Origin of the sequence: Ruminococcus intestinalis (assembly GCF_014288065.1) — a bacterium.
Taxonomy (GTDB): Bacteria; Bacillota; Clostridia; order Oscillospirales; family Acutalibacteraceae; genus Ruminococcoides; species Ruminococcoides intestinale_A.
The window spans coordinates 346,029-403,699 of record NZ_JACOPS010000002.1 but is presented as its reverse complement, the minus strand read 5'-3'; the positions used below and the strand labels follow the sequence as shown (position 1 = coordinate 403,699).

Below are 57,671 nucleotides of genomic sequence, written 5' to 3'. Positions count from 1 at the left end.
CCGATAAATTTGTAGTTAATTTTATGAAACCAAGTTGGAGATTTCCTGTGTATTGGACAGAAGAATGGGATATTAAACATACATGGCACAGAGATGGCAGTTATTTGGCTAATTATTTTGAAAGTAACAGAGTTGCGTATCTGCGGTGCGATGCTAACGGAATTAGATTTGAAAAGTATTTTTAGACAAAACCACCGCTGATTGTTATGTCAGGGGTGGTAAGGTACCATTTGATAATCAATGGAAAAACAGAGGAGGAGAAAGATGAGTGTACAATCATATCCGTGGACAGTAAGAATATATAAAGGAGAGGGAAGATTTTTAATTGTTGAAGAAGTTGAACATAGGGCTGGTTATAATACATATTCTGATAAAATAACAATAGTTAGTGAAGCAGAAGATAACCTTGTAGCTAAGTTAGGAAATGAAGCTCTTTTAGGGTTAAAATCTATTGGGGACAGTCCGTTGTATATAGGAAAACCAAATGATTTTTGGAAAAATGGTTCTAAGTATAAGGGATATATAACTTTTTGGAAACATAATAACCTCGCAAGTGTTAGGTTGTATCAAAACCAAAGTTACGAAGTTTATTCATCTGAGAAATGCAGAGAAAAGAAGGGCGGATATAATGGCTGCATAAAGTCAATAAACTTGTCTGCCAATGCTACGGCGGAAGAAATAGGAAATGCAATAATTGATGTATTCAAAGCCGCCGAAGAATATTACGAGCGAAATCCTATGGAATATTAATTAAAAAGAAATATAGATATGGATAAAAATAAAATTACAAAACTTAATTTTTAGGTGAATTACAATGAAAATAAAAAAATCTAAAACAAAATTAATCGTATTATCTGTTTGTTCTGTTTTGGCAATTATAGGATTTTTATCATATCGTGTTGAGCTTTATCACAGAACAAATGATCCTAATAAGGAAAGAATATTTGAAATAGAGGATTATTCTCATGACAGGAAATTAACACCGTACGGTACCGAAAAAGATCTTCAATATAATTCTGAATCGATTAGGGCATTTATAATACAAAATTGTCCCGATAATGAGGAGAAAACCAAAGCATTAATTTATGAATTTTTAAATACATATAATTACAAAAATGAAATGGAAAACTGCGGTACGGATAAAATTTATATAGATTTTATGAAACCGAGTTGGAGATTTCCTGTGTATTGGACAGAAAAATGGGATATGAAACATACATGGCACAGAGATGGCAGTTATTTGGCTAATTATTATAACAGCAACAGAGTTGCATGGGTTGAATGTGATGTAAACGGTATTTTGGGAGAAAATTATTATTTTGACAAAACCCCCTCTGATTATTATGTCAGGGGTGGTAAATACCGATAATAGTCGCTACATTGCTAATCGTTCTAATTGTACGGTACAATGGGTATTGGAAGATAATGTTTGGCGAGTTTCCAGTTATGACGAGCGTTCGTGATTCAGAAAAGCAGAGATTAAAAATTTTTCTTGCTTTAGGCTTGAACGAAAAAATATAAGAATGAGGGAGAATAATATGAACAGTAAATTGAAAAAATGCTTACCTTTTATAATTGTGGTTGCACTCGAATTAATATCGCTGATTTTTTATAATGAGGAACATAGCTTTTTGCAGATGAAGTGCATAGGAATACTTGCTATGGGAGGATTCAAATTTGCAATACCAATGCTAATATTTAATGCGGCTTTTGTGTTTGTGTATCTGCTGGCATATAATTATGTGGTGATATTGGTTACCGATACACAATTTATGGCGAAAAAGGTGTTTAAAAATATCGGTATTTTGTTTGCCGTAAGAACAGGTTTTGATATTTTATATTATTTGCTTAACGCATCAGTGACAAATTTAAGTGAAACCTACATTGATTTTTCGTATTTAATAAATTCATCGTTTGCGGTTGTTATGTTTGTGGTAATACTAAAAAATTGTGCAAACATATCATTAAAGGAGATTAAAACCAATGTCAAGGCGAGAAAAAGTGCAATATTTTTTGCTGTAATATTTCTGATTACAAATATTATCTTCTTTGTGTATTCTATTATTATGATAGGCCTTGCTTTGAAGAATTATGAAATTTTTGATAATATGATGTCAGAAAATATATTTATGTATAATTTTATATCTTATTCGTTCTATGTTATCAGTGCGGTTTCATTGACATTACTCGGTGTTTTGTTTATTAACTTTGTAAAAAAAGTTAGTAATAAAGAAAATGTAAACGCTATGGTTTAGCTTGGGATAATTAAAATTCAGGTCACTTTTTTGTGATTTGCGTGTTAAAAAGAGAATAATTAAGTAATACTCCGCCACTTTACAACGATGGCGGAGTATCTTTGTTGAACGGCTTAAAAAATATTTTTCTTTATTCTGTCAAGTGCGCCTTTTTCTATTCTGCTGACTTGTGCCTGCGAAATGCCTATTTCGCTTGCAACCTCCATTTGAGTTTTGCCTCGGAAAAACCGCATTGTCAATATTCTTTTTTCACGGTCGGAAAGGTTTGCAATTGCTTCTTTTACCGCAATTTCTTCAAGCCAGGTTGTGTCGTCGTTTTTGTCACCAATTTGGTCCATAACATAAATGGTGTCATTGCCGTCCGAAAAAACAGGCTCGTACAATGAAACGGGTTCAATTATTGCCTCGAGCGCAAGCACAACATCGTGTTTTGGCACTCCCATTATTTTGGCGATTTCTTCAACTGTCGGCTCTCGGTTTTCTTTATTAGTGAGCTGTTCTTTGATTTGCATAGCCTTATAGGCGGTGTCACGCATTGAGCGTGATACTCTGATAGCGTTATTATCTCGCAGGTATCTTCGTACCTCGCCGATAATCATAGGTACTCCGTAGGTGCTGAAACGCACATCGAGTGACGGGTCAAAATTATCTATCGCCTTGATAAGTCCGATTACACCGACTTGAAATAAATCATCGGGATTTTCACCACGGTTTGTAAAGCGCTGAATTACCGAAAGTACAAGGCGCAGGTTGCCGTTTATCATTGCGTCTCTTGCTTTTTTACGCTCTTGTTCACTGCCGTTCTTTATTGTGTTGAGCAGTGCTTTCTTTTCTTTTTCACTTAGGACTTTAAGCTTAGATGTGTTTACTCCGCAAATTTCAACTTTACCATACTGCAAAAAATTACCCCCAAGCAATTTCTTACAATAAGTATTGCCATAATAGGGGAGATTAATACAGTTATAATAAAAAAGGTTGTGCGGTGCGGTTTATAAATTATGGTTTAGTGCACAGTTTAGCCAAGCAATTATAAAAGTTTGGTCGACCTTTTCAAAGGTCGTGGGTGTGGGCAAAGTCCACAAATACTTTCCGTTTATGCAAGCTAACGATAGCCGAACAGCTCGCTGTTTGGCGGCTTGAACACAACGTCGAATGCCTTTAAATGCGAAAGCAAAAAGAAAAGACATTCACCATATAATGAAAAAAGTTAATGATTTCTTTTATAAAAGGCTATCGCCTGTTTTAACAAACTTAGTTTCAGCACGCAAACAGCGTGGCTGTTTGCGCCTGATAAATTGTTATATCGGAAGATTTTATGAGCGCTGCCCAAACCCGCAATTTTTGAAAAAATTGAGTAAACTTTTTTGTTTTTGGGAGGATAATTTAGCATTAGATAATTTTCAATGCCCGACCGACACTCCGCTAAACCATAATTTAACTCGTTTTAACTCAACGCAACAAAAAAGAGATACCCACGAAAGGTATCTCTTGATTTAATTATTTTGCGTAATTGACAGCTCGGCTCTCTCTTATGATATTAACCTTAATCTGTCCCGGATATTCAAGCTCTTCTTCAATCTTCTTGCAGATTTCTCTTGCAAGCGGAAGCATACGCTCGTCATTTATGACTTCGGGTTTAACCATAATACGAACCTCACGGCCTGCCTGAATAGCATATGAGCTTTCAACACCCTCAAATGAAGATGCAACTTCTTCAAGCTTTTCAAGACGCTTGATGTAGTTTTCTACATTTTCTCTTCTTGCACCCGGTCTTGCGGCAGAGAGTGCGTCGGCAGCCTGTACAAGACAAGCTACAACCGTCTTTGCCTCAACATCACCGTGGTGAGCCTGAATAGCGTGAATAACCGCATCGTGTTCTTTGTATTTTCTTGCCAAATCTACACCGATCTGAACATGAGTTCCTTCGACCTCGTGGTCAATTGACTTACCGATATCGTGTAAAAGACCCGCACGCTTTGCAATTGTCGGATCCATACCAAGCTCGCTTGCCATCATACCTGCAAGATATGAAACTTCAAGTGAATGATTAAGTACATTCTGACCGTAGCTGGTACGATAACGAAGTCTGCCGAGTAACCTGACAAGCTCCGGATGAATGTTGTGTACGCCTGCCTCAAGCACTGCTCTTTCGCCGTCGTGCTTGATTGTAGCGTCAACTTCTCGTCTTGCTTTTTCAATCATTTCTTCGATTCTTGCCGGATGAATTCTGCCGTCTGAAATAAGTTTTTCAAGAGCAATCCTTGCAACTTCTCTTCTTACAGGCTCAAAGCTTGAAAGAGTGATTGCTTCCGGTGTATCGTCAATGATAAGATCAACACCTGTGAGTGTTTCAATGGCTCTGATGTTTCTGCCCTCACGACCGATAATTCTGCCCTTCATTTCGTCATTCGGAAGAGGAACTACGGAAATTGTAGCCTCTGCAACCTGCTCTGCGGCAAGTCGCTGAATTGCAAGAGAAATAATGTTTCTTGCTTTTTCGTCCGCCTCATCCTTAAGCTGCTCCGTATATTCCATAATCTTAACGGATTTCTCATGAGCAAGCTCGTCCTCAAGCTGTGAAAGCAGGTAACTCTTTGCCTGCTCGGCTGTATAGCCGGAAATTTTCTCAAGCATTTCAAACTGACTTTTCTTGAGTGTTTCGATTTCCTCAAGCTTTGCATCAGCGTCTTTTAACTTACGAGAAAGCTTTTCGTCCTTAAGCTCCATGTTGTCAAGCTTTTTGTCGAGGGTTTCTTCCTTTTGCTGAATGCGTCTTTCCTGGCGTTGAACTTCTTTGCGGCGGTCGGCAATTTCTTTTTCGCTCTCGGTTCTGAAACGGTGAACCTCGTCCTTGCCTTCTAAAACAACCTCTTTCTTTTTGGCTTCGGCTGTTTTCATAGCTTCCGACACGATTTTTCTTGCCTCTTCTTCTGCACTTCCGATTTCCTTTTCGGCAACATTTTTACGATAGCTTATACCTGCAAAAATGCCTATGCCCGCACCGAGAAGCAACGCAACAATAATTAATATTATTGCTAATAACGACATTCTGACACCTCCTTGTTTGATTTTTAATTAGATAATAAGTTTAAGTTCAATCAAACAGCCTTGTCGGTGCCGTTAGTAAAGATATTCAATTTTCATTTTTATAAAAATAATTTAATTTTAATATTTTTTATATGCTGTGGTTTGCAACAAAGGTATATTATAACGATTAATAAGTTATAAAAACTAAATAAAAAATATCTATAAATAACGGCTCTGAACGAGTCTGATTAATAAAAAATAGGTAAATTTGCATTAATCCTATTTAACCGCACTAACGGTATTATAAGTATTTTATCCTAATTTAATAAAAATGTCAAGAATATTAATGGCAATTTTGCAAATAAATAATTAAAAAGTGAAACATTCACAGGACAATTTGACAATAGCGTTCGTCAAATTGCAGTAAAAGATGCAGAAATTTTGTAAAATTTTCGTTTTTATGTAAAATTCATAAGAAATTTGTTAAAATTTTATCAAACACTTGAATAACAGCAAAAAATGTAATATAATTAAACTACCTTATAAATTAGGAGGAATTTAAAATGTCAGTAAAAGTTGCAATTAACGGTTTCGGCCGTATCGGTCGTCTTGCATTCAGACAGATGTTTGGTGCAGAGGGCTATGAGGTAGTTGCTATCAACGACCTTACAAAACCATCAATGCTCGCAGATCTTCTCAAGTATGATACAGCACAGGGCGGTTACTGCGGTAAAATCGGTGAGAACCTTCACACAGTAGAGGCTGATGACGAGAACAACACAATCACAGTTGACGGCAAGACTCTTACAATCTATGCTAAGGCTAACGCTGCTGAACTCCCATGGGGCGAGATCGGCGTAGACGTAGTTCTTGAGTGCACAGGTTTCTACACATCAAAGGCAAAGAGCCAGGCTCACATTGATGCCGGCGCTAAGAAGGTTGTTATTTCTGCTCCTGCAGGCAACGATCTTAAGACAATCGTTTACAGCGTAAACGAGGGTACACTTACAGCTGATGATACAATCATTTCTGCTGCTTCATGTACAACAAACTGCCTCGCTCCTATGGCTAACACACTTAACAAGTATGCTGAGATCCAGAGCGGTATCATGTCAACAATCCACGCTTACACAGGTGATCAGATGATCCTCGACGGTCCTCACAGAAAGGGTGACCTCAGAAGAGCAAGAGCAGGTGCTGCTAACATCGTTCCTAACTCAACAGGCGCTGCTAAGGCTATCGGTCTTGTTATTCCTGAGCTCAACGGTAAGCTCATCGGTTCTGCACAGCGTGTTCCTGTTCCAACAGGTTCAACAACAATTCTTACAGCTGTTGTTAAGGGTAAGGATGTAACAGTTGAGGGCATTAACGCTGCTATGAAGGCTGCTGCTTCTGAGTCATTCGGTTACAACGAAGATCCAATCGTTTCTTCAGACGTAATCGGTATGAGATTCGGTTCACTCTTCGATGCTACACAGACAATGGTATCAAAGATTGCTGACGATCTTTATGAGGTACAGGTTGTTTCTTGGTATGACAACGAGAACTCATACACAAGCCAGATGGTTAGAACAATTAAGTACTTTGCTGAATTAGGCTAATCTTAACCTATAATTTATCAGGTATAAACTTTAAGCTGTCTCTTTTGAGGCAGCTTTTTGTTTTTATAAAAATTTTTCTGTTGATATTTACTTTTATACTTTTGTATGTTAAAATTTTAGTGTATAAAAATATTTGCAATGTTTTGCAAAGGAGAACGGAAATTATGAACTCTAAGTTAAAAAACAGTGATACTGATTTTCTTTTTAAAGCAATTCTTTCTCTTGAAAACGAAGAGGAGTGTTATCGCTTTTTTGAAGATTTATGCACAAGTCCTGAACTTAAGGCTATGTCACAAAGACTTGTTGTAGCAAAAATGCTTACAGAAAAAAAGGTTTATTCTGAAATTGTAAAAGAAACGGGTGCGTCAACCGCAACAATCAGTCGTGTAAAGCGTGCTCTTTTTGATAACGATACCTACGGTTACACACTTGTACTCGATAAAATCGCCAAAGAGGAAAACAAATGAGTTACAATATTTTTGCCGATTATTATGATGTATTAATGCAAAATGTCGGCTACAAAGAGCGAAGCGACTACATTTGTGAGCTTATGAAAAGGCATAATCACGAATTTGGCATTACACTTGACCTTGCCTGCGGTACGGGCAGTCTTACTACGGAGTTGGCACTTAAGGGCATAGATGTTTACGGAATTGACGCAAGTGCGGAAATGCTTAGCGAGGCAATGCAAAAGTCGAGCGAAAAAGGGCTTAATATTTTATATTTAAAGCAGAAAATGCAGAATCTTAACCTTTACGGCACTATAGATACCTGTATTTGTACGCTGGACAGCATAAATCACATTACAAAAGAAGAAGATGTGACAAAGACTTTTGAGCGTGTAGCTTTCTTTATGGATAAAGACGGTTTGTTTGTATTTGATGTCAATACCGTTTATAAACACGAACAGGTGCTTGCAAATAATACATTTGTATATGAAACCGATAAGGTATTTTGCGTGTGGCAGAATACTTTACGGGAAAACTGCGTGACGGATATTGACCTTGACTTTTTTGAAGAAGAAAACGGCATTTATTATAGAACAAGCGAGAGCTTTTCGGAGCGTGGATATTCAAGAGAAAAACTGACGGAAATGCTTGTAAATGCGGGTTTTGAACTTGAGGCTGTATATGGAGATATGAGTTTTGACGAACCGAAAGCCGACGAACAAAGGCTTGTTTTTGTGGCAAGAATGAAAAATCCAATCAATAAGGAATGTTAACGGGAGAATAATATGGATAAAATTATAAGATGTATAACATCGGACGGTGCAGTAATGGCATCGGCTATTGATGCGTCCGATATTGTTTTTAAGGCACAGAAAATTCACGGACTTTCAAGAAGCGCTACTGCGGCACTCGGCAGACTTTTGTGTGCGACTTCTATGATGGGCGCAATGCTCAAGCAGAAAGACGCATCAATTAACCTTAGAGTATCGGGTGACGGAGAACTCGGACCCGTAATAGCGGTTGCGGACAGTAAGGGTAATGTTCGTGGATATGTAGGAAACGCAAATTGCCCTACCGAATACTATAACAACGGCAAAATCAATGTTTCAAAAGCAGTAGGTAAAAACGGTGTGCTTAATGTAATGCGTGATTACGGTTCAGGCGACCCGTATATCGGTCAGGTTGAGCTTGTAAGCGGAGAGATTGCCGAGGATATTACCAATTATTTTGCAACAAGTGAGCAGATTCCCACAGTATGTGCGCTTGGCGTTCTTATTAATAAAGAGGACGGCGAAGTGATGCTCGCAGGCGGATTGCTTATTCAGCTTTTGCCGGGTGCTTTTGAAGATACAATTGAAAAACTTGAAAAGAATCTCGAAACTCTCGAGCCTGTTACAACTATGCTTGCAAAGGGAATGAGTATTCTTGATATATGCAAAACCGCTCTTGCAGGCTTTGAGGTAGAAGTGCTTGACGAGTACCCTGTAAAGTATGTTTGCACTTGTTCAAGAGAAAAACTCGAAAGACTTTTCTGTACAATGAGCGACGATGAAATTCGTGCAATGCCTGATGAAAACGGCAGAGTAGTGGCTAATTGTCATTTCTGTAACAAGAAGTATATCTTTAATAAAGAAGACCTTGAGAAGATTATTAAAGAGAAAAATTCCAAGGATAACACTTCCAAAGACAAAAAGTCAAAAGAGTAAATTGTCGTAAAATATCGTGTTGCTTTGCTTTTGTAAAGTTTTTTTGAAAAAATTCAAAAAAGTGTTGACATTTGAGCAGATATGGTGTATTATAATACCTGTCGCTAAGAGATACGACAAACGAAAGCGAAGCGACAAAGGCAATGGGAGCATAGCTCAGCTGGGAGAGCATCTGCCTTACAAGCAGAGGGTCATAGGTTCGAGTCCTATTGTTCCCACCATTTGGCCCGGTAGTTCAGTTGGTTAGAACGCTAGCCTGTCACGCTAGAGGTCGACGGTTCGAACCCGTTCCGGGTCGCCAAATTTTGCCTCTGTAGCTCAGTCGGTAGAGCAGGGGACTGAAAATCCCCGTGTCGATGGTTCGATTCCGTCCGGAGGCACCAAAAATGCGGATGTAGCTCATCTGGTAGAGCGCCACCTTGCCAAGGTGGAGGTAGCGGGTTCGAGCCCCGTCATCCGCTCCAATAAAAACACTTGTAAGTCAAGTGCTTTTTTATTCTCAACAAATTGATAATTTAATATGTATTTTTGAGTCTTTACAGACCGAAACAAAGGCAACAGTTACCAAATGGGAGCATAGCTCAGCTGGGAGAGCATCTGCCTTACAAGCAGAGGGTCATAGGTTCGAGTCCTATTGTTCCCACCACATTTGGCCCGGTAGTTCAGTTGGTTAGAACGCTAGCCTGTCACGCTAGAGGTCGACGGTTCGAACCCGTTCCGGGTCGCCAATTTTTTGCCTCTGTAGCTCAGTCGGTAGAGCAGGGGACTGAAAATCCCCGTGTCGATGGTTCGATTCCGTCCGGAGGCACCAAAAATGCGGATGTAGCTCATCTGGTAGAGCGCCACCTTGCCAAGGTGGAGGTAGCGGGTTCGAGCCCCGTCATCCGCTCCAAAAGAAAGCACTTGTCAGCAGACAGGTGCTTTTACTTTTTGAAAATTAAGTATGCAAAAAAGTAATGCTTACGCATTATGGGGTAAATAAAGGTTCTGTTCTGAATGTTGGCATAACAATAATAAATTATTGTTTAGCTGATTGCTTTATTAAGCAATTATAAAAGTTTGGTCGACCTTTTCAAAGGTCGTGGGTGTGGGCAAAGCCCACAAATACTTTCCTTTTATGCAATCTAACGATAGCCAAACAGCTTGCTGTTTGGCGGCTTGAACACAACGGCGTTAGCCTTTAAAAGTGCGATAGCAACAAGAAAGCCATTCGATATATAATGAAAAGTTAATCATTTCTTTTATAAAAGGCTGTCGCCGCATCCGAAACATATGCAACCTAAAATACCGCATAAGAGCATTATAATTGATTTTTTCTTTGTCATAGAATTACCTCTTTTCAACATATAGTTAGTCTAAACTAACTATATACATATATTACCACAATATAAAATATTTGCAAGTTATAGCAGATATTTATTTTGTGGTAACTGATTTTATATTTTTATTATCGGCGTTGTGAAGTCTGCTCCGCACTTTTTAGGCGGATTTACAGCTAGTGAAAAAACATCTGTTGCGAAAATTTCTGTTTTAAGTAATTTTTCTGTATTGCCTCCGAGTGACAAACCTTTTTTTACAGAGGTTATAACGGGGAGAGTACAGCTTTTCAGGATTTTTGCACCGTCATTTGTAAAGCCGAGCACTCTTGCATAGCACGGTTCTGTGTTTTGAATTTCTTTTGTTATATTCAAAAGTGCGCATATTAAAATTCTGCGTAGTCTTGCAAGTGTGTAACGCTTTGATTTTACGGCAAACAATATTTCATTAACAGAATTATATTCGTGCACTGCCGTGTAAATTCTGTTTTCAAGTCCTTCGGTTACATCGGGTAAATCGGCAAGCTGATGAACAGACATGGAGCGCAATTTATACAGCAAGGCGGTTTCCAAATTATCGGGCAGAGCAAGCTCTGTCGGTTCAAAAGGAGCAAACTCCGCAATATTTTTGCCTTGCTTTAATTGTTCTCTTATATATGATGCGGAGGCAAAACCGTTTTCAGTGTTTTCGCTGTCATGTTCAACTCCCTCACGACGGATTGGCAGTGGTGATATGTTGCTCGGCAATGCTTTAAGATATTCAACGGCAAGCACATTGTTTGGTGTGGCAAGGATTTTGGCTGTTTTATCGCCGTATATTGCACGCACGGCAGATTCAATTGCTTTCGGATAATACGAACCGTTTTGCATTTCCTTTGCCACAAGCGATTGTACGGCAGTATTTTTATGTGCGTCGGCTGTCTGTTTCAAAAGTTCAATATTACTGTTTTCACAACCGAATGCAAGATGCGTGAGTTGTGAGAAAGATGAGAGAATTTTAACTCCGCTTTTTGCAAATACTTCGGCATTTGATACGGCATAGGCGACAGGCAGTTCTATTACAAGGTCAGCGCCGCCGAGCAGGGCAGACTTTGCCCTTGTGAATTTGTCTGTAATTGCGATTTCGCCACGCTGTGTAAAGCTTGTGCTCATTACAACCACAACAGGCTCGTTTACAAGGCTTTTTGCCTTTTGTATTAAATATTTATGTCCGTTATGAAAAGGGTTAAATTCGCAAATTATGCCGATTGCCATAGCATTACCTCGAAAAAGCAAAAAATTATTGTCAGATATTAAAAAAATCACTTGAAAACTATTATAAAAAGTTTTATCATTATAATGTAACACTCACAGAGTGACTTTTAATTGTCCTCAGATATATTATATATCAAAAATCGCTTTAGGACAACTAATATAGTTGAAAGGATGAATAATAATGAAGGTTCTCGTTATTAACGCAGGCAGCTCATCACTTAAATATCAGCTTATTGATATGGACAGCGAAAAGGTACTTGCAAAAGGAAACTGTGAAAGAATCGGTCAGGAGGGTGCATTTATCGGTTTTAAAGCTCCTGACGGCACAAAAATTGAACGCAAAACAGAGATGGTTAATCATACACAGGCTTTTGAGGCTGTTAAGGACGCACTTCTTGATCCGCAGTATGGTGCAATCAAGGATTTGTCAGAGGTTAGCGCAATCGGTCACAGAGTAGTGCAGGGCGGCAGCTATTTTAATAAGTCGGTTCTCGTAACAGACGATGTTATCAAGAAGATTGAAGAGCTTGCTCCTCTTGCTCCTCTCCACAACCCCGCTCACATTCAGGGTATCAATGCTTGTACAAAGGTATTCGGCAAAGATGTTCCTCAGGTTGTAGTATTTGATACCGCTTTCCATCAGACAATGCCGGAAAAGGCTTATATGTTTGCTATTCCATATAAATACTATGAAAAGTACGGTATCCGCCGTTACGGCTTCCACGGTACTTCTCACCGTTATGTATCACAGAAAATGGCTGAACTTATGGGCAAGAATATTGAAGATACAAAAATCATTACTTGTCACATCGGCAACGGTTCATCAATCACAGCTATCAAGGGCGGCAAGGTAATTGATACATCAATGGGTCTTACTCCGCTCGGCGGCTTTATGATGGGTACTCGTTCAGGTTCTCTTGACCCATCCGTAATTACATTTATTGCAGAAAAAGAGAATGTTTCTGCAGAAGAAATGCTTAAGATTCTTAATAAGGAATCAGGTCTTTTGGGTGTATCGGGTGTATCTTCCGATGACCGTGATGTTTGCGCTGCAGAACAGCAGGGCAACCACAGAGCACACCTCGCACACGAGATGCTTTATTATCAGATTGCAAAGACAATCGGTTCTTACTATGTTGCACTCGGCGGTTGTGACGCTATTGTATTTACAGCCGGTATAGGCGAAAATCAGCCACAGCTCCGTGAAACCGTATGCGATTACATTTCTTGCCTTGGTGTAGAGATGGACAAGGAATTTAACAAGAAAGCAAAGTGCGGCGTTACAGGCACACTTTCAACTCCAAACTCAAAAATCAGAGTTGAGCTTATTGCTACTAACGAAGAACTTGTTATTGCAAGAGATACAAAGGAAATTGTAGAGGCTCTTTAATTAAAACTACATATAAAAATAAGGTGGCTGTTCGTAGCGGACAGCCACCTTTTGCGTTACACGGAATCATTATTAACTGCAGTATCGGAGTCGGTATCTCTGAATAAAAGTGAAATACACCAAATTGCGGCGAGCGCAACGAGAATGTAAACAATTCGGCTTATAATTCCTGTCTGACCGCCGCAAATCCAGGCGACAAGGTCAAACTGAAAAATACCTACACAGCCCCAGTTAAGTCCGCCTATAATTAAAAGCGTCAGGGCAATTTTATCAATCATAATAATCCTCCTTAATTATAATTGTAAAAATATTATTGACGCTTTTAAAATAAATATTCAGTTGTTTTTATGTTCTGATAATTTTGTTTTGTATAGCTTTATCAATATAAAATATAATTAGTGCGCTTGTAATAGTCATTAATATAAAAAGTATAAATGAAATCGGTTTAGATAATCCAAAATTATCAACTGAAGTTACACTATTTAAAAAAGCATAGTGAGTAATATATATTGGATATGACAATTTATCAAAAGTTATCCAAATATTTGATTTTGCAATTTTTATAAATATTGTAAATTTGTTAACCAAATAATTACAAATGAAATAAGTTGATACAGCTAATCCTAAATGAGTAGCGGAAACGATCAGTAAATAAAAATTATTAATAGAATTATCAAAACAATATTTGCCTACTAATCTGATGCCAATAGAAGCTAAAAATAAAAACAAGCCATAAATAATGAATATCGGCAGTGTATTTTTTACTTTGAATTTAGAAATATAATATCCTAAAAAATATGTAACAAAATATTCAAGTGAAATATATGGTATGTTAAAACACATCATTATTTTTGGAATAAACCAAGCAGCAACAAGTATCAGAATTATTACAGCTATATTGAGTTTATGCTTTTTTTCAATCTTTTTAACTAATATTGTCAGTAAATAGCAAATAAGAATAATTGTAACAAACCACAAATTTCCTAAAGGTTTAATTTCAGAAAATGGTATGAAAGGAGTTATAAAATTAATGCCTTGCAAGCAAAATAAATATTTTATTGCTTCCAAGCCATCAAATCCATTTATTTTAAAATACACTATGGAAACAGGAATAACAAACAAATAAAATGGAATTAACAGTTTTTTTACTCTTGTCAAAAACCATTTAGAAGGGCTATTGATTTCTTTATTTGCATAAAGAAATCCAGAAATGAATAAAAAAATATATACGCCATAATTAAAAAATTGTTCTAAAAAAGCTATATCAAGCCAACTTGCAATATGACAAAGTATTATAAATAGCATACCTAATACTCTTAGTATGGAAATGCAATAGTTTCTTCCTGTATTTTGATTTACACTCAAATTTTTACTCCTTTACATTAAAATTTTCAAACGAAAGTTAATCAGGAAAAATAATCGGGAACAATAACATAAAGATTAAAAACATAAATCCGAGGCCGATTACGGCAAGTCCGATAATACGGGTAATTTTCGTTGCTTTTTTCAGCTTGTACTTTGAAATCATATTTTCGGTGGGAAACGGAAGTAAAATAAGCATTATGCCGAGAATATCGCAGCTTGCGACCGTAATTATCATTCCCGCAGTTCGCAAAAACGCAAAAAGAAAAATTCCGATAGGAATACCGAAAAAGCAAATCATATTTATAATGCTGAACAATTTACCGTACTTTTCGGTAGTTTCGTAATATTTATTTGCATTGCCGTGACATTCTTCACTGCAATATTGTTCAAAATAGGATATTTCTTTTGCGCAATAATCACATTTTTTCAAGTTTTCAGAACCTTTCACTTATATTATAAACTATTCTAACACATTACACCGCTTTTTTCAATGATATTTAAGTGAATGGAATGGGAAAGATGTTTATAATGCCTAACAAATTTGTAAAGGTAATTAACATTATATTGTATTTATAAACAATATATGCTATGCTTTCTTTGAGGAGATGGTAGAATGTCTAATTTTTTTGTGGCTCTGTATGCGGTACTGCCTATGTTTATAATGCTTGCTATAGGTTTTACTGTGCGAAAAATGAAGGTGATTGAAGAGGCTCATTTGCCTGTGCTTAACAAAATCGTTTTTAATGTTTTCTTTCCGTTCTTGATGTTTAACAATATATATGCTTTTGATTTGTCGGCAGATTTTAATGCATCACTTCTTTTGTATGCGGTTGTTGCCGTAGCGGTTATTTACGGTTTGTCGGTTGGTTTTGCTTTAATTTTTGAAAAATCAAATAAAAGTCGTGGCGCGCTAATCCAGGCGATTTACAGGAGTAATTTTGTGCTTATGGGTTTGCCGATTGTAGGTAATATCTTTGGCAGCGGCAGACTTGGTATGACATCTATGCTTGTCACGGTTATTGTTCCGATGTATAATATTCTGGCTGTAATAACACTTGAAGTATTCAGGGGAGAGAGTATAAAAATTACAAAAATACTCAAAGGCATAGTTACAAATCCGCTGATTATCGGCTCGGTTGCAGGTATTTTGTTTGCGGTTTTCGGTATTAAATTACCTGAAATTGCAGAGAGCGTTATTTCTGATATGGCGTCGGCGGCAACACCGCTTGCGTTGATTGTGCTCGGAGCATCTTTTGAATTTGCAAGCATAAAAAGATACAAGAAAAACCTTATTGCGGTTATTTTTGCAAGACTTATTATTGTGCCTGCAATCAGTCTTTCCGTAGCTATTATGATTGGTTTCAGGGGAATTGATTTAGTTTCGCTTATCGGAATTTTTGCATCGCCCTGCGCTGTGTCTTCTTATACCATGGCAAGGCAAATGGACAGCGATTATGAATTATCGGCAGGTACCGTAGTTTTTACAACTATGCTTTCGTGTTTTACTTTATTCGGCTGGATTTATTTTTTAAAAGAGTTAAATTTCTTCTGATGTACAAATTGCACAAATATCGCATACAAAGCTTATACAACATATATAAATGGCTGATTTTGAATGAAATTAAAAAATATGCTTGATTTTGAAGTATTATGTGCTATAATAAAGCCATAAGATAAATTATAACAAATTTTCAATTATATGTTTTGAAAAAGTTTATAGTTATTTCTTTCTTTTAATTTTTGTGAGCATAGAAAAGAGCAAGACTTTGTCTTGCTTTTTTCTTTTTCTGTGTTTTTTGCACATATAATATTGTTGTATAATAGATTACATATTCAGAACAAAAAAATGACAATCGAATAAAATTTACTAAAATGATAAAAAGTATTGACAAAAATAATTAAATAGTATATATTTAAGATGTACTATTTAAATTAATACAATAAATCCAATGAGTGCAATTTATAAGATTGGAGGTAGAATAATGATTCAGATTGACTTGACATCAAGAGTACCGATTTATGAACAAATTTGTACCAATATAATTCGTCTTGCATCAGCGGGAGTATTGAAGCCGGGTGATAAATTGTTGCCTGTAAGAAGTCTTGCATCTGAGCTTGGCATTAACCCTAATACCGTAGCAAAAGCATATAAATTGCTTGAAAATGACGGGTATATTGTATCCAATGTCGGACGGGGAAGTTATGTATCCGATAAACTGACAAAGGATTGTGCCGAAAGAGCCATGGCGCTCGATGATTTTAAACAGAGCACAAAAATAGCAAATTTACTGAGCGTTGACAAGGCAGAGCTTAATAGAATTATTGAAAATATTTATAACGGAGGTGGCATTGATGATTGAAATTTGCGGACTTACCAAGAGGTTCGGCAAGGTTAATGCTGTAGATAATATGACCGTGAATATTCCAAACGGTGCGGTTGTAGGTCTTGTAGGCAGTAACGGTAGCGGTAAATCAACACTTTTGCGTATGCTTGCGGGAGTATATGCACCTGACGGAGGAACTGTAAAAGTTGACGGCATACAGCATTTTGATAATCCCGTAACTAAAGGGGAATGCTTTTTTATACCTGATTTCCCGTATTTTTACAATACAAGTACGGTAGAGAGTACGGCTTTTCTTTACAGACGACTTTATCCGAATTGGAGCGAACAGGAATATAACAGACTTTGTTCGATTTTCCCGATTAACATAAACGCACCTATTATTAATATGTCAAAGGGTATGCAAAGACAGGCGGCGCTTATTTTGGCGCTTTCAACCTGTCCGAAATATTTATTCCTTGACGAAATATTTGACGGTCTTGACCCTGTAGTAAGACATATGCTCAAAAGCCTGCTTGCCGAAAAGGTGGCAGACAATAAAACAACCGTTGTAATTGCCTCTCATAACTTGAGAGAGCTTGAAGATTTGTGCGACAGACTTTGCCTTATGCATAGGGGACATATGATGCTTGAGCGTGGTATTGACGATTTAAGGCACGGCTTGCGCAAGGTACAGGTGGCATTTACGGAGTTGCCGTATAAGCCGAATATATTTGAGGGTATTAATGCAATTAATATAACCCGCAACGGCAATATATTTAATCTTACAATAAAGGGAACGGAAGAGGAGTTTATGCCAAAGCTTAAGGCACTTAATCCTGCTTTTGTTTCTGCAATACCTCTTACTTTGGAGGAAATATTTATTAGTGAAATGGGGGCGGCAGGATATGACATCCACAGTATCCTTTAAAGATAAGCTCAAGCAGATTTTTTCGGTTATTCTATGGGATTTGAAAGGCTGTAAAGGCTCGTTGATGGTATATACGATTTTGGCGTCGGTATTTACTGTAATAATTTTTACACTTGTTTTTGTGCTTACGGCAGATCAAACCTCATTTTCGCCTTTGTTTTCAACTGAAAGTTCACCGAAAATATCTCTAAGCGAAAAAATGCAGGTTTTTCAGGTTATTTCATCTGGCATTATCGGTTTTCTTACACTTATTTTTGCTATTATTTATACTGTGCAGATATTCTCGTATATGCACAACAAGCGTAAAGTCGATTTTTACGGTTCGCTTCCTATAAGCAGAGCAAGACTTTTCCTCGCCAAGTACGGTGCAGCTTATTTGTTCTCTATCATTCCTATGCTTGTGTTTATGGGCATTATTGCTATTGCGTCTGTTTGTACGGGTACGCTTTTACTTCCGCAGGTAACAAATATGTATGTTAATTTTATTGTGGGTACTCTTGCCTGCATAAGCGCATACGGTTTTCTGTCTGCTTGCTGTGGTACTACATTTAATACTGTTATTATGTTTATTGCGGTTTGTGCCTGCTATCCGTTATCTATGGTTTTTGTAAGGGCTTATATCGACGCTTTCTTTACAGGCTCATACACGGGTAATTTTTCTGACAGTTTTATAACAAATGCACTCAATCCTATTTCTGCTTACTTTGGCAACAATCTTATTTATTGGATAATTTTCAGTGTAGTCTGCATTGCTTTGGGTACATTGCTGATTATGAAGAGAAGATCCGAAAGAGCGCAGACTTCATTTGCTTATTACATTCCTTGCCATATAATAAAAGTTATAGTTTCATTCCTTGCAGGTATGTTCCTCGGAACTATGTTCGGCGCTATAAATGTTTTTGGCAATGGCGTAGGCGGTTTTGTTTTTGGTTTTATTCTTGCAAGTGCGCCGACATTCCTTATCGTTCATATGATTTTCTACAAAGGCTTAAAGCAGATTGTAAGAACTATTCCGATTTATGCAGGTCTTGCTGTTGTGGTAATTGTCGGTGTGGTTCTTATTAATCTTGATGTGTTCGGCTACAATACTTATGTGCCTAAATCAGAAGATGTAAAGAGTGCGGGTTTGATTTGTTCAGAGTATAGCACTGTCGGCAAGAATATATCGAAATATTACACAAAGAGTGCGGGCGATTTTACAGACGAAGCTGACATTAAATCTATTATTAATGTTCACAATGAAATTCTCACCAAGAAAAAGACGAATACAACTTCTAAGGCTAAATTTTCAAGTGTGTGGGGCAGTATGCTTTACAATACCCTCAGAGAATATGCAAGCGACGAGATAATTACCGTTGCCTACAAGCTAAACAGCGGAAGAACCGTGACAAGATACTATTCTAAGAATCTGCTTGAAATGGCTGCGACATTTGATTATGAGCCGATTGATTATACCGATGATACATATGATGTTGATTACGGTTATAGTTCATCTGGATTTACACAAATTTACACTGCCGCCAAACCTGTGCTTTCATCAAAGCCGTATATTATGAAATACTCGGGTGTGGCAAATGCCGGTCTGAACGAAGATTTCCAAGTAAGCAGTGTGACTGTTCATGCTTTGACCAAAACATATTCCGAGGACAGTGTATATTCGTCGACCATAGAAAACTATGGCGAGTATTCATATGATGAAAAAGAAAAAGATCCAAAAGAAATTGCTGAAAAGAACAGTATTATGAATGATATAAACGCAGCATTTAAAAAAGACCTTGAGGCTGACACTGCTTATCTTAACGGTGTTTTGTATGATCCGTTTGCACTTCTTTACAATGATGATATTTTTTATGATTCTTCTAATGACGAGGATTCGGTTTACAGCTTTGATTCTCTTAAATATATCAGAGAAAAGTATTCTAAGGATTATGTCTGCAAAATTCAATTAACATATACTAATTATGATCCTGAAAAAGCTAAAAAATTTATTTTCGGTACTAACAGTACAGAAGAATATGAGTATTACTTTGTACCGAAGTCATATACAAATACCATTGAGGTACTCAAAAAGTACGGCTTACTTAAAGCTGACTATACACTTAATAAAAACTCTGAGTATTTTAATGTTCCTGAATATGGTGATTACGACACAGTATATGAAAGATAAATAAATTACAGAGCGATTGTGTTGTGCAGTCGCTCTGTTTTTCTTTGACAAAGGGAGAGTAATCCATTATTATATTAGTAGTAAAAATGTTAGGAGATGACAGCGGTGGAATTATACAAAGGCAGACCGCAGAATATTGAGGGAAGACTTGACAGGGAAGTCAGAGTATATGATTTGCTCGACAGCCTTGGCATAGAGTATCTGCGAACAGATCACGGCCATGCCGATACTATGGAGGCGTGCAATGAAATTGACAAGGTACTTGATGTACTTATTTGTAAAAATCTGTTTTTGTGCAACAGGCAGAAAACTAAATTTTATCTTTTAATGATGCCGGGGGACAAGCCTTTTAAAACAAAGGAACTTTCAAGTCAAATTAATTCGGCAAGACTTTCTTTTGCGTCTGCCGAGGCTATGGAAGAGTACCTTGATATTCTGCCGGGGTCTGTAAGCGTTATGGGACTTATGAACGACAAAGAAAACGCAGTCACTTTGCTTGTAGATGAAGATGTTTTAAAAGGTGAATATGTAGGATGTCACCCGTGCGTGAATACATCGAGCCTTAAAATAAAAACAACAGATGTTTTTGATAAGTTTTTAAAAGCAGTAGGGCATACGGCAACAGTTGTACATTTGACAGGTGAATAAACATAAGTATAAAAGACTTCTGCAAATGGAAGTCTTTTGATGTATATATGTAAAATTTTATTTACATTGCATTTGATATATGATATAATGCTGATAATAAACATTTATGGAGGTTTATCTATGCAATACAAAATTGAGGGAGGTTCACTTCCGATAGTGGAAGTATCTCTTGAAAACGGCGAAACTATTATTACACAGGGCGGCGGAATGGTATGGATGTCACCTAACCTTAATATGGAAACTTCAGGCGGCGGAGTAGGCAAGATGTTCGGCAAAATGATGTCGGGAGAGTCTATTATGCAGAACCGCTACACAGCTATGGGCGGTCCGGGTTTCATTACTCTTGCTTCATCTTTCCCGGGTTCAATCATTCCTTTTGAGATTCAGCCTAATATGCCTATAATCGTTCAGAAATCGGGTTTCCTTGCAAGTTCTGCGACTGTTGAACTCTCTGTACATTTTAATAAAAAAGCGGGTGCAGGCTTTTTTGGAGGCGAAGGATTCATACTTCAAAAGTTATCGGGTTACGGAACTGCTTTTGTTGAGATTGACGGCTACTGCAAGCAGTATAACCTTGCACCCGGTCAGCAGATTGTTGTTGATACAGGCAACCTTGCTGCAATGGATGCATCTTGTCAAATGGACATCCAGCGCATTAAGGGAGTTAAAAATGTACTCCTCGGCGGAGAGGGATTGTTTAATACAGTTATTACAGGACCGGGCAGAGTGTTCTTACAGTCACACCCGATTTCAACAGTAGCGGCAGCTATCCGTCCTTTTATTACAACAAACTAAGTTAATAGCTACATAATTTCTGGAGCTGTAAAAAACAACCCAGATAAAAAGCGACTGCATTCTAACCGAAAGGTAGGAATGCAGTCATTTTTGTGATATAATTTATTTGTAATGAAAAACCATATAAACAAGGTATATTATACACCGTATCAATTAAAATTACCACCTAAAATTGATAAAATAATAGAAATTTCTGATCCGGTATATACATTTAACGAGGTTTTTCGTCATATTGATCTAAATAACACCTTGACGAAACAAAGATAACTGCCAATGCAAATAAATACAGCCGGGTATGGAAGAAAAGCAGTATAAAGCACAGACCATAAGTATTTGATATTCTTCATATTTTTATACAATTTCAAGAATATAAGAAAAAAATCACCGAGACTCACTTTTTCGTGAATCTCGGCTTTTTTGATATGCTGTTTTTTACAGCTTTTTGTTTAAGACTTTTAACTTTTAGTAAATATCAAGATCACTTCTGCTTGAGGTTTGTATTCTGATATAGGTTGAATTTGCTTCAGTTAAAGAAGTTTTTGTTGTTATGGTTGAATATTGCAGCGGGGTAGGTATAGTAGAAGAATTATTTGTATTATTCAAAACTACTCCGCTTGAAATAGTGTACTCAACTCGTTTATCAGTATCCTTATCCCATACATTGCTTCCTACTGTTGTTACTGTATATTGAAGAATATATTTTTTTTCATCAGTATTAAGTTGTTTAAGGTCGAATTTAATTGATTTTACATTGTCAATACTGACTATTGGTGTAAGCTTATGTCCTGTAGGATCGCCCGATGAAGTATCAAACTTAGCAAGAATTAATCTGTATTTTGTATTTGGATCTGCATATAAAAAGTAATCACTTTTATTACCGATACCATTATCTACATCCATAAAACCACTTGGTCTTGCACTTTCGTCATATGTTTCGAGAGGAGGTTTTGAATCATATGATTGAACATAGTTTGAGGTATTACCGTAAATTGAAAGTTGTTTAGAAATCATATCGCTTGTGCGTTCGCAAAGGGAAAGATCCTGACCTCTTTTTGCAATATTGGCCATAGCAAATAATCCGCTTATGCTTACAGTAGAGGCAATAGAAAGAATGCATACAACAGCTATAAGTTCAATAAGCGTTGAACCGATTTTATTTTTTACGGAGCGCTTGGAGAGATGTTTTTTTAATTTATTCAATATTTTAATCATTTGCATCCTCCTTATTGAACATATTTGGATTTAGTGATAATACCGGTACATGAAGTTGTACCATTTGTACCGTAATCAATATAAACAGTGATTTTGTACGATACCATACTTATACCATCAGAATTAGTGTAAGAACCTTCTTTTTGAATTGTATAAGCAACTTCATTTTTGTTAAAATCTCTATGGTCGATATTTGCAGAAGTATATTGTTTTGCTGAAAAAGTATTGTCAAGAGATTTTACATCTGTATCAATATTGTTTTGAATATCGCTTGTAAAAGTATATGTTTGATTAGGTGGAGTTTCAAAAAGTTTATTAGCACCCTTTTGTTCATCAGTTAATGAATCCCAACCGTCATATGGATCATTTGATGGTGTTTTTTCAACATATGTCATAATTACATCGCAATACATTTGTGCTTTTGCAGAAGCTTTGTCCATAAGACTGTTTTTAGTAATGGACTGATTACTGATATTAAGACCAGTGGCAGTAGCCGAAACGGCTATTGCCATGATCATAATTGCACATACCAACTCGAGAAGAGAAAAGCCTTTTTTACTTTTTAAATATTTTTTAAATTTAAGGTTCTTCTTCTTCATTAGAAATACTTCCCTTCAAAGTCAACAGGATCCATTTTAGTTGTAACAGTTACCTTTTTATAAGCTTTAGTACCATCGCCTAATTTTTCTGCTTTGTAATATGGTTTTGAATCAGTCCAATTTTCCCAAAAAGCTTTGCTTAAAATATCAAAATCACTTGTAATACCCGGGAAGAAATAGTAACCCGGACTTAAAGTTATAGAATTAGCATTATCATCATTAAATTTGAGAGTAGTTTTACGAGTAATCTGAAGCATGGAACCGTCAATAGGATTACCGTCTACAACACATGTCGATTCATTATGTGCACTATAAGTATTAATTTTAAGTCCTTTTCCGTCTTTTCTTTCAAGTAAATCCGCTCCGATTGAAACAACATCTGCTTTTAAGGTTGCATTGTTTCCATATGTTACAATAGCATCTTTACCCGAAGAACCATTACCAAAATCACAGTAAATAGCTCTGCCCTTATATGTATCGTCTTTAAGTGTTCCGCCACATGTTGCTTTAAAATTTATAACTGAACTGCTTTGGTCGAGGTTACTGCTGTCTACTGAAGTATTAATAGCGTTATCTTCCACCCATTTAATACTCGATGAGTTAGAATCAACTCGTGAAGTAGAATGATCTTCAAAGTATTTTTTTGCATCATTTGAAAATAAGTTAAGTCCTGTCTCCGGAATATCTGTGTAATCATCGGCTTTTATGGTATATGATGTACCATCTGACATTTCTACAATAAAATCATTTACTACTTTAAGAGTAAACGAAGTTTCACCCCAATAAGGTTTTACACTAAATGATGCTGAACTGTTTATTTGTTTGATTATATTTGAACCTTCTGCTGTGAATTTTTGAGTATTACTGTCAGTAGCAAAATCGCTAGTAGGAAGAATAGTTTGATTGAAAGAATAAGGAAAGTATGGATTACCGTTGCTGTTCTTAATTTTATTGTTATAATAAACAGTTTCTTTTTCATCGGGACCAATTGATAATGTAATATTACTACTATGAATTGACATATCGATATTTCCATTAAATTCCATTGGTTTTATATTGTACCAAAGATAATTAAATTCTTTGCCTGAATACATATCATAATATCCACTAGCTGTTGGCATTTCGGATGGTGAACAATAAATGTAGTAGTCTTTCCATCCTTCAGTAAATTCTGTTCGAGGTGTATTGGAGTAGCTGTTTGAATTTGGATCTGTGTTGAAAGCTCCATTGTCATTCAAAATATAAACTCTTTCTTTGCCCTTTTCCCAGTTACCTTCGTAAGCTGAATGTATGTCCTTTAGTTTGCCGTTTGTATCAACCATAGAACTATACATATCAATACTGTTAACCCTTTTGTATTCTTCACTGTTTGTAGCAATTTTTACAGCACTTTTTTTGGTATTTTCTGAAAATAAATCAACGGCTGTATTGTTGTCACCTAAGTTAATATAATAATATCCTTTTTTATACTCTACTGTTTTAGTTATTTGCTTGCTATTATTATAAGTCATAAGCTTACAATCTTTAGTAAAGTATATTACAACACCTTTATCGGTATTATAAGAACTGCCGGAGTATTTAAGTGTAATGCCGGATTCGCCAGTGGCCGGACGACATACCATATTTCCGCCAATTACAAGATATTTACATTCTAAGGCTGTACCGTAAGCGTCTGAGTTTGTGTAAAAACTTATATCAACTGCTTCGGAATTATAGTCACTTTTTACTTTTGATCCGGTGTAATTGCCTAAAAAGTAAATGCCGTTATCATATGCTGTAAATTTAAGTCTACTATCACCGTTACTTGTACTTTTTACTGCTTTATCAAATACAAGAGGAAAGCAAGTTGTGAGTGGTGTACTGCCAGCTTCGTTTTTAGGAATATAAATTATTGATTTATTGTCATTGTCAGTATCATAGTCCTGTAAGGTACGAAATGTGGTATCTCCTTCGTTTAAAGTTTTTCTTACAGAACGAAGAAGTGAAAATGAAGTTTGATCACCAAGCATTAAAAATTTATTGCCGGTCGGTGAAGTAATTGTTTTTTGCTTCATAGTGAGATTAGCTGTTTCTTCTTTTTCAACTAAATTATATTTTACATCAAATTTGGTTGAAAGATCACCTGTATTTCCATCACCTGAATAGTCATATTTATTTTCTTTGCCAACGGCAGTCATAGTGTAACTACCGTCTGTATTTTTAGTAATTTTAATATAAGCATTACCTATTATAGTATAACTTGCATGAGATGGATTGTTAATCCATTTTAATGCAAGTTCAGAGCTGTTGAATTTTTCTACATGAACCTCCGGATCTCCTTCAATATAGTAAAAAACATAGTAAAGTGATCCTGAATCAGGTAATGAAAGTTTACCGTCGTTTAACAGTTCTTTTGCTATATCAAGTGCACTTTTTGCTGATACATATGCCTGACGGGAGTTCATTGTAGTACCGGTTTCTTTTTGCTGGAGCATTGCAATAGATAAGAAAGTAGTTGTCGATAAAAACAAAACTGCAGCCAAAGCTATTGCAAGAACCATGGAAATACCTTTTTTGCTGTTTATCCTTCTTTTCTTTGTATGAAGTTTCTTCATAAAGATCTCCTTTCATCTGCTATAAATTATCACTGTTAGGCTGTGATAACTGAATACATACCGAACATTGCCTGTACGATAGAAATTACAACGAAACCTACGATACCTGCGATAATGATTGTCATTGCAGGTGTCATTGCGTCTGTCATACGCTGTGTAGCGTCGGTTGCCTGTTCGTCGTACATATCTGCCATTTTGTTAAGGGAATCGCTGAGCATACCGCTTTCCTCACCGACTCTTATCATTGATACAAAGAGCGGATCGAAAGCTTTTGGATATCTTGAAAGGGAAATATTGATCGGTGTACCGATTCTTACATCTTCAATTACCTGGTTAAGACAGTCGGACATAAATTTGTTGCCTACTACATCTCTTGAAAGTTCAAGTGAATAAAGAATATTTACACCGGAAGAAGTAAGTGTTGCCATCATATTTGCAAATCTTGTAAGCTGGTTAAGTCTTAAAACTTCGCCGATAATCGGGATTTTAAGCTGGAATGTTGACCACCACATACAGAATGAATAGTTCTTTTTGTAAAGAATTCTGAGTGTAACTACAAGTGCAACGATAATAAGAACAACGAGCCAGCCGTAATGAAGAAGTACATCTGAAATACCCATTGTAATCTGCGTCATTATCGGAAGTTCGGAGTCAAAACTTTCAAACAATTCTTTAAATGACGGAAGTACAACTACACTCATTACTATGATAAGTCCGATTGTAAGAATGAGGAGGAAGATAGGGTAAATCATTGCACCCTTGATCTTACTTTTAAGAGTGATTTCCTTTTTGAGAAGACTAACGCACTTATCAAAAGCTTCATCAAGTCGACCGTTTGCCTCACCTGTTTGAATAATGTTTACATAAACAGTCGGAAAAGTTTTAAATGAGCTTAGCGACTGCGAAAGAGTAATACCGTTGTAGAGGTTTGCGGTTATTTCCTGTAAAATTCTCAACATATTCTTATCTTTTTCAGTGTCACACATTACGGCCATTGCAACCGAAAGCGAAATACCAGAACGAATCATCAATGCCATCTGGTGCATAAATGTAAGAAGTCGCTTGTTACTGATTTTTAATGTATGCACATCTTTTGAACCGCCAAGATCACGCTGCCAGATCGGAATATCTTCCTGCGAACCTTTTTTTACTTCATCAATGGAAATAGCGATAAGACCACGCTGTTCAAGCTTTCGCTTAACCTCTTCTTTGGTGTTTGCTGTCATACGGTTACGATATTTACGGTTTTTTTCGTTTACCGCTACATAAGAAAATTCCATTATTTTTACCTCCTGTTAAGATAAGCGTTTGTGCTGTTTTGCGGGAGATTAGAATACTGTGGCATTGGAGCTGTCAACTGCTGCGGTGTTTGCTGTGGTATTCCCGGTACGCCCGGCTGCGGAGAATTGTTGCCGCCTGTAAGTGCTGCGTTATCAGCCACATCGTAACTGTACTTGTCGGCAGTTTCTTTTGAAATAAGTCCTCTTTTGAGGAGGTTTTCGATACTTAACTTTCTTGTAATCATACCTGTCTGCTGGTTCAAAGAAATCATCTGTTCAATCTGCGGAATCTTATCTTCACGGATAAGGTTAGCGATAGCAGTATTAACAAACATAATTTCAAATGCGCCGATACGGCCCGGACGGTCTGATCTTGGAAGCAAACGCTGTGAAATTACTGCCTTAAGTGTGGTTGAAAGCTGGTTGAGTGCCTGTTTCTGCCTTTCAACAGGGAACATATCTATAAGACGGTCGATTGTTTTTGCGGCACTCTCTGTATGAAGTGTTGAAAAAACAAGGTGGCCTGTTTCTGCTGCACGAAGAGCGATTGACATTGACTCAAGGTCACGAATCTCACCCATGAGGATAATATCAGGGTCTTCACGAAGTGCCGATTTAAGTGCTGACGAGTAAGTTTCACTGTCTTGGCCGACTTCTCTCTGGTTAATAATACATTTTGCAGGGGAGTGCATATACTCAACAGGGTCTTCAATTGTGATAATGTGCAGTTCTTCTCGATGGTTAATTTCATTGATAAGAGCTGCAAGTGTTGTTGACTTACCGCTACCGGTAGGACCTGTTACAAGTACAAGACCTTCCTGCAGGTTAAGAATTTTTGCAATAGACTGCGGCAAATTTAAATCGCCGAGTTTTGGAGGATTCAATTTGATTACACGCATTACAAGCGTCGCACCGTGGCGCTGCTTGAATGCATTAACTCTGAATCGTGCGAGGTTTCCAAACTGATAAGCCGAGTCGATATCGCCTGTGTTGCAGAACTTAAGGTAATCGGCAGGCTCAAGAACCTCGTCAATATACTTCATAACTGTGTCCTCGTCAAGAATCTCTGTGCCTTTGTAGCTCATAATTTTACCGTTTTTACGGTAAGAAGGCAAGTTATTGCTTGCAAGGTGAATATCAGACGCACCGTTTTCAACGGCAAATCTGACCATCTCATCAAATTCCATAAAACTTACTCCTTAATCTTCCTGATAGATTTCTGATACAGTGTCAATGAATGTATCAAATGATATAATACCGTCATACAACAGCTTTTTAAGGTTATCACGAAGTGAAATCATACCCTCTTCTCTTGCTATTGTGTCAATTTCATCTGTGGTTTTACCGAGATGAATGGCATTTTTAATAGATCTTGAAACAGGCATAACCTCGTGAACGGCAATTCTTCCCTTATAACCTATGTTGTTACAAGCAGGGCACTGACCCGGTTTGTAAAGTGTGAGCTGTTTGGTGATAGGGAGTCCGAGAAGTCTAAGCTCGTCATCTGTTGCATCATATGCTTGCTTACACTCCGGGCAAAGTCTTCTTACAAGCTTTTGGGCAATAACGCCGAGCATAGAAGAAGATACCATATAAGGTTCAACACCCATATCAATAAGTCGGACAACCGAGCTGGCTGCGTTATATGTATGGATTGTTGAAAGTACAAGGTGACCTGTGATAGCGGCTCTTGCTGCGATATCTGCGGTTTCCTGGTCACGAATCTCACCGATCATAATAATATCAGGGTCCTGACGGAGGATAGAACGAAGAACGCTTGCAAATGTAAGTCCTGCTTTTTCATTAATATTAACCTGTGTAGCACCCGGCAAAACCATTTCGACAGGGTTTTCAACTGTTACAATGTTTTTGTCTTCGGTGTTAAGAGATGAAAGAGCAGCGTAAAGTGTGGTTGACTTACCTGAACCTGTTGCACCCGAAAGAAGAATGATACCACGGCTTGATGTCAAAAGCTGGTCGAATTTCTCAAGGTTTTCGGGGAGAAAACCGATGTTCTTTTTATCAAGCTTCATACCGAGTGCGGTTGTAATTCTGATTACGATTTTTTCGCCATAAACACAAGGAAGAGAAGATACACGCATATCAATTTTTTGATTATTGATATTATAGTGAATTCTACCGTCCTGCGGAATTCTTTTTTCCGCAATGTTCATACCGCTGATAAATTTAATACGGCTCGTTACAGAGGGAGCAAGCTCCTTGCTTGAGTCCATATATTTAATAAGTTTACCGTCAATACGGAAACGAATTACCAATTTCTTTTCCTGAGGCTCAAGGTGAATATCGGATACACGCTGTCTTACAGCCTCGGCTATCATATTGTTTACAAATTTAATGATAGGCTGATCTTCAACATCTTCCTGATCTTCGGTAGATACCGTGTCCTCGGATTTTTTCATCTGGCTCTGTACAAATTCCTGAGCCTCGTCTATTACCGCTTCTTTGTCTGACACACTGAAAATTTCGTCAAGTTTGATTTTAAGTTGTGTAGGAGTACATATAGCGGTTTTTATTTTTCTTTTTGTATAGTTGTTGAGAGTATAAATTGCTTTATAATCAAGCGGATTTGTCATGGCAATTAAGAGATAATTGCCTTCAATGGTAAGCGGCATAACGCCGAGGTCTTCCATCATCTGCTCCGGAATGAGCTGGGCTATATCGTCTGATATGTAGTAGGAAGTAAGGTCAACAAGCGGCAAATGCATTTTCTTTGCCATAAGGTCATAAATCTGCTCCTCTGTGACAACGCCTTCTTTTATCAACGCATGTTCAAGAGTAAGAGTATTGTCTTCCATATAAAGCATTTCAATACGCTTTAATGTTTTTAAACTTACTATACCGCTTTTAACGAGATCGTCACTCAAGTTAAAAACAGAGTTCTTCATATATGATCATCCTTTCACGGGAATTGACAAGATTAATAGCTAAGGCTGAAAAGACCGAAGTAAAGGTCTAAACCGTAGTTAATTACATTGACTAAGAACAAACTGCAAAGTGAACCGATGCAGAGAAATGGGCCAAAGGGGAAATAGCTTGAAACTTCGTTTTTTGAAAATATTTTTTTGATAAGCAAAAATATTATATAAAGGAAAGCTATAAATACGGCGATTAAAAGTCCTGAAAATACCATAGGAAAACCAAGGCAAGCACCAAGTGCAAGCATAAGTTTTACATCGCCGAAGCCCATTCCGTTCTTTTTGAGAATTACAATAGAAAATAAATTTATAAGCATAAGCGAACCGCCGCCGCATACAGCACCAAGCGGAATACTCCACCATTCTTTAATAAAGATTTGCTGCGTGAAAAGGTCGGTTATTGCAAGCGCAACACAAAGCACTGCAAGTGCAATTGTGAATTGGTCGGGAATAATTGTATATTTAAAGTCACTCATAGCTATGAGGAGCATTGTAATCGAAATTAATAAAAAGAAAATCGTGTAATAAGAATAGCCGAAAAACGCAAAGATGCCTAAGTTAAATATAGCAAACAAAGCGGAAGTGTAAATTCCGCTTTGTTTGAAAATATACCTTGTGCCAAAAAGACTTTCGTCCGGCTCTTCATCATAGTCGCACAGCCATTTTGCAGGCACGACATTCATAAGCCTGTATGCGAGCATACAGAGTACAACTGACAGCATTAAAATTACTGCGAGAGTTATATAGGTTGAAATTTGTGAAAAGTCGATTGGAAGTAAATTAGCCATAGTAAAGTCCTTATAATTATGTAGTTGGTTCTGTTGAATCGGTAGAATCTGTATTATTTACAGCTTGCTTTGTTGTGTCAAAGTAGTAAAGTGTTACATTAAATGAAGTAGCATATTCTTTGCTGTCTTCAATTTCTGACATTGAAAGCGAATCAATAAAGTAGCAGCCTTTTGATTCCTGCTCAAGATAATGGATAAGCTGTAAAGTTTTATCCTTTGTGCCGTTATAGCTGAATGTAAGGTTTGTGTAGTAAAGCGGAATGCCGCCCATAGATGTTCTGCCCTGTGCGTCCTGCACGCCTTCACCACGGGTAAGTGATGACATATCAATACCGAGGTCGGCAAAAATATCCTGCAAATCCTTAACGGATGACTTTGCGTCAATATAGAGGTTTTGCTGATTTTCATCATACTGCTTTTTCATTTCGCCAATTTTGGTTTCGACACTTGTCTGATTTGCAAGTACATCGTCGCAGTCGGCGATGTTTGCTGTGATAGCAGCATGGTCATCATTATACTTAGAAAGGTTAGTGAATGTCGGCATTACAAGTGCAAGCAAAATAATTACAAATACTATGAGAAGTGCAACAAACACAATAATCGGTACCGGTATTTTAGTCTTTTTCATTTTTGTTTCCTCCCTTAGTTTTCGCTGTTGTTTTCAGTATCACTTGCAGTTTTACTTGATTGTGACTGAGTTATGTCTGTTGTAAGCTGAGCTGTAAGACTGTACTGACTGGTTTCTGTATTTGTAGAAACCGAGAAGTTTTCGCTCATAGAGAAGAAACCGTTGTCTTTAATGTTGTTCTGTAAATCAATAAAGGTAGGGAAGTCTTTAATAAGTCCGTTTACCGGAATGCTGTAGGTTTCGTTGCCGTCGTTTGCGTGAGTTATACTGTAGTTTGTAAAAGTATCCATTTTATCTACAACCTGGTCATCAAGCTCATTAATTACATCTTCACAATAAAGCTGTGTTCTCGGTAAAAGCTCGGCATCCTGTGTCTGATTTGCCAAAGACTGGGTAATGTCATCTCTTTGTTGAATAAGAGTTTTTGCATAGTCGTACTTTGTATCGTTATAAATCATATTATCTACAACGCTTCTGCCAAAATAGAAACCAAAGAAAGCAAGTCCCGCAACACAGAGTAGGCCAAGACCGACACAGCCTGCTTTTGCAGCTTTTGCACTGTCATCAAGTGTTTTAGCCTGTTGAGCCTTTAGTCCGTAAATAAGGTTGTTCTCAAATACTGTACCGCAGTTCATAAGTTCGTTCATAAGGAAGTATGAACCGTTTTTGTAGAAGTCATCTCTTGCCTTAAGCGACGGTTCCGGAATTACCGAGCCTGTATTGAATGTATCAGATACAAGCATAACCTCGCCTGCAAGTCCAAAACCTACAAAATAGTTGCGGATGTGAGGAATGTAAGCCAAGAAGTCACTTAAGAACAACTGGTCAATGCTGATGTTGAGCGACATTGTAACAAGGCGAACATTGCGGACGATATCATCTATAAGGTTTTCTGCAATATCGTCAATCTTTCTTTTTGAAGACGCATTTCTGCATTCATTTTTAAATCCGTATCCGGCGGTACGCAGGTAATCAATAGCGGCAGCCGTGCTCAAATCTCTGTCTTCTTCAATTACCTGTAAAATTTCATCTACAGGGGATGTAAATTCGTGACAGTAGAGAGGCACACCGTTTTTGGCGATAAAAACTCTGACTGCCGAATAGTCCATACTGATGAGAGCTACGGTTTTGTTAAAGCTGTAGATTGTCTTTTGAGCAGCATAAATCATTGCCGTCTCTGACGGGATAATCTTGATAAGATTCAGAGAGAAAGACTTAAATCCTGCAACAAGGTCATCCGCAAGTGCTTTCGGCATTGCAAAAGCCTTAGATGTGATTTCTTCGCTGACTTCTTTTGTTTTGTATGCGGAGTAATCTTTGTAGATTACCGAGAAGTCGGAAACCGCCTCGCCGACAAAATCTCTGATTCTGTCAATTGCAAGTCCCTCAATGATTTTTTTGGCACCTCTGATATGCTGATACTCCTGACAGGTAAGGTCGTAGCTTTCTACCATAAGAATAACATCACGAACCTCACTGTGGTTCATTGTGCTTAGTCCGTCTTTTACAAGGCGGGCGAGCAAAGCAGGGTCTTCCCATACGGAGCTTTTGTCTTTTAATACAGCCTTGTCAACAGGAATAATAAGAGGGGAGGAGAAAGAGTAGGCTTTCTTTTCGTTAGGGTCAGCCTGTTTTTTACTGTTACCTTTATTTGCAGTGCCGTTAGCAGCTGCCTCGCCTACAGTTTCGCAGGCTGTTATGCAAAGGTATCTTTTGGCAATCTGCACCAGTACATAATTCATATTTAATACACCACCTGAAAATTTATGCTTGTTTAAGCTTATCAAAACCGTTAAAAAATTTTAAACCGATTTGATTATAAAATTACTTTAAAGAATAAATTAAAATAATTTTATAATCAAACAGGGTGAATCAGGGCATATCCCCTAAAAGTTATTAACAATACACAAAAATTGAGTTTAATACACCGAAAAACCTATATACATTTCAAAAGGCTCGCACTCGGCGAGCCTTTTGCTTGTATGTTGTCGGTCATCAGCAAAACCGAGATATTACAATGTATTAAAATTAGTCACCAGCCTGCTGTGTTACTTTTAAGTTCTTAAGGTCAGTTGTAACAACCGAAATTTTACCATCTTGAGCTGTTGTAGTAAGTGCGATAACAGAGTGACTGCTGATATCGTTAGAGTCTTTACCGATTGTTGACTTTTTATCAGCTGCAGCAAAATAAACTTTCTCATCAGTAGCATCGTATACGCAGTTGTAATCAGTACCATCAATTGTGTACTTCTGAGCAGCAGCAGAAGTAATCTTCTTAGCCCCAAGTACATCAGCAACAGTAAGGTCATTCTTAGAAGCCTTATGACCGTTAGTTGAATTTACGAAGATTGAATCATCGCCGGCAGCTGTAGCAGCCTTAGCTTCTTTGATAGCTGTTTCAATTGTCTGAGCGTTTGACTGAGCTGAGCTGATCTGTGATGACTTGATTGTTGATGCTACTACAGGAATAGCGATAGCTGCGAGTACTGCAAGGATTGCAATAACTACTACGAGTTCTACGAGTGTAAAACCCTTTTTGCTGTTCTTCTTAACTTCTTCGATTTTTGCAGTTTTTACTGCCTGAATTTCGTTCATTGTTTTTACCTCTCTTTTTAATAATAATTTGTGAGCCGTTTTGTGGAAACTGCAACGACGGTTGCTGATATGATTTTGCGTTACCGTTCCCTTTAAACAAGTTTATTATATAACATTTTTGCAAGTCTTGCAATATATTTTTACCAAAAAAAGTTAAAAAACGCATTTTTATAACATTGCACAAACTTTACTGCGTTAAATTGTTAAATGTGCCGTTAATTTTTTCTGTTTGAAAGATTTAGAGTTGTAATATTTCCATCTATTGCACACCCCTTTGTTTGGTCGTAAAGAGCAATAGCCTCATCGGGTAATTTTGTACCGTCAATGGTTGTGTCGTTTGCATCAAATTTGCTGTCATTATTTGAATCGGCTGCAAAATACACCTTGCTTTTACAGATAACAGGATAATACGGTGTGCCAAAAAGATGTTCGGGCTTAATAATCCGCTCAAGTTTATTAGCGGCTACAACTTCGGAAATTTGTATAGTATTTGTGCTTGCATGGATATATATTGTGTTATCTGCACCTGCAACAGCCGCATCGGCCTCTTTAAAGGCATATTCTATGGTGTTTGCGTTGGTTTTTGCCCTGCTTACTATAGATGACTTAGTAGTAGATGCAACTATTGGTATAGCTATAGCTGCGAGAATAGCTATTATGGCAATTACCACTACAAGTTCTACCAATGTAAAGCCTTTTTTGCTTTTGATTTTTTTTGCAGGAACTAACGATTTAAATCGCACGCTTATGCGTGAATTTGGTGTTCTTTTTTCTTTCATTTTTTCTCCCTCATTCAAAATATAATATTTTGCAAAATATTATTACAGCAAATATTGTACACCGAAAGTAAAAATAATGCAAGTGCATTTTTATAGTTTTTATGCCGTTTTTTTTATTAATTTGTTGAAAATTATAATGCCTTTGATTTGTTAAAAAAAGGTACCGATTGTAAAACTTTTTTAATAATTTTGTTGATATATTGCTTAAAAGACAGTTTAATTTAATTATATATTAAACACGGATTTTCGTAAAAATTCTCTATACTATTTATATAGGGATTTTTTTAACGGTTAAATAACGGTTAAATTTTCGTTTTATCATTTACAAAACCGAACATATGTGGTATGATGTTAAATGTTAAATTGTGTATTTTTATCGGAGGATTTTACTATGGACGCTTATAAAAAGGAATTTATTGAATTTATGGTTGATTGCCAGGTGCTTAAATTTGGCGATTTCGTAACAAAAAGCGGCAGAAAGACACCTTTCTTTGTAAACACAGGCTTTTACAGAACAGGCGCACAGCTTAGAAAGCTCGGCGGCTACTATGCAGAGGCTATCAAAGAGAAATTCGGTCTTGATTTTGATGTTCTCTTCGGACCTGCATACAAGGGTATTCCGCTTTCTGTTGCCGCTGCTATTGCTATCAGCGAAAAGTACGATACAGATATTCGCTACTGCTCAAACCGTAAAGAGGTTAAGGACCACGGAGATAAGGGTATTTTACTCGGCAGTCCTATAAATGACGGAGACAAGGTAGTTATTATCGAAGATGTTACTACAGCCGGTACTTCTATCGAGGAAACTCTCCCGATTATCAAGGCGCAGGGCAATGTTGACCCTATCGGTCTTGTGGTTTCTGTTGACAGAATGGAAAGAGGCAAGGGTACAAAGAGTGCTCTCTCTGAAATCGAGGAGAAATACGGCTTAAAGACTACTGCAATCGTTACCATGGCAGAGGTTGTTGAGCACCTTTACAATAAGGAATACAAGGGCAAGGTTATTATTGACGACAAGCTCAAGGCTGCAATTGACGCATACTATGAGCAGTACGGTGTAAAAGAATAATTACTTAACAGAAATTTAATCGGAGGTGAATGGCGTGGCAAATGAGCATACAGGACACCGTGACCGTGTTCGCAAAAAGTTTCTTGAAAACGGATTTGACGGCTTTGAGCCGCACGAGGTGCTTGAAATGTGCCTTTTCTATGCCATTCCCCGAAAAGATACAAATGCGCTTGCACACCGTTTGCTCGACAGGTATTTAACCGTTGCGGGTGTGTGCGACGCACCTGTTGACGAGCTTATGCGTGAATTTTCACTTTCGCAGTCTTGTGCGGTTTTTCTGAAAATGCTGCCCGAGTTTTCGAGAGTGTATAAAGAATCAAAAACGGAAAATCATAATGTCATCGAGCTTGAACATCTCGGAGAAATGTTTATAAATAAGTTTATAGGCAGAACAAACGAGGCAGTTGCGCTTATGCTCGGAGATGCAAAGGGCAGAATGATTTTCTTTGACATTATTGCCAAAGGTTCGCTAAGTTCGTCGGATGTTCCGCTTAGGAAAATCGTTGACCTTGCGCTAAGGCACAACGCAAAGACCGCTTTTTTAGGACACAATCATCCGAGCGGCTCGGCATTGCCCTCGCAAAGCGATCTGACTTCTACAAAAATCATAAGACGAACTCTTGATAGCATAGGAGTAAGCCTTGTTGACCATTATATTGTGACGGAGTTTGACTATGTTTCCCTGCGTGAAAGTGAAATGTCGGGAAGTATTTTTTTATTGTAATAAGGTTTGATTTTATGGAATTTAAACTGAAATCTAAATATAAGCCTACGGGTGACCAACCTGCTGCGATTGACGAGCTTGTAAACAGCATTGAGTCGGGCAACAGAGAGCAGACTTTGCTCGGCGTAACGGGTTCGGGTAAAACATTTACTATGGCTAATATAATAGAAAGAACGCAAAGACCTACCCTGGTGCTTGCACACAACAAAACTCTTGCGGCACAGCTTTGCAGCGAGTTTAAGGAGTTTTTCCCCGATAATGCGGTAGAATACTTTGTGTCTTATTACGATTACTATCAGCCGGAGGCATACATTGCCAACACGGATACTTATATAGAAAAGGACAGCGCTGTAAATGACGAAATAGACAAACTCAGGCACAGCGCTACTCTTGCGCTTTCTGAAAGACGAGATGTAATTATAGTTGCTTCGGTTTCCTGTATTTACAGCTTGGGCGACCCTATTGATTACCGAAATATGGTAATATCTTTACGCCCCGGTATGGTAAAAAGCCGAGATGACCTTGTGAAAAAACTCGTTGAACTGCAATATGAGCGCAACGATGTTAATTTTATAAGAAATAAGTTCAGAGTAAGGGGAGATGTGGTCGAAATTTTTCCTGCCGCATCTAACGATTCTATAATAAGAGTAGAATTTTTCGGCGATGAAATTGACCGTATATCCGAGATTAACCCACTTACGGGAGAACTAAAGGCGGTTTTGCGTCATGCGGCAATTTATCCTGCGTCACACTACATTGTTTCTAAGGATAAAATGGCAACCGCACTCAAAGAAATTGACCGTGAACTTGAAGAAAGACTTGCGTATTTTCGTGAGAACGGAAAATTGCTTGAGGCACAGAGAATTGAACAGCGCACACGCTATGATATGGAGATGCTGCAGGAAATCGGATTTTGTACGGGCATTGAGAACTATTCGAGAATTTTGTCGGGCAGAAAACCCGGTTCTTCGCCGTTTACTTTGCTTGACTATTTTCCCAAGGATTTTCTGTTGTTTGTTGATGAGTCGCATGTCACTTTGCCGCAGGTAAGAGGAATGTACGCAGGCGACCATGCACGAAAGAAAAATCTTATTGATTACGGTTTCCGCCTGCCGTCTGCATTTGACAACAGACCGCTTAATTTTGACGAATTTTACGACAGAATAAATCAGGTTGTGTTTGTAAGTGCAACTCCGGGCGACCTTGAACTTGAAAAATCACAGACAATAGCAGAGCAGATTATCAGACCTACAGGACTTCTTGACCCTGAAATTTCGGTAAGACCTACCGAGGGACAGCTTGATGATTTGGTTTCTGAAATTAATATAAGGGTGAGCAAAAAGCAGAGAGTGCTTATTACCACTCTTACCAAGAAAATGGCGGAGGATTTGACAGCATACCTTGAAACAATGGGTATCAAGGTGCGCTATATGCACCACGATATAGACACCGTAGAGCGTATGGAAATTGTCAGAGATTTGCGCCTCGGCGAATTTGATGTGCTTGTCGGAATCAACCTTTTGCGAGAGGGTCTTGATATTCCGGAAGTATCGCTGGTTGCCGTGCTTGACGCCGACAAAGAGGGATTTTTGCGCAGTGAGCGTTCACTTATTCAGATTTGCGGCCGTGCCGCACGAAACAGCGAGGGCACTGTAATAATGTATGCCGACAGTGTAACCGATTCTATGCGCAAGGCGATTACCGAAACCGAACGCAGAAGAAAAATTCAGCAGGCATACAACAAGGAACACGGCATTACGCCAACCACTATTGTTAAAAAAGTCAGTGAAATTCTTGAAATTTCTACACATACAGATGATGAATTTAAATCGGCTAAAAAGCTGAACAAGGCTCAAAAGCAACAGCTCATCGAGAGCCTTACTAAGGAAATGAAAGCTGCCGCAAAGCTGCTTGAATTTGAACACGCCGCATATCTGCGTGACAAAATCAAAAAGCTCCGTGGCGATAAATGAGGATTGATTAAATGGCTAAAACCAAAGCAGTTGAATACGGTGATTCAAGTATTTCTGCCCTTAAAGGTGCAGACAGAGTACGAAAAAGACCTGCGGTTATTTTTGGCTCTGACGGTATTGACGGCTGTCAACATTCAGTTTTTGAAATTCTTTCTAACTCTATTGACGAGGCAAGAGAGGGCTACGGCAAAAAAATTACCGTAACAAGGTTTTCTGACGGTTCTATCGAGGTAGAAGACCACGGCAGAGGTATTCCCGTTGACTTTAACGAAAAAGAAAATGAGTTTAACTGGAAGCTTGTATTCTGCGAAATGTACGCAGGCGGTAAATATAATAATAACGAGGGCGAGAGCTATGAGTTTTCGCTCGGTATGAACGGTCTTGGACTTTGCTCAACACAGTACAGCTCCGAATATATGGATGTTGATATTCGCCGTGGCGGCATACGCTATACCCTGCATTTTGAAAAGGGCGAGAATGTCGGCGGCTTAAAAAAAGAGCCGTACAATAAAAAGGATACAGGTACAAAAATCCGTTGGAAACCTGACCTTGAGGTATTTACCGATATAGACATTCAGCCTGAATATTTCCTTGACATAATGAAAAGACAGGCTATTGTCAATGCGGGCGTTGAATTTGTGTTCAGAAATCAGAACGGTAAGAGCTTTGACACCACAACTTATTGCTATGTAAACGGTATTGAGGATCATGTTGCGGAGGTCATCGGCGAAAACGGTTTTACTTCGGTTCAGCATTGGACAACGGAGGTAAAAACCCGTGACCGTGACGATAAGCCGGAATATAAATGTAAAATTGATGTTGCGGTTGCTTTTTCAAATCAGACAAGACTTACCGAGTATTACCACAACTCAAGCTGGCTTGAGCACGGCGGTGCTCCTGATAAAGCGGTGAGAACTGCTTTTCTTTATCAGATAGACAATTACTTAAAGACAAATAATAAATACAATAAATCGGAAAGCAAGATAAAATTTGATGATATTGAAGACTGCCTTGTGTGTGTAATTTCTTCGTTTTCGAGCGTATCTTCGTATGAAAACCAGACTAAAAAGTCAGTTACCAACAAGGGTATTCAGGACGCAATGACTGCTTTCTTAAAGCAGAGCCTTGAAGTTTATTTTATCGAAAATCCGCTTGAGGCAGACAAAATCGCACAGCAGGTACTTGTAAACAAGCGTAGCAGAGAGAATGCCGAAAAAACAAGACTTAACATAAAGAAAAAGCTTTCGGGCAGTCTTGATATGACAAACCGTGTAGCTAAGTTTGTTGACTGCCGTAGCAAAAATGCCGAGGAAAGAGAGCTTTTTATAGTAGAGGGTGACTCTGCTCTCGGTGCTTGTAAGCAGGCAAGAAACCCTGATTTTCAGGCGATTATGCCAATCAGAGGTAAAATACTTAACTGTCTTAAGGCTGATTATGACAAAATTTTTAAGAGCGAAATAATTACGGATTTGCTTAGAGTGCTCGGCTGCGGTGTTGAGGTAAAGTCAAAGGCCAATAAAAACTTGAGCGAATTTGACCTTAACGCACTGCGTTGGAATAAAGTTATTCTCTGTACCGATGCCGATGTTGACGGATTTCAGATCAGAACATTGCTTTTGACAATGCTGTACAGACTTACTCCTACGCTAATAAACGAGGGAAAAGTCTTTATTGCGGAATCACCGCTTTATGAGATTACAGCTAAAAATGATGTGTATTTTGCGTATGACGAGGCGGAGAAAGATAAGTTTATTGCGGAAATCGGCAAAGAGAAATTCACAATTCAGCGTTCAAAAGGTCTTGGTGAAAACGAGCCTGATATGATGAACCTTACAACTATGAATCCTGCTACTCGCAGACTTATAAAGGTTATGCCGACAGACGCTGAAAAAACAGCGGAAATTTTTGATATTCTGCTCGGTGACAATCTTCAGGGCAGAAAAGATTACATTGTGGCTCACGGTAATGAGTACATTGACAATCTTGATGTAAGCTGACGGGAGGTGCGAATTTATGGCAAAAAGAAGAAGAACACAGCCTGCCGCAACGGGGAAAACACACGGTGTTATCAACGGTGCGGGTGAAGTTGTAGAACAGAACATTGACTCTACAATCAGAGAAAACTATATGCCTTACGCAATGAGCGTTATTCTTTCCCGTGCTATTCCGGAGATTGACGGATTTAAACCGTCGCACAGAAAGCTGCTTTATACAATGTATAAAATGGGACTTTTAAACGGTGCAAGAACAAAATCCGCTAATATTGTCGGTGCAACTATGAAACTTAATCCGCACGGCGATTTGGCAATTTATGACACTATGGTGCGACTTTCGAGAGGCTACGAAGCACTTTTACATCCTTATGTGGATTCAAAGGGTAACTTCGGTAAATTCTACAGCCGTGATATGGCATGGGCGGCATCAAGATATACAGAGGCAAAACTTGACAAAATCTGTAACGAGCTTTTTCGTGATATAGATAAAGATACCGTAGACTTTGTTGATAACTACGATAATACAATGAAAGAGCCGTCACTTTTGCCGGTTGCTTTTCCGTCTGTACTTGTAAATACAAACACAGGTATTGCGGTAGGTATGGCGTCAAATATCTGTTCTTTCAATTTAAAAGAAATTTGCGAAACCACGGCGGCGCTTATTCGTGACCCGAACCACGATGTTATGCAAACATTGCCTGCACCTGATTTTATCGGCGGCTGTCAGATTATTTATGACGAAAACGCCTTAAGACAGGTTTATGAAACGGGTAAGGGCGGAATAAAACTAAGGGCAAGGTACCAGTACGATAAATCGGCAAACTGTATTGATGTACTTTCAATTCCGAGCACAACCACTTGCGAAGTTATTATTGAAAAGATTATTGACCTTGTAAAAGCAGGAAAAATAAAGGATATTGCCGATGTTCGAGATGAAACGGGTATTGACGGTCTTAAGATAACAATTGACCTTAAGCGCGGTGTTGATCCCGACCGACTTATGGCAAAACTTTACCGTTTTACAACGCTTGAAGATTCATTCTCCTGCAACTTTAATGTACTTATCGGCGGAGTGCCGAGGGTGCTCGGTGTTAAGGCTTTGCTTGAAGAATGGATTGCATTCAGAATTGAATGTGTAAGACGAAGAACATATTTTGACAGAAACAAAAAAGCCGAAAAGCTCCACCTTTTAAAGGGTCTTGAGGCTATTTTGCTTGATATTGACAAAGCGGTTAAAATTGTAAGAGAAACAGATGAAGAGGCAGAGGTTGTACCAAACCTTATGATTGGATTTGGTATTGACGAGGTTCAGGCAGAGTATGTTGCAGAAATAAAACTTCGTCATCTGAACCGTGAATATATTTTAAAGCGTACGGCAGAAATTGAGGCACTTGAAAAGGAAATTGCCGAACTTGACGAAATTCTCAAGAGCAAGACAAGAATTAAAACCATAATTGTAAAGGAACTCAAAGAGATTGCCGAAAAATACGGTCAGCCACGAAAGAGTATTATAATTTACGAAGATATCGTAAGTTATACGGAGGAAAAGGACGATGTTCCTGATTACCCCGTAAATCTTTTCTTTACAAAGGAAGGCTATTTCAAGAAGATTACTCCGCAGTCGCTTAGAATGAGCAGCAACCATAAGCTCAAGGACGGCGATGAGATTGCCCAGACCTGCGAATTTTCAAATAACGGCGAATTGCTGTTCTTTACCGATAAATGTCAGGTTTACAAAGCAAAGGCAGCGGATTTCACCGATACAAAGGCAAGCGCTCTCGGCGAGTATGTACCGGCAAAGTTGGGTATGGACGAGGGCGAAAACGCTGTATATATGGTTGCAACAAAGGATTATAAGGGTATTCTGTTGTTTGCGTTTGAGAACGGTAAACTTGCAAAAGTGCCGCTTGAGGCTTATCAAACAAAGACAAACCGCAAAAAACTTACGGGCGCTTATTCCGATAAATCACCGCTTGCGGGAATGGTATTCTTTACAGAGGATAAAGAATTTTTGTTGAAAGCGTCATCAGGCAGAATGTTGCTTATTCATTCGGGTGCAATTAATCTGAAAACAACCCGTTCGACACAGGGCGTGGCGGTTATGAAACTCAAAAAAGGTCACAGACTGTTTGAAATTTCGGAGTATGTTGAGGGAACATTTGCAAAGCCGCAGAGATACAGAACGAAAACACTTCCTACTCTCGGCGCTATGCCTGCAAATGAAGATTCAACCGACGAACAGCTTACGCTGATTTAACTGTATATTTCACCTTTGGAAATATACCGAAAAAATTTAATTTTTTTCAAAAAAATCTTGCAAAATCTATAATTTTATGTTAATATAAATTAGTTAGTTTTTGTATTTGGAACTTATTATACATTTATATTACAGAAAGGAACGGTATAATATGGGCGTTTGGGGTATTGTTCTTGGTTCAGTGCTTATCGTAGCAGCCATTGCAATTATCATCGTAATTATTCTTCAGCAGGGCAACCAGCAGGGTATCGGTGTTGTTTCCGGTGCTGCTGACTCTTATTTCTCAAAAAATAAGGCTCGCTCGATTGATGCAAAGCTTGCTCGTTTTACAAAGTTTTTTGCAGCAATTTTCGTAATTATCGTAATTGCACTTAATGTACTTGCTTATTTTGTCGGAAAAAGTTTCTGATTAAGCTTGTAATATTTTTAAAATTTCAAACATAATTATAGACCGTAGGTTAGTCCTGCGGTCTATTTTTGTTTTTATGGTTTAGCAAATTGATTTGCAAATTAATTACAAAAGTTTGGTCGACCTTTTCAAAGGTCGTGGGTGTGGGCAAAGCCCACAAATATTTTCCGTTTATACAATCTAACGATAGCCAAACAGTTTGCTGTTTGGCGGCTTGAACGAATGGGCGAAAGCCCTTAAATGCGACAGCAATAAGAAAGCCAATCGATATATAATGAAAAGTTAATTATTTCTTTTATAAAAGGCTGTCGCCTGTTTTAACAAACTTAGTTTTAGCACGCAAACAGCGTGGCTGTTTGCGCCTGATAAATTGTTATATCGGAAGATTTTTATGGGCGCTGCCCAAACCCGCAAGCCTTTAAAAAGGCTTGACCTAAATTTTTAAATTATTTTGCCTAACATTTAGAGCAAAACCAATTTATCCTACATATATAAAAGACTCTGTTTTACAGTGTTGTTTATGCTAAAGGAGCTGTTAATTATGCCTTTGTGGGGAATAGGATTAATGTTTTTCGGTGCATTTTTGTTGTTTGCATTTGCTCATTACATAAGTAAAAGCAGACATCCGTTTAAAAGAAGTCTGCTTTCAATGGCTATAGGAATTTTAACGCTGATTGCGGTAAATCTGACAGGCTCTTTTACAGGTGTGTACCTGCCTGTAAGCCTTGTGTCGGTGTGTTGTGCCGCATTTGGCGGAGTTCCCGGAGTAACGCTGATGCTTGGACTGAATTTGTTTTTTTAAATTAATTTCTGTTTATTTTATTATCTTTCAAAAGCCTTGCAAAATCAATTAGCAAGGCTTTTTCTGCAATATATAAAAATAAGCCACTGTTGCGGTGACTTATGAATTTAAAAATTCGACTAAAAGCATACTTAGTATTTTTTGCTGTCTGTTTGACAATTCTTTGCCTTTAAGGTTGCAGTCGCTAAATTCTTCATAGAGCAGTTTCATTATATTTGACTGCGTTTCGTTTAGGTTGTTAATGTAGAGTGCATCTTTCTTTTCTATGCCAACCAAGTAGTCGAGAGAAACATTGAACACATTTGAAATTGAGATTAAAACTTCGAGCGGAGGAAATTTGATGTTGTTTTCATAATTGCTTATGACAGGCTTGCTTCTTCCGACTCGTCTGCCCAACTCTTCTTGTGACATATTTCTTGATTCTCGTAATTGTCTTATTCTTAAACCAAAGTCAAACATATAATTCACCTCAAAAAGTTTTTGATAAAAATATTTTAAAACACTTGCGTTTTGTAATCGAAAACTGTATAATACAATTGTTAACAAAACGAAAATTTTTAATCTTTAAAGTTTACTTTTAGAAAACAGTTTGAGCTTTATGAGGAGGAATATTTTATGAAAAAATTTATTTCAGGCATTTTGATTGCGGCTATGCTGACTTCGGTCTTGTGTGCCTGTAATAACAGTGAAAATCAATCAGACACTTCACAGTCAGAAAATAGTGCGAATTCGTCACAACAAACCGTGACAACAGAGGCTATGGCAGCACAGATTACAACACAACCTGCAACAGAACCAAATTATGAGAATACAAACTATGTTGCACCGATTCTGCAGAAAAATCAAAAGTATAAATTTGAAGAAATTTCGCTAGATGAGGCGGCAACCTCAAGCGGATATTCAATGTCGGACAGTAATTTTAGAATATCTGAGATATATGAGAATGGAGAATATTTGGTTGTGAATGTTATGTATTCAAATTATAATTCCACCTCAAATTTTTGTGCATACAATGTTATATTTGATTTGGAAGGTAATATGGTTGCCAATCTTTCTAATATCTCACTTAATGAGGGATATGGAAAAAGCGGACAAATATGTGGAATATACGGTGATTGTATTATAATTAAATTCGATACTCCGATTCGTAGTGAGGAGAAATTTGCCTTATACAATTTGAAAACAAAAGAATTAAAATACATAGATTCAGAATACAGTTCACCTAAAATAGATAACGGTGTAATTATTTTCGGTAAAAATGAAGAAAATTTATATAAATATGGCGCATTAGATTTAGATTTAAATGAAATTATACCTGCTGAATATGATGAACTTTATCTTGCGTCACCAAAATTAATTATAGCAAAAAAAGGCGAAAAATATGGACTTATTGATTATAACAATAAAACTGTTACAGATTTTAATTACAAAAAAATTATTAATTTTGCCGGTTACGCAAGTGATGATTATTTTAAATATTGGGGACAAATTGATTTTGAAAAAAATATAAACAAGTATACAGTTGCGTTAGATGAGAACGACAAAGTTGTTTTGATTGATAAAAACGGGAAAGTTTTTGATGTAAATTTAGAAATACCAGAGTACAATTTAGGCGATGGACGAGTAGTTGCACAATATAATGATAAAACATATATTAAAAATAGAGAAATTGTTACGGATACTGACGGTAATATAATAACAGATGCAGCGTTAAGAGGAGAGCTTTTTCCGTGTGGTTTTGTAAACGGATATTGTATTACAAAGGATAATAACGGAGTTTATAATTTAATTGATAACAAAGGAAAAAATTTTTACACAAACTCTGCCGATAATTATGAAATAAGCAGATTTTATTCGGTAGATCAGAACGGTTTATTTGAGGTTGTTTATAATTTAAAAAATAATGATGAAAAGGTAAAAACGGAAATTTTAGATTTATCCGGAAATGTAGCTTATACAATTGAAGATAAATATATTTCTCCAATCGGAAAGGGTATGTTCAAACAATTAAAAAATGAAAGTTACAAGGTTTACAAAGTAATAGCAGAATGAGGCTATTTAAGCAAAAATCAATTGTAAAAAACAAATATATTCTATATATAAAAATACCGACTCGCATTAAAATTGCAAGTCGGTATCTTGTTTCTTAATATTAATCTTATCAATTGCTTTTATAATCATAAAAGACTTTCGAGTGCTTCGCCTACGCTTTCTTTGTTTTGTGTGAGCATGGCGAGTATTACTTTATAAAAAGTTGTTGGGTTTTCGTAAAAATTCTTTTTGATTATTTGTGCCTGCGACATATCCGGAGCAAAAATCGAAAAACTCAGCAAATCAAGATTTCCGCCCGAAATTTTGCAGTTTACATTGTAACCCATATCGGTTTTAACGATTTCTACGCTGTTTTCACGCTCTTTTTTCTTTTGCGCAAGCAGGTTTATTGCGCAGTCATACGCTTTTTCTTTTACGGTGTAGGCAAGTATGGTGTCGAGCTGATTTGCAATCATAACTCCGTTTTTGCTGACGGTATATGTCTTTATATCTCCGTCGGAGCCTTCTTCAATTATATTTCCTTTTTCAATAAGATCGTCAAAGCATGAACTTGTTTCAAAGTAATTTGCAAGGCTTTCCTCACATATTGAGTCAACAATAATTTCTTTGCTGACGGGTTCTTTAATTGAATTTAAAAGATAGCATATAAGAATACGAATTTCGTATTTGCTCCTCATTCCGCCCGGGACAATACCCTCGTCAAATGTATCAAAAGCCATAGTTTCACCTAATTTCAGTTTAATTTATTTAATTATATCATATAAAAATATAAATGTGTAGAGAAATTTTATAATAACCGAAAAAATATTCCGATATGTATTGCTTTTGCGGTTAATTATGTTTTAATTTAACAGTAATTAAGGCTGAATTTTCATATTTAAAAAATTGCCGATATGGAGAAAATATTATAAATAAACACACATAAAATTTCGCAAATAAAAATATTTTAATAATATAGTAACCTAAATGTTAAAAATATTTTAAAAATTATAGTATAATTTGAAAAAATAATTGACTGTATATTGTTCTTATGGTAGAATGTTGTTGTGAAAGGAGATGTGAATATGGAAGAGTATATGCCTTTTGTCTGGATTGGTATTGCAGTGGTTATGGCTGTGGGCGAGGCCGCAACAAATCAGCTTGTTTCAATATGGTTTGTCGTAGGTGCACTTTGCGCTGCCGTATCCTCTCTTATTACTTCGTCTGTGCTTGTTCAGGTTATAGTGTTTATCGTAGTTACCTGCGGTACGCTCATTGCTACAAAACCGCTTGTGGATAAGTATAAAAAAGGTCATAAGGAGGTAAAAACAAATTCCGACAGATTTATTGGGCAAACAGGTGTAATGCTTACCGATATTGACACTTTGGAAGCAGTAGGTCAGGTAAAGGTGAGCGGTGAAGTCTGGACCGCAAAGCTAAAAAATCCTACACCTGTAAAGAAAGACGACAAAGTCAAAATCCTTGCCATTGAGGGTGTAAAAATGATAGTTGAACCTTGGCAGGGAGAATAATTATTGAATGGAGAAATCAGAATGGGACCGTTAATTGTAATTGCAATTATTTTATTAATCATTTTAATTGCTATAATCAGCAATGTTAAAATCGTACCGCAGGCGCACGCTTATGTAGTTGAAAGACTCGGTGCTTATCACTCAACTTGGGGTACGGGCTTGCATGTAAAAATTCCTTTTATCGACAAAGTTTCAAGAAAAGTATCTTTAAAAGAGCAGGTAGTTGACTTCCCGCCTCAGCCTGTTATAACAAGAGATAATGTTACTATGCAGATTGATACCGTAGTTTATTTTGAAATTACAGACCCTAAGCTTTACAGCTACGGTGTTGAGCGTCCGCTTAACGCTATTGAAAATCTTACGGCAACCACACTTCGTAACATAATCGGTGAACTCGAACTCGACAGCACACTTACTTCCCGTGACACTATCAACGATAAAATCAGAATTATCCTTGATGAGGCTACAGACGCATGGGGTATCAGAGTAAAGCGTGTTGAGCTTAAGAACATTCTTCCGCCTCGTGAAATTCAGGACGCAATGGAAAAGCAGATGAAGGCAGAGCGTGAAAGAAGAGCTAAGATTCTTGACGCCGAAGGTGAAAAGCGCAGTCAGATTCTTATTGCGGAAGGTCTTAAAGAGTCTGCTATTCTAAAAGCTGACGCTGTTAAGGAACAGAAAATCAGAGAGGCTGCCGGTGAGGCAGAGGCTATTCTTACAGTACAGAGAGCTAATGCCGACGCTCTTCGTATGCTCAATGAGGCTGCTCCTACAGACAGAATCATTCAGCTTAAATCTCTCGAGGCGTTTGCAAAGGCAGCTGACGGTAAGGCTACAAAGATTATTATTCCGTCGGAGCTTCAGTCAATTGCAGGAAATGTTGCCGCAATTAAGGAAATCTGGAAAGATGAGCCTGCAAAGAAGTAATACAGTATAATTCTAAATCAAAATATGGCATAAGGGTGCAGTTTTTATCTGCACCCTTAGGTGCTTTTTTATAGGAAGTGAATTAATGGTTCTTATTCTTTGGACATTTGTTATATTTTCGTTTTTAGGCTGGGTCGGTAATGTTATACGAAACCTTGCGGTATATAAAAGGTTTAAAAATAACGGCTTTCTGACTTCTCCGTTTTTCCCTATGTACGGACTTACGGCTGTTATTTGCAGAGTGGTTTTGACTCCGCTTGCAAATTATCCGTGGCTTTTGCTTGCTGCTTCGATTGCGCTTACAACCGCCGTAATAGTTCTTTCGGGATTTTTGTTTGAAAAAATCCTTGGATTTAAAGTATGGGATTATTCGCAGTCAAAACTTAGCATCGGCAGTTATATATCTTTGCCTTATGCTTTGTTGGCAGGACTTTTCGGATTTGGTTTTATAAAAGTATTTATGCCCGTATCCGACGCACTTGTTATGCTTATTCCGACTACAGTCAGCTATATAATTTTGTTTGCTCTGCTTGCAATAATTTTGCTTGACTATATTTTTTCTGTGATTACGGTTATAAGATTAAAACGCAGAATAAAATATTTAAGCAATATTGAAGAATTGCTCGGAGATGATGCAGACGAGGAAAAAATAAAACTTATAGGCGAAAACTGTAACAGACTTTTTACGGAAAATATTTTAAGAAGAAGACTTGCAAATGCATTTCCTGACCTTAAAACAAGCGTTTATCTCGGTATGATTTCAGATAAAGTGGGCGAGGTCAAGGATAAAAATATGACCGAATATACGGCTGTTTTTGAGAATAAAGAAGAACGCCCTTTTGCGTTCGGACTTTGTTTTACAAAGTTGTTTTACCTTTTTGTAATCGGTTCGCTTTTCGGTACAGTGCTCGAAACAATATGGGCGTTTATGATTGACGGTAATTTTCAGGTGAGAGTGGGACTTGTGTACGGACCGTTCATTCCCGTTTACGGCGGCGGAGCGTGCTTTTTGACTGTTGTGCTTTATAAGCTGTATAAACTTAACGATACGCTTATTTTTGTAATCAGCGCAGTGGTTGGTGCAAGCTTTGAGTATTTTTGCTCATGGTTTCAGGAAACTGTTTTTGGTACGGTATCATGGGATTACAGCGATACTCCGCTGAATTTTAACGGACGAACAAACCTTATGTATGCGCTTATCTGGGGATTTCTGGGACTTGTATGGGTACGCTTTGTTTATCCGTGGATGGCAAGACTTATTGAGAAAATTCCAAAGCGTGCAGGCGGTGTAATGACGGCGGTACTCATAATATTTATGGTATTTAATGCATTTATGTCTTGTGCGGCGGTTTACAGATGGCAGGACAGGGCAGAACACCCCAAAACGGATAACGCTTTTATACAGTATATAGATTATCATTTTGACGATGAGAAAATGGAATTTCTGTTTCCGAATATGAAAGCACCGGAAAAAAATTAGCAGTGAATTGAAAATTCAGAGTTCAACTCGGGCAGCAGGTAAATATATCTGCTGCCCGTTGATTTATGGTTTAGCGCATTGTTTGTTGTGAAAGTTTAAAAAACATCGACTTCTGTATCAATTATAAAATTTTTAATCAAAACTGCGTTTAAACTGTAAATTAGCTTATGAATTTCAAAATAATTCCTGTCACATATTGCATTTTATTCTGATTTTTTATATAATGGTAATTAAAGTGATTTTAGGGCAATGAATTTTTGCCTTTGCAGAAACTTTGTCTAAACAATTTTGCCACCGTTTTTACGGTGCCGTTAAAAGTTAAGGAGTGTAATGATGAAAAAGGTTGCTATTATTATGGGTTCTGACAGTGATTTCCCTGTAGTTTCAAAGGCTGTCACAAAGCTTAAGGAATTTGGTGTTCCATATGAAGTGCATGTTATGAGTGCTCACAGAACTCCAGACGCTGCTATTGATTTTTCAGGCAACGCAAAGAAAAACGGCTTTGGAGTAATCATTGCCGCAGCGGGTATGGCTGCTCATCTAGCAGGTGTGCTTGCAGCAAAAACAACTTTGCCTGTAATCGGTATTCCTTGCAAATCAGCCGCTTTTGACGGTATGGATGCTTTACTTGCAACAGTTATGATGCCAACAGGTATTCCTGTTGCAACAGTTGCTGTTGACGGCGCTGCAAATGCCGCTATTCTTGCGATTGAAATGCTCGCTCTTTCTGATGACAGTCTTGCAGAAAAGCTCGAGAAAATGAAAGCAGATATGGAAGAAGGCGTAGCCAAAAAGGATGAGGCTATGCAGCTTAAGGTGGCAGAACTTTGATTAAGTATGTTGATATATATGACAAAGACAAGGTAAACGATGAATGCGGTGTGTTCGGCGTTTATAAAGACAGCAGTGATGACTTTAATATAGCCTCCCTTACCCGTGAGGCCTTGTACGGACTTCAACACAGGGGACAGGTAAGTGCAGGCATTACTGTAAATAACAATGAAAATTTTACTACCGTAAAAGAATTCGGTATGGTGTCAGAGGTCTTTAACGATAAGGCTATAGATAAACTCGGCGACGGAAACATTGCAGTCGGTCATGTGCGTTACAGTGCGCACGAAAGCCTTGACAGAGCGGCAAATCAGCCCCTTGTTATGAGATATATTGCCGGTTCGCTTGCTATTGCAAGCAACGGTGCGATTACTAATTTTGCCGAAATTCGCCAACAGCTTGAGCATGGCGGCGCAATCTTTCAGTCTAACTCAAATGTTGAGATTATGTCTTATGTAATCGCAACCGAACGCTGTACCACGGACGACCTTGAAACAGCGGTTTTGTTTGCTATGGATAAACTTGAGGGCGCATATTCCGCAGTCCTTTGCGGTCCGTCAAGACTTATCGGCTTTCGTGATAAAAACGGCTTCCGTCCGCTTTGCATCGGAAAACTTAACAACAGCTATATTATTACTTCCGAGAGCTGTGTAATTGACAGTCTTGGCGGTGAATTTTTGCGTGATGTTGAGCCCGGAGAAATGGTTGTAATTGATGAAACGGGTTTTCACAGTTACAAGTCGAGAATTAAGGCATATAATACATCTATGTGTATTTTTGAATATGTTTATGTTGCCCGTCCCGACAGTGTTATTGACGGTGTAAGTGTTCATAATGCGAGATTTAAGGCAGGTGAACTGCTTTATAATGAACATCCGATTGATGCCGATATGGTATGCGGCGTTCCCGATTCGGGAATTATTGCCGCACAAGGCTATGCTAAGGCATCGGGTATTCCGTACGGTACAGGTTTTGTTAAGAATAAATACATTGGCAGAACCGTAGGTACGGGAAAAGATAAAAAGAAAAGACTTCTCAAAACAAGACTTACTGCCCTTAAGGCAAATGTAAGCGGTAAGAGAATTATTATTGTAGATGACTCTATTGTGCGTGGCGAAACCGCAAATCATATTGTAAAACTTTTGCGTGACGCAGGTGCAAAAGAGGTTCATATGCTTATAAGCTCTCCGCCTTTTGTATGTCCGTGCTATTTCGGTATGGATATTCACAACAAGGAGTCGCTTATTGCAAATAGGTTTTCACAAGAAGAGATATGCAATAAAATCGGTGCGGATTCTCTTGGCTATCTCAGCGTTTCGGGTCTTAATCAAATTGCCGAGGGTGCAGATGTCGGATTTTGCAACGGTTGCTTTACGGGAGAATATCCTGCGGAAATTCCGAGAACTATATTTGTTGATAAATTCGCAAAGAAAATTAATAAAAAATAATCTGGAGTGATTGAAGATGAAGAGTTTTTCAGAGAGCTACAAGGCAGCAGGTGTTGATGTAACAGCAGGTTATAAGTCGGTTGAACTTATGAAACAGCATGTTGCACGCACAAAAATTGACGGCGTTGTTTCGGGTATCGGCGGTTTTGGCGGTCTTTTTGCCCCAAATGTAAGCGGTATGACAGAGCCTGTACTTGTCAGCGGTACTGACGGTGTAGGTACAAAAATCAAACTTGCTTTTCTTATGGATAAGCACGATACTATCGGTATTGATGCAGTTGCAATGTGCGTAAACGATGTAATTTGCTGCGGTGCAAAGCCGTTATTCTTCCTTGACTATATTGCAATCGGAAAGAACTATCCTGAAAAGGTTGCGGAAATCGTTAAGGGTGTTGCAGATGGCTGTGTTATGTCAGAATGTGCACTTATCGGCGGCGAAACAGCCGAGCATCCGGGTCTTATGCCTGTTGACGAATACGATGTTGCAGGTTTCTGCGTAGGCCTTGCAGACAAGCCGAAGATGATTGACGGCTCAAAACTTAAAGCAGGCGATGTTTTGGTTGCACTCCGTTCTTCGGGCGTTCACTCAAACGGTTTTTCACTTGTAAGAAAAGTTTTTGATATTAACGAAAACACAATCAATAATACATACCCTGAGCTTGACAAAACTTTAGGCGAAACTCTCCTCACTCCTACAAAAATATATGTAAAACCACTCTTTGCTCTTATGAAAGAAGTTGAAGTAAAGGCTGTATCTCACATTACAGGCGGCGGTTTCTACGAGAATATTCCCCGTATGTTAAATGACGGTCTTTCTGCTAAGATTAACAAGAGCGCAGTTCCTGTTCTTCCGATCTTTGACCTTATTCAGAGAGTCGGCGGTATTTCAGAGCACGATATGTTTAATACATTCAATATGGGTGTAGGTATGCTCGTTGCAGTTGACAAAAACGATGCGGATAAGGCTCTTGAGGTTCTCAAGGCAAACGGTGAGGATGCTGTAATCATCGGTGAAGTAGTAGAGGGCAATGACGGAGTTGTAATTGAATAATGAAAAATATTATTGTTCTTGTATCCGGTGGCGGTACTAATTTACAGGCTCTTATAGACGCATCTGAAAGAGGGGAGATAAAGGGCGGTAAAATCACCTGCGTTATTTCTTCAAATCCGAATGCTTATGCACTTGAGAGAGCCAAAAATCACAATATTGCTACCGATATAATCCGCAGAAAGGATTATGCAAGCCTTGACGAATACGATAAGGCATTAACCGAGCTTTTAAAGTCAAAAAATGCGGATTTGGTTGTGCTTGCGGGATTTATGACAATCCTCGGTACAGGTGTAATCAGAGCGTTTGAAAACAGAATTATAAATATTCATCCGTCACTTATTCCGTCTTTTTGCGGCGAGGGCTTTTACGGACTTAAGGTTCACGAGCAGGCTCTTGCAAGGGGAGTAAAGGTGACAGGTGCAACAGCACATTTTGTAAATGAGGTATGTGACGGCGGTCCTATCATCATTCAGAAAGCTGTTGAAATTCAAAACGGCGACACACCCGAAATTTTACAGAAAAGAGTTATGGAACAGGCGGAATGGAAAATTCTTCCTAAGGCTGTTTCACTTTTCTGCGAAGATAAAATAAAGGTAAACGGCAATGTTACAGTAATTGCCGAATAATTCGGAGGTAAACAATGAAACCAATTTCACTTGAAAAAGAAATCTCTTCTGTTACTTATCCGGGCAGAGGAATTGTTATAGGCAGAAGTGCTGACGGCACAAAGGCTGTAATTGCTTACTTTATTATGGGCAGAAGCGAAAACAGCAGAAACAGAATTTTCGTTGAAACCGAGGACGGCATAAAGACACAGGCTTTTGACGAATCAAAGCTTATTGATCCGTCACTTATCATTTACTCACCTGTCAGAAAACTTGACAACAAGACAATCGTTACAAACGGTGACCAGACAGATACAATTTATGAGCTTATGAACGAGGGTGAAACTTTTGAGGAATCACTCCGTACAAGAGAGTTTGAGCCTGACGGTCCTAACTACACACCTCGTATTTCGGGTATTGTAAAGTGCAGCGGCGGTGTTATGGAATATGCTATGTCAATCCTTAAGAGTGCAGACGGTATTCCTGACAGCTGTCAGAGATATACATTTATGTATTCCACACCTTTACAGGGCCTTGGCAGATATATTCACACTTATATGGGTGACGGCACTCCACTCCCAAGTTTTGAGGGTGAGCCTACACTTGTAGAGATTGGCAACGATGACATTGATACTTTTGCTGAAAAAGTATGGAATGCACTTGACGAGGACAACAAGGTATCACTTTTTGTTCGTTACATTGACATTGCTTCAGATACGGCAGAGTCAAGAATTATTAATAAGAATAAATAATCTGATTATGAAAGGATGAACTCCAATGAAGGAACTTGCACTTAAATACGGTTGTAACCCTAATCAGAAGCCTTCAAGAATTTATATGAACGAGGGCGAACTTCCTGTTGAGGTACTCAACGGCAAACCGGGTTACATTAATTTTCTTGATGCATTCAACTCATGGCAGCTTGTGCGTGAGCTTAAGGCGGCAACAGGCTTGCCGTCAGCTGCGTCTTTCAAGCATGTAAGCCCTGCGGGTGCTGCGGTAGCTACCGAGCTTTCGGATACATTAAAGAAAATTTATTTTGTTGACGATTTGGAGCTTTCACCAATCGCCTCTGCATATGCGGCAGCAAGAGGTGCAGACAGAATGTCATCATACGGTGACTGGGTTGCACTTTCTGATACTTGCGATGTTCAGACCGCTAAACTTTTGCAGAGAGAAGTTTCTGACGGTATTATCGCTCCGGATTATACAGAAGAGGCTCTTGAAGTGCTTAAGACAAAGCGCAGAGGCACATATAACATTGTAAAAATCGACCCGAACTATGTTCCTGCTCCGATTGAGCATAAGGATGTATTCGGTGTAACTTTTGAGCAGGGCAGAAACGAGCTTAAAATTGACGAAGCTATGCTTATGCAGAACATTGTTACAGAGAACAAAGAGCTTACGGAAGAGGCTAAGCGTGATCTTCTTATTGCTCTTATCACACTCAAATATACACAGTCAAACTCTGTTTGCTATGCAAAGGGCGGTCAGGCTATCGGTGTCGGCGCAGGTCAGCAGTCAAGAATTCACTGCACCCGTCTTGCAGGCAACAAGGCTGACATTTGGTTCTTAAGACAGCATCCGAAGGTTCTTAACCTCCCGTTTGTTGACAATATCCGCAGACCTGACAGAGATAACACTATTGATGTTTACATTTCCGATGATTATGAGGATGTACTTGCAGACGGCGTTTGGGAGCAGTTCTTTAAAACTAAGCCGGAGCCTCTTACACGAGAAGAGAAGAAAGAGTGGCTCGCAACATTCAGCGGCGTTTCACTCGGTTCAGACGCATTTTTCCCATTCGGCGACAACATTGAAAGAGCCAAGCGTTCGGGCGTACAGTATGTTGCACAGCCCGGCGGTTCAATCAGAGATGACAATGTAATTGATACCTGCAATAAGTACGGAATGACTATGTCATTTACAGGCATCAGACTTTTCCACCATTAATCTGCGGGGTGAAGATATGAATATTTTAATGATTGGTTCAGGCGGAAGAGAGCACGCACTTATCAAAAAACTTCTTGAAAGCCCAAAGTGCACAAAACTTTACTGCGCCCCCGGTAACGGCGGTATTTCAAGAGATGCCGAAACCGTAAATATCGGTGTTATGGATAAAGAGGCACTTGTCGCTTTCGCAAAAGAAAAGAATATTGACCTTGCTTTTGTAGCTCCGGATGATCCGCTTGCGGCAGGTCTTGTTGACGCTTTTCAGGCTGCCGGTATCAGAGCTTTCGGCCCTAATGCAAATGCGGCTGTAATTGAGGCATCAAAGGTATTTTCAAAGGATTTAATGAAAAAGTACGGTATTCCTACCGCTAAATACGAAACCTTTGATAACGCAGAAAATGCTATTGAATATTTAAAGGCAGAGAATACTGCTCCTATCGTAGTCAAGGCTGACGGTCTTGCACTCGGTAAGGGTGTTATTATTGCACAGACTGTTGACGAGGCTGTTGATGCCGTTAAGTCTATTATGGAAGATAAGCAGTTTGGCGAATCCGGCAACAGAATTGTTATTGAAGAATTTTTGACAGGTCCGGAGGTTTCTGTACTTGCATTTACAGACGGCAAGTGCGTAAAGCCTATGGTAAGTTCAAAAGACCACAAGAGAGCTTACGATAATGATGAGGGACTTAACACAGGCGGTATGGGTACAATCAGCCCGAATCCTTACTATACAGACGAGATTGCAAAGGAATGTATGGACACAATCTTTATTCCTACAATCAACGCTATGGTAGCAGAGGGCAGACCTTTCAAGGGTTGTCTTTATTTCGGACTTATGATTACTCCGAACGGCCCTAAGGTAATTGAGTATAACGCTCGTTTCGGTGACCCTGAGGCACAGGTAGTTCTTCCAAGGCTTAAAACCGACCTTGTCGATATTTGCGAGGCAGTTATTGACGAAAAACTTGCTGACCTCGACATTGAATGGGACAACGGTGCGGCTGCCTGCGTAGTTATGGCAAGCGGCGGCTATCCTGTTGCATATAAAAAGGGCATTGAAATGTTCGGTATGGACGAAAACGGTCAGGTAGAGGGCGCTACTGTTTATCATGCAGGTACAAAGTATGAAAACGGTAAATTCTACACCAACGGCGGTCGAGTTCTCGGTGTGACTGCAACTGCTCCTACACTTGATGAGGCACTTGCAAAAGCATATGCTGCGGTTGATAAAATCAGCTTTGAGGGTATGCACTTCCGCCACGATATTGGAAAAACTAAGTGATTATTAATGTGTATAATTCATACTGTAAACAACTTTGAGGATGCAAAAAAACTCATAGACGAAAATCCGAATTGTATAATTCTTGATGTGCGTGAGGAAGAGGAGTATGCAACGGGACATGTGAAAGACGCAGTGCTTTTTCCTGTTGATGATATTACCGCCGAATCGGCAAAAGAAGTTATACCGAGTAAGGATACTATGCTTGTGGTTTATTGCAGAACAGGCAGTCGCAGCAGAATGGCGGCAGAAGCTCTCTGCAGACTCGGCTACACAGATATTTATGATATAGGTGGACTGATTGCCTGGCCTTACGGCTTGATTATGGGACTTTAAAATTACAATTTATTGTATAAATATTCCTGATTTTAATGTTAAGAGGGAGTAATCGGTACGCATTTTTGCGTATAGTATTATCGACATACTGGTGAATTTCACCCGGTAATATTTTAAATGATGAGACTCACAGACAGCACAAAGGAAATGTTTTTAATTTAATAACTTAATTTATAATATTTAAGTTGTTGGCATTTGCAAAAGGTTGTCTGCGAGTCTTTTTGACTTTTTAATGGGGTTCTTTGTCAGAAACGGGGGTAAATTATGGTTTAGCGGAGTGTCGGTCGGGGATTGAAATTTAGCTAACGCTAAATTATCCTCCCAAAAGCAAAAA

At 38.2% G+C, this 57,671-nt stretch carries 53 protein-coding genes and 8 tRNA genes (1 of these 61 only partly in view); 42 read left to right on the top strand and 19 right to left on the bottom strand.

Annotated elements, in window-relative coordinates:
- The 4 genes from H8R91_RS06120 to H8R91_RS06105 all read left to right on the top strand — a co-directional run.
- Window positions 1–185: the end of a hypothetical protein gene (locus H8R91_RS06120; RefSeq protein ID WP_186935272.1), read on the top strand. Its footprint begins 322 nt before the window's first position; 185 of the gene's 507 nt are visible here — the last part of the coding sequence; its start codon lies beyond the left edge, outside the window; it ends in the stop codon at window positions 183–185.
- Window positions 186–264: 79 nt separating this feature from the next.
- Complete coding sequence (locus H8R91_RS06115; RefSeq protein ID WP_186935271.1) at window positions 265–750, top strand: hypothetical protein; 486 nt, start codon at window positions 265–267, stop codon at window positions 748–750.
- Between the two features lie 64 nt (window positions 751–814).
- On the top strand, window positions 815–1,369 hold the full coding sequence (locus H8R91_RS06110) for a hypothetical protein (RefSeq protein WP_186935270.1): 555 nt from the start codon (window positions 815–817) through the stop codon (window positions 1,367–1,369).
- A 169-nt stretch (window positions 1,370–1,538) separates the two neighbouring features.
- Entirely contained in the window at window positions 1,539–2,255 is a 717-nt protein-coding gene (locus tag H8R91_RS06105) for a hypothetical protein (protein WP_186935269.1), read from the top strand.
- A 113-nt stretch (window positions 2,256–2,368) separates the two neighbouring features.
- On the opposite strand, the gene sigG is transcribed toward H8R91_RS06105, so the two are convergent.
- Complete coding sequence (sigG, locus tag H8R91_RS06100; RefSeq protein WP_186935268.1) at window positions 2,369–3,154, bottom strand: RNA polymerase sporulation sigma factor SigG; 786 nt, start codon at window positions 3,152–3,154, stop codon at window positions 2,369–2,371.
- Window positions 3,155–3,752: 598 nt separating this feature from the next.
- Window positions 3,753–5,303, bottom strand: coding sequence for a ribonuclease Y (rny, locus tag H8R91_RS06095; RefSeq protein WP_022234350.1), 1,551 nt, complete (start codon window positions 5,301–5,303; stop codon window positions 3,753–3,755).
- A 542-nt stretch (window positions 5,304–5,845) separates the two neighbouring features.
- Here rny and gap point away from each other — a divergent pair.
- The 12 genes from gap (at window position 5,846) to H8R91_RS06035 (ending at window position 9,930) form a co-directional block, all read left to right on the top strand.
- Entirely contained in the window at window positions 5,846–6,883 is a 1,038-nt protein-coding gene (gap, locus tag H8R91_RS06090; protein WP_022233849.1) for a type I glyceraldehyde-3-phosphate dehydrogenase, read from the top strand.
- 164 nt (window positions 6,884–7,047) lie between these two features.
- A complete protein-coding gene (locus H8R91_RS06085) occupies window positions 7,048–7,350 on the top strand; it encodes a YerC/YecD family TrpR-related protein (RefSeq protein ID WP_022233850.1) in 303 nt (100 codons plus the stop codon).
- On the top strand, window positions 7,347–8,105 hold the full coding sequence (locus H8R91_RS06080) for a class I SAM-dependent DNA methyltransferase (RefSeq protein WP_186935267.1): 759 nt from the start codon (window positions 7,347–7,349) through the stop codon (window positions 8,103–8,105). Before H8R91_RS06085 ends, H8R91_RS06080 begins: the two co-directional genes overlap by 4 nt.
- A 12-nt stretch (window positions 8,106–8,117) precedes the next feature.
- On the top strand, window positions 8,118–9,038 hold the full coding sequence (hslO, locus tag H8R91_RS06075; RefSeq protein ID WP_022233852.1) for an Hsp33 family molecular chaperone HslO: 921 nt from the start codon (window positions 8,118–8,120) through the stop codon (window positions 9,036–9,038).
- A gap of 145 nt (window positions 9,039–9,183) precedes the next feature.
- Window positions 9,184–9,259: transfer RNA gene (locus H8R91_RS06070), tRNA-Val, on the top strand.
- A 3-nt stretch (window positions 9,260–9,262) separates the two neighbouring features.
- Window positions 9,263–9,339 (top strand) — tRNA-Asp (locus H8R91_RS06065).
- Window positions 9,340–9,345: 6 nt separating this feature from the next.
- Window positions 9,346–9,421: transfer RNA gene (locus H8R91_RS06060), tRNA-Phe, on the top strand.
- A gap of 5 nt (window positions 9,422–9,426) precedes the next feature.
- A tRNA-Gly gene (locus H8R91_RS06055) sits at window positions 9,427–9,502 on the top strand.
- 106 nt (window positions 9,503–9,608) lie between these two features.
- Window positions 9,609–9,684: transfer RNA gene (locus H8R91_RS06050), tRNA-Val, on the top strand.
- A 5-nt stretch (window positions 9,685–9,689) separates the two neighbouring features.
- Window positions 9,690–9,766 (top strand) — tRNA-Asp (locus H8R91_RS06045).
- A gap of 7 nt (window positions 9,767–9,773) precedes the next feature.
- Window positions 9,774–9,849, top strand: a tRNA-Phe gene (locus tag H8R91_RS06040).
- Window positions 9,850–9,854: 5 nt separating this feature from the next.
- A tRNA-Gly gene (locus H8R91_RS06035) sits at window positions 9,855–9,930 on the top strand.
- Between the two features lie 544 nt (window positions 9,931–10,474).
- Here H8R91_RS06035 and H8R91_RS06030 read toward each other — a convergent pair.
- On the bottom strand, window positions 10,475–11,608 hold the full coding sequence (locus H8R91_RS06030; RefSeq protein ID WP_186935266.1) for a tRNA(Met) cytidine acetate ligase: 1,134 nt from the start codon (window positions 11,606–11,608) through the stop codon (window positions 10,475–10,477).
- Window positions 11,609–11,789: 181 nt separating this feature from the next.
- Here H8R91_RS06030 and H8R91_RS06025 point away from each other — a divergent pair, with 181 nt between their 5' ends.
- Window positions 11,790–12,998 (top strand): acetate/propionate family kinase, encoded by a 1,209-nt coding sequence (locus tag H8R91_RS06025; RefSeq protein ID WP_022234184.1) that lies wholly within the window; start codon window positions 11,790–11,792, stop codon window positions 12,996–12,998.
- Between the two features lie 56 nt (window positions 12,999–13,054).
- On the opposite strand, the gene H8R91_RS06020 is transcribed toward H8R91_RS06025, so the two are convergent.
- The 3 genes from H8R91_RS06020 to H8R91_RS06010 form a co-directional block, all read right to left on the bottom strand.
- Window positions 13,055–13,276 (bottom strand): DUF378 domain-containing protein, encoded by a 222-nt coding sequence (locus tag H8R91_RS06020; protein ID WP_022234185.1) that lies wholly within the window; start codon window positions 13,274–13,276, stop codon window positions 13,055–13,057.
- Between the two features lie 67 nt (window positions 13,277–13,343).
- Window positions 13,344–14,363, bottom strand: coding sequence for an acyltransferase family protein (locus tag H8R91_RS06015; protein ID WP_186935265.1), 1,020 nt, complete (start codon window positions 14,361–14,363; stop codon window positions 13,344–13,346).
- A gap of 37 nt (window positions 14,364–14,400) precedes the next feature.
- Entirely contained in the window at window positions 14,401–14,793 is a 393-nt protein-coding gene (locus tag H8R91_RS06010) for a hypothetical protein (RefSeq protein WP_186935264.1), read from the bottom strand.
- A gap of 183 nt (window positions 14,794–14,976) precedes the next feature.
- On the opposite strand from H8R91_RS06010, the gene H8R91_RS06005 reads away from it, so the two are divergent.
- From H8R91_RS06005 to H8R91_RS05980, 6 genes are all read left to right on the top strand, one after another.
- Window positions 14,977–15,915, top strand: coding sequence for an AEC family transporter (locus H8R91_RS06005; RefSeq protein WP_022234187.1), 939 nt, complete (start codon window positions 14,977–14,979; stop codon window positions 15,913–15,915).
- Window positions 15,916–16,345: 430 nt separating this feature from the next.
- Window positions 16,346–16,723, top strand: coding sequence for a GntR family transcriptional regulator (locus tag H8R91_RS06000; RefSeq protein WP_186935263.1), 378 nt, complete (start codon window positions 16,346–16,348; stop codon window positions 16,721–16,723).
- A complete protein-coding gene (locus H8R91_RS05995) occupies window positions 16,716–17,615 on the top strand; it encodes an ABC transporter ATP-binding protein (protein WP_186935387.1) in 900 nt (299 codons plus the stop codon). Before H8R91_RS06000 ends, H8R91_RS05995 begins: the two co-directional genes overlap by 8 nt.
- Window positions 17,593–19,782, top strand: coding sequence for an ABC transporter permease (locus tag H8R91_RS05990; protein ID WP_186935262.1), 2,190 nt, complete (start codon window positions 17,593–17,595; stop codon window positions 19,780–19,782). The genes H8R91_RS05995 and H8R91_RS05990 overlap by 23 nt, the downstream gene beginning before the upstream one ends.
- 96 nt (window positions 19,783–19,878) lie before the next feature.
- A complete protein-coding gene (locus H8R91_RS05985) occupies window positions 19,879–20,430 on the top strand; it encodes a prolyl-tRNA synthetase associated domain-containing protein (RefSeq protein WP_207722737.1) in 552 nt (183 codons plus the stop codon).
- A gap of 120 nt (window positions 20,431–20,550) precedes the next feature.
- A complete protein-coding gene (locus tag H8R91_RS05980) occupies window positions 20,551–21,225 on the top strand; it encodes a TIGR00266 family protein (protein WP_186935261.1) in 675 nt (224 codons plus the stop codon).
- Window positions 21,226–21,687: 462 nt separating this feature from the next.
- Here the strand turns inward: H8R91_RS05980 and H8R91_RS05975 are convergent, their stop codons facing one another.
- From H8R91_RS05975 to H8R91_RS12280, 11 genes are all read right to left on the bottom strand, one after another.
- The gene (locus H8R91_RS05975; RefSeq protein ID WP_186935260.1) at window positions 21,688–22,437 is read right to left on the bottom strand and encodes a type II secretion system protein; all 750 of its coding nucleotides are present in this window, start codon (window positions 22,435–22,437) and stop codon (window positions 21,688–21,690) included.
- Window positions 22,438–22,448: 11 nt separating this feature from the next.
- Window positions 22,449–23,036: a type IV pilus modification PilV family protein gene (locus H8R91_RS05970; RefSeq protein ID WP_186935259.1), complete on the bottom strand. Its 588-nt coding sequence runs from the start codon at window positions 23,034–23,036 to the stop codon at window positions 22,449–22,451.
- On the bottom strand, window positions 23,036–25,630 hold the full coding sequence (locus H8R91_RS05965) for a hypothetical protein (protein ID WP_186935258.1): 2,595 nt from the start codon (window positions 25,628–25,630) through the stop codon (window positions 23,036–23,038). Before H8R91_RS05965 ends, H8R91_RS05970 begins: the two co-directional genes overlap by 1 nt.
- A gap of 35 nt (window positions 25,631–25,665) precedes the next feature.
- On the bottom strand, window positions 25,666–26,910 hold the full coding sequence (locus H8R91_RS05960) for a type II secretion system F family protein (protein ID WP_186935257.1): 1,245 nt from the start codon (window positions 26,908–26,910) through the stop codon (window positions 25,666–25,668).
- A 5-nt stretch (window positions 26,911–26,915) separates the two neighbouring features.
- Window positions 26,916–28,097 (bottom strand): type IV pilus twitching motility protein PilT, encoded by a 1,182-nt coding sequence (locus H8R91_RS05955; RefSeq protein ID WP_117705472.1) that lies wholly within the window; start codon window positions 28,095–28,097, stop codon window positions 26,916–26,918.
- A gap of 12 nt (window positions 28,098–28,109) precedes the next feature.
- Window positions 28,110–29,816 carry a GspE/PulE family protein gene (locus H8R91_RS05950; RefSeq protein ID WP_186935256.1) on the bottom strand — a complete coding sequence of 569 codons (1,707 nt, stop codon included), beginning with the start codon at window positions 29,814–29,816 and terminating at the stop codon, window positions 28,110–28,112.
- A 32-nt stretch (window positions 29,817–29,848) separates the two neighbouring features.
- Window positions 29,849–30,634: a prepilin peptidase gene (locus H8R91_RS05945; protein ID WP_117705470.1), complete on the bottom strand. Its 786-nt coding sequence runs from the start codon at window positions 30,632–30,634 to the stop codon at window positions 29,849–29,851.
- 16 nt (window positions 30,635–30,650) lie between these two features.
- Window positions 30,651–31,262: a hypothetical protein gene (locus tag H8R91_RS05940; protein ID WP_186935255.1), complete on the bottom strand. Its 612-nt coding sequence runs from the start codon at window positions 31,260–31,262 to the stop codon at window positions 30,651–30,653.
- Between the two features lie 14 nt (window positions 31,263–31,276).
- Window positions 31,277–33,004 carry a hypothetical protein gene (locus H8R91_RS05935; protein ID WP_117705468.1) on the bottom strand — a complete coding sequence of 576 codons (1,728 nt, stop codon included), beginning with the start codon at window positions 33,002–33,004 and terminating at the stop codon, window positions 31,277–31,279.
- A gap of 286 nt (window positions 33,005–33,290) precedes the next feature.
- Window positions 33,291–33,857, bottom strand: coding sequence for a prepilin-type N-terminal cleavage/methylation domain-containing protein (locus tag H8R91_RS05930; RefSeq protein ID WP_117705467.1), 567 nt, complete (start codon window positions 33,855–33,857; stop codon window positions 33,291–33,293).
- A 215-nt stretch (window positions 33,858–34,072) separates the two neighbouring features.
- Complete coding sequence (locus tag H8R91_RS12280; protein ID WP_207722736.1) at window positions 34,073–34,636, bottom strand: prepilin-type N-terminal cleavage/methylation domain-containing protein; 564 nt, start codon at window positions 34,634–34,636, stop codon at window positions 34,073–34,075.
- 391 nt (window positions 34,637–35,027) lie between these two features.
- Between H8R91_RS12280 and pyrE the strand changes: the two genes are divergently transcribed.
- The 7 genes from pyrE (at window position 35,028) to H8R91_RS05890 (ending at window position 43,864) form a co-directional block, all read left to right on the top strand.
- A complete protein-coding gene (gene pyrE / locus H8R91_RS05920; protein ID WP_186935254.1) occupies window positions 35,028–35,705 on the top strand; it encodes an orotate phosphoribosyltransferase in 678 nt (225 codons plus the stop codon).
- Window positions 35,706–35,739: 34 nt separating this feature from the next.
- Complete coding sequence (locus H8R91_RS12410; RefSeq protein WP_186935253.1) at window positions 35,740–36,429, top strand: JAB domain-containing protein; 690 nt, start codon at window positions 35,740–35,742, stop codon at window positions 36,427–36,429.
- 14 nt (window positions 36,430–36,443) lie between these two features.
- Window positions 36,444–38,402: an excinuclease ABC subunit UvrB gene (gene uvrB, locus H8R91_RS05910; RefSeq protein ID WP_186935252.1), complete on the top strand. Its 1,959-nt coding sequence runs from the start codon at window positions 36,444–36,446 to the stop codon at window positions 38,400–38,402.
- A gap of 11 nt (window positions 38,403–38,413) precedes the next feature.
- Window positions 38,414–40,399, top strand: a complete 1,986-nt coding sequence (locus H8R91_RS05905; RefSeq protein ID WP_186935251.1) for a DNA gyrase/topoisomerase IV subunit B — start codon at window positions 38,414–38,416, stop codon at window positions 40,397–40,399.
- A 16-nt stretch (window positions 40,400–40,415) separates the two neighbouring features.
- Window positions 40,416–42,653 carry a DNA gyrase subunit A gene (locus H8R91_RS05900; protein ID WP_186935250.1) on the top strand — a complete coding sequence of 746 codons (2,238 nt, stop codon included), beginning with the start codon at window positions 40,416–40,418 and terminating at the stop codon, window positions 42,651–42,653.
- Between the two features lie 151 nt (window positions 42,654–42,804).
- The gene (gene secG, locus H8R91_RS05895; RefSeq protein WP_022234208.1) at window positions 42,805–43,062 is read left to right on the top strand and encodes a preprotein translocase subunit SecG; all 258 of its coding nucleotides are present in this window, start codon (window positions 42,805–42,807) and stop codon (window positions 43,060–43,062) included.
- Window positions 43,063–43,603: 541 nt separating this feature from the next.
- Window positions 43,604–43,864, top strand: coding sequence for a pro-sigmaK processing inhibitor BofA family protein (locus H8R91_RS05890; RefSeq protein WP_186935249.1), 261 nt, complete (start codon window positions 43,604–43,606; stop codon window positions 43,862–43,864).
- A gap of 99 nt (window positions 43,865–43,963) precedes the next feature.
- Here H8R91_RS05890 and H8R91_RS05885 read toward each other — a convergent pair whose 3' ends face one another.
- The gene (locus tag H8R91_RS05885) at window positions 43,964–44,323 is read right to left on the bottom strand and encodes a helix-turn-helix domain-containing protein (RefSeq protein ID WP_117705458.1); all 360 of its coding nucleotides are present in this window, start codon (window positions 44,321–44,323) and stop codon (window positions 43,964–43,966) included.
- 156 nt (window positions 44,324–44,479) lie between these two features.
- Between H8R91_RS05885 and H8R91_RS05880 the strand changes: the two genes are divergently transcribed.
- Window positions 44,480–45,916 (top strand): hypothetical protein, encoded by a 1,437-nt coding sequence (locus H8R91_RS05880; RefSeq protein WP_186935248.1) that lies wholly within the window; start codon window positions 44,480–44,482, stop codon window positions 45,914–45,916.
- Between the two features lie 125 nt (window positions 45,917–46,041).
- On the opposite strand, the gene H8R91_RS05875 is transcribed toward H8R91_RS05880, so the two are convergent.
- Window positions 46,042–46,635 (bottom strand): DUF4364 family protein, encoded by a 594-nt coding sequence (locus tag H8R91_RS05875; protein WP_186935247.1) that lies wholly within the window; start codon window positions 46,633–46,635, stop codon window positions 46,042–46,044.
- A gap of 345 nt (window positions 46,636–46,980) precedes the next feature.
- Here H8R91_RS05875 and H8R91_RS05870 point away from each other — a divergent pair, with 345 nt between their 5' ends.
- The 11 genes from H8R91_RS05870 (at window position 46,981) to H8R91_RS05820 (ending at window position 57,337) form a co-directional block, all read left to right on the top strand.
- On the top strand, window positions 46,981–47,427 hold the full coding sequence (locus tag H8R91_RS05870) for an NfeD family protein (RefSeq protein WP_117705451.1): 447 nt from the start codon (window positions 46,981–46,983) through the stop codon (window positions 47,425–47,427).
- A gap of 21 nt (window positions 47,428–47,448) precedes the next feature.
- On the top strand, window positions 47,449–48,354 hold the full coding sequence (locus tag H8R91_RS05865; RefSeq protein ID WP_186935246.1) for an SPFH domain-containing protein: 906 nt from the start codon (window positions 47,449–47,451) through the stop codon (window positions 48,352–48,354).
- Window positions 48,355–48,439: 85 nt separating this feature from the next.
- Entirely contained in the window at window positions 48,440–49,834 is a 1,395-nt protein-coding gene (locus tag H8R91_RS05860) for a putative ABC transporter permease (protein ID WP_186935245.1), read from the top strand.
- A gap of 333 nt (window positions 49,835–50,167) precedes the next feature.
- Window positions 50,168–50,665: a 5-(carboxyamino)imidazole ribonucleotide mutase gene (gene purE / locus H8R91_RS05855; protein ID WP_186935244.1), complete on the top strand. Its 498-nt coding sequence runs from the start codon at window positions 50,168–50,170 to the stop codon at window positions 50,663–50,665.
- Complete coding sequence (purF, locus tag H8R91_RS05850) at window positions 50,662–52,113, top strand: amidophosphoribosyltransferase (RefSeq protein ID WP_178587339.1); 1,452 nt, start codon at window positions 50,662–50,664, stop codon at window positions 52,111–52,113. Before purE ends, purF begins: the two co-directional genes overlap by 4 nt.
- A gap of 16 nt (window positions 52,114–52,129) precedes the next feature.
- A complete protein-coding gene (gene purM, locus H8R91_RS05845; protein WP_022234216.1) occupies window positions 52,130–53,164 on the top strand; it encodes a phosphoribosylformylglycinamidine cyclo-ligase in 1,035 nt (344 codons plus the stop codon).
- Entirely contained in the window at window positions 53,164–53,790 is a 627-nt protein-coding gene (purN, locus tag H8R91_RS05840) for a phosphoribosylglycinamide formyltransferase (RefSeq protein ID WP_186935243.1), read from the top strand. The genes purM and purN overlap by 1 nt, the downstream gene beginning before the upstream one ends.
- Window positions 53,791–53,804: 14 nt before the next feature.
- Window positions 53,805–54,521: an IMP cyclohydrolase gene (locus H8R91_RS05835; protein WP_022234218.1), complete on the top strand. Its 717-nt coding sequence runs from the start codon at window positions 53,805–53,807 to the stop codon at window positions 54,519–54,521.
- Between the two features lie 25 nt (window positions 54,522–54,546).
- Window positions 54,547–55,722 (top strand): phosphoribosylaminoimidazolecarboxamide formyltransferase, encoded by a 1,176-nt coding sequence (locus H8R91_RS05830; protein ID WP_022234219.1) that lies wholly within the window; start codon window positions 54,547–54,549, stop codon window positions 55,720–55,722.
- A 16-nt stretch (window positions 55,723–55,738) separates the two neighbouring features.
- A complete protein-coding gene (purD, locus tag H8R91_RS05825; protein WP_022234220.1) occupies window positions 55,739–57,004 on the top strand; it encodes a phosphoribosylamine--glycine ligase in 1,266 nt (421 codons plus the stop codon).
- Between the two features lie 6 nt (window positions 57,005–57,010).
- Complete coding sequence (locus tag H8R91_RS05820; protein ID WP_186935242.1) at window positions 57,011–57,337, top strand: rhodanese-like domain-containing protein; 327 nt, start codon at window positions 57,011–57,013, stop codon at window positions 57,335–57,337.
- The last annotated feature ends 334 nt before the right edge of the window (window positions 57,338–57,671 follow it).

Bases quoted from the DNA above. Each gene is read 5' to 3' on its own strand.
- H8R91_RS06025 (WP_022234184.1), top strand. From the start codon at position 11,790: ATGAAGGTTCTCGTTATTAACGCAGGCAGCTCATCACTTAAATATCAG.
- H8R91_RS06110 (WP_186935270.1), top strand. From the start codon at position 815: ATGAAAATAAAAAAATCTAAAACAAAATTAATCGTATTATCTGTTTGT.
- pyrE (WP_186935254.1), top strand. From the start codon at position 35,028: ATGGACGCTTATAAAAAGGAATTTATTGAATTTATGGTTGATTGCCAG.
- H8R91_RS05965 (WP_186935258.1), bottom strand. From the start codon at position 25,630: ATGAAGAAACTTCATACAAAGAAAAGAAGGATAAACAGCAAAAAAGGT.
- purD (WP_022234220.1), top strand. From the start codon at position 55,739: ATGAATATTTTAATGATTGGTTCAGGCGGAAGAGAGCACGCACTTATC.
- gap (WP_022233849.1), top strand. From the start codon at position 5,846: ATGTCAGTAAAAGTTGCAATTAACGGTTTCGGCCGTATCGGTCGTCTT.
- H8R91_RS06080 (WP_186935267.1), top strand. From the start codon at position 7,347: ATGAGTTACAATATTTTTGCCGATTATTATGATGTATTAATGCAAAAT.
- hslO (WP_022233852.1), top strand. From the start codon at position 8,118: ATGGATAAAATTATAAGATGTATAACATCGGACGGTGCAGTAATGGCA.
- uvrB (WP_186935252.1), top strand. From the start codon at position 36,444: ATGGAATTTAAACTGAAATCTAAATATAAGCCTACGGGTGACCAACCT.
- H8R91_RS06000 (WP_186935263.1), top strand. From the start codon at position 16,346: ATGATTCAGATTGACTTGACATCAAGAGTACCGATTTATGAACAAATT.
- H8R91_RS05975 (WP_186935260.1), bottom strand. From the start codon at position 22,437: ATGATTAAAATATTGAATAAATTAAAAAAACATCTCTCCAAGCGCTCC.
- H8R91_RS05905 (WP_186935251.1), top strand. From the start codon at position 38,414: ATGGCTAAAACCAAAGCAGTTGAATACGGTGATTCAAGTATTTCTGCC.
- H8R91_RS05950 (WP_186935256.1), bottom strand. From the start codon at position 29,816: ATGAAGAACTCTGTTTTTAACTTGAGTGACGATCTCGTTAAAAGCGGT.
- H8R91_RS05860 (WP_186935245.1), top strand. From the start codon at position 48,440: ATGGTTCTTATTCTTTGGACATTTGTTATATTTTCGTTTTTAGGCTGG.
- H8R91_RS05885 (WP_117705458.1), bottom strand. From the start codon at position 44,323: ATGTTTGACTTTGGTTTAAGAATAAGACAATTACGAGAATCAAGAAAT.
- H8R91_RS05880 (WP_186935248.1), top strand. From the start codon at position 44,480: ATGAAAAAATTTATTTCAGGCATTTTGATTGCGGCTATGCTGACTTCG.
- purM (WP_022234216.1), top strand. From the start codon at position 52,130: ATGAAGAGTTTTTCAGAGAGCTACAAGGCAGCAGGTGTTGATGTAACA.
- H8R91_RS05935 (WP_117705468.1), bottom strand. From the start codon at position 33,004: ATGAATTATGTACTGGTGCAGATTGCCAAAAGATACCTTTGCATAACA.
- H8R91_RS06020 (WP_022234185.1), bottom strand. From the start codon at position 13,276: ATGATTGATAAAATTGCCCTGACGCTTTTAATTATAGGCGGACTTAAC.
- H8R91_RS05990 (WP_186935262.1), top strand. From the start codon at position 17,593: ATGACATCCACAGTATCCTTTAAAGATAAGCTCAAGCAGATTTTTTCG.
- H8R91_RS05835 (WP_022234218.1), top strand. From the start codon at position 53,805: ATGAAACCAATTTCACTTGAAAAAGAAATCTCTTCTGTTACTTATCCG.
- H8R91_RS05955 (WP_117705472.1), bottom strand. From the start codon at position 28,097: ATGGAATTTGATGAGATGGTCAGATTTGCCGTTGAAAACGGTGCGTCT.
- H8R91_RS06105 (WP_186935269.1), top strand. From the start codon at position 1,539: ATGAACAGTAAATTGAAAAAATGCTTACCTTTTATAATTGTGGTTGCA.
- rny (WP_022234350.1), bottom strand. From the start codon at position 5,303: ATGTCGTTATTAGCAATAATATTAATTATTGTTGCGTTGCTTCTCGGT.
- H8R91_RS05865 (WP_186935246.1), top strand. From the start codon at position 47,449: ATGGGACCGTTAATTGTAATTGCAATTATTTTATTAATCATTTTAATT.
- H8R91_RS05900 (WP_186935250.1), top strand. From the start codon at position 40,416: ATGGCAAAAAGAAGAAGAACACAGCCTGCCGCAACGGGGAAAACACAC.
- H8R91_RS05980 (WP_186935261.1), top strand. From the start codon at position 20,551: ATGCAATACAAAATTGAGGGAGGTTCACTTCCGATAGTGGAAGTATCT.
- H8R91_RS05995 (WP_186935387.1), top strand. From the start codon at position 16,716: ATGATTGAAATTTGCGGACTTACCAAGAGGTTCGGCAAGGTTAATGCT.
- H8R91_RS05830 (WP_022234219.1), top strand. From the start codon at position 54,547: ATGAAGGAACTTGCACTTAAATACGGTTGTAACCCTAATCAGAAGCCT.
- H8R91_RS05870 (WP_117705451.1), top strand. From the start codon at position 46,981: ATGGAAGAGTATATGCCTTTTGTCTGGATTGGTATTGCAGTGGTTATG.
- H8R91_RS12280 (WP_207722736.1), bottom strand. From the start codon at position 34,636: ATGAAAGAAAAAAGAACACCAAATTCACGCATAAGCGTGCGATTTAAA.
- H8R91_RS06030 (WP_186935266.1), bottom strand. From the start codon at position 11,608: ATGGCAATCGGCATAATTTGCGAATTTAACCCTTTTCATAACGGACAT.
- H8R91_RS05820 (WP_186935242.1), top strand. From the start codon at position 57,011: ATGTGTATAATTCATACTGTAAACAACTTTGAGGATGCAAAAAAACTC.
- H8R91_RS05930 (WP_117705467.1), bottom strand. From the start codon at position 33,857: ATGAACGAAATTCAGGCAGTAAAAACTGCAAAAATCGAAGAAGTTAAG.
- H8R91_RS06005 (WP_022234187.1), top strand. From the start codon at position 14,977: ATGTCTAATTTTTTTGTGGCTCTGTATGCGGTACTGCCTATGTTTATA.
- purE (WP_186935244.1), top strand. From the start codon at position 50,168: ATGAAAAAGGTTGCTATTATTATGGGTTCTGACAGTGATTTCCCTGTA.
- H8R91_RS05970 (WP_186935259.1), bottom strand. From the start codon at position 23,036: ATGAAGAAGAAGAACCTTAAATTTAAAAAATATTTAAAAAGTAAAAAA.
- H8R91_RS05960 (WP_186935257.1), bottom strand. From the start codon at position 26,910: ATGGAATTTTCTTATGTAGCGGTAAACGAAAAAAACCGTAAATATCGT.
- H8R91_RS06115 (WP_186935271.1), top strand. From the start codon at position 265: ATGAGTGTACAATCATATCCGTGGACAGTAAGAATATATAAAGGAGAG.
- H8R91_RS05945 (WP_117705470.1), bottom strand. From the start codon at position 30,634: ATGGCTAATTTACTTCCAATCGACTTTTCACAAATTTCAACCTATATA.
- secG (WP_022234208.1), top strand. From the start codon at position 42,805: ATGGGCGTTTGGGGTATTGTTCTTGGTTCAGTGCTTATCGTAGCAGCC.
- purN (WP_186935243.1), top strand. From the start codon at position 53,164: ATGAAAAATATTATTGTTCTTGTATCCGGTGGCGGTACTAATTTACAG.
- H8R91_RS05890 (WP_186935249.1), top strand. From the start codon at position 43,604: ATGCCTTTGTGGGGAATAGGATTAATGTTTTTCGGTGCATTTTTGTTG.
- H8R91_RS06085 (WP_022233850.1), top strand. From the start codon at position 7,048: ATGAACTCTAAGTTAAAAAACAGTGATACTGATTTTCTTTTTAAAGCA.
- H8R91_RS05940 (WP_186935255.1), bottom strand. From the start codon at position 31,262: ATGAAAAAGACTAAAATACCGGTACCGATTATTGTGTTTGTTGCACTT.
- H8R91_RS05875 (WP_186935247.1), bottom strand. From the start codon at position 46,635: ATGGCTTTTGATACATTTGACGAGGGTATTGTCCCGGGCGGAATGAGG.
- H8R91_RS05985 (WP_207722737.1), top strand. From the start codon at position 19,879: ATGACAGCGGTGGAATTATACAAAGGCAGACCGCAGAATATTGAGGGA.